This is a genomic window from Paraburkholderia sp. JPY419 (genome assembly GCF_050435705.1).
In the GTDB taxonomy this organism is placed as follows: Bacteria; Pseudomonadota; Gammaproteobacteria; order Burkholderiales; family Burkholderiaceae; genus Paraburkholderia; species Paraburkholderia youngii.
The window spans coordinates 2,976,384-3,033,897 of the sequence record NZ_JBNDKV010000002.1 but is presented as its reverse complement, the minus strand read 5'-3'; the positions used below and the strand labels follow the sequence as shown (position 1 = coordinate 3,033,897).

Here is a 57,514-nt window from a genome sequence, read left to right as displayed (position 1 = left end):
GTATTGCCCGGCGGATCAGCCGAAGCGGCCGGTGATGTAGTCCTCGGTTTCCTTGCGGACCGGTTTGATGAAGATCTTTTCTGTGTCGCCGAATTCGATCAGTTCACCGAGGTACATATAGGCAGTGTAGTCCGAACAGCGGGCCGCCTGCTGCATGTTGTGAGTGACGATCACGACCGTGTAGTCGCTCTTCAGCTCAGCGATCAGCTCTTCGATACGGCCCGTCGAAATCGGGTCGAGCGCCGAGCACGGCTCGTCGAGCAGCAGCACTTCGGGGCGAATCGCGATACCGCGCGCGATACACAGGCGCTGCTGCTGGCCGCCCGACAGACCGTAGCCGCTCTGGCCGAGCTTGTCCTTCACTTCGTTCCACAGCGCCGCCTTGGTCAGCGCCCATTCGACGCGGTCGTCCATTTCCGAGCGCGACAGCTTCTCGAACATCTTCACGCCGAAAGCGATGTTGTCGTAGATCGACATCGGGAACGGCGTCGGCTTTTGGAACACCATGCCGATGCGCGCGCGCAGCAGCGAAATATCTTGGCGCGTGGTCAGCAGGTTTTCACCGTCCATCACGATCTCGCCTTCCGCGCGCTGCTCCGGATAGAGCGCGTACATCTTGTTGAAGGTTCGCAGCAGCGTGGACTTGCCGCAGCCCGACGGGCCGATGAACGCGGTCACCTTGCCTTCGGGAATCTGCAGATTGATGTTCTTCAGCGCGTGGTACTTGCCGTAGAAGAAGTTGAGATCCTTGACCTCGATCTTCGGACGCGACGGCGTTTGAGCGTGAGCGCTGTGTTCGGGGTCGGAGCCCGCGGGCGCGGTTGCGTGCCCGGCCGGATTGAGTTGGGTTTCTGCCATGTTCATCGGATTCACTCCGCCCTTACTTGTTCGAGAAGATCGTGCGCGCGAGGATATTCAGTCCCAGCACCGCGAGCGTGATCAGGAAGACGCCGGCCCACGCGAGCGATTGCCATTGCGCGAACGGGCTCATCGCAAACTTGTAGATCGTGACCGGCAGGTTCGCGACCGGCTGGCCCATATCGACCGAGAAGAACTGGTTCGACAGCGCGGTGAAGAGCAGCGGCGCGGTTTCGCCGGCAATCCGCGCGACCGCGAGCAGCACACCGGTGACGATGCCCGCGATCGACGCCTTCAGCGTGATCGAAAGCACCATCTTCCACTTCGGCGTGCCGAGCGCGAACGCGGCTTCCCGCATCGCATTCGGTACGAGCTTCAGCATGTTTTCGGTCGTGCGGATCACGATCGGAATCTGCAGCAGCGCCAGCGCGAGCACACCGGCCCAGCCGCTGAAGTGGCCCATCTTCGCGACGACGAGCGCGTAGACGAACAGACCGATGACGATCGACGGCGCCGACAGCAGGATGTCGTTGATGAAGCGCGTGAGGTTCGCAAGCCAGCCCTTCTGGCCGTATTCGGCGAGATAGACGCCCGCCATGATGCCGATCGGCGTGCCGACGAAGGTCGCGAGCGCGACCAGCAACAGGCTGCCGACGATCGCATTCGCAAGACCGCCGCCATCGGTGTTCGGCGGCGGCGTCGACTGCGTGAAGAGCTCGACCGACAAACCGCCGATCCCAAGATGCAGCGTCGTATAGAGAATCCACACGAGCCACAGCAGGCCGAACGCCATCGCCGCGAGCGACAGCGTCAGCGCGATCGCGTTGGTCATCCGACGGCGCCCTTGCAGACGCACGCGCATCGCTTCGAGCGTCGCGGGGTCCTTCAGGCCCGGCATATTCAGGGACGGCCCGCTCATTTCGCGCCCTCCCCTTTCTCGAGACGCAGCAGCATGATTTTCGAAATCGCCAGCACGATGAATGTAATCACGAACAGGATCAGGCCGAGCTCCATCAGCGCCGACGTGTGCAGGCCGGGGTCCGCTTCCGCGAACTCGTTGGCGAGCGCCGACGTGATGCTGTTGCCCGGCGAAAACAGCGAAATATTGTCGAGCAGATTTGTGTTGCCGATCACGAAGGTGACCGCCATCGTCTCACCCAGCGCGCGGCCGAGGCCGAGCATGATGCCGCCGATCACACCGGTCTTGGTGTACGGCAGTACGATCTTCCACATCACTTCCCAGGTCGTGCAGCCGATACCGTAGGCCGATTCCTTCAGCAGCACCGGCGTCACTTCGAACACGTCGCGCATGACCGCAGCGATGTACGGGATGATCATGATCGCAAGGATCACGCCCGCGCACAGAATGCCGATGCCGATCGGCGGACCCGAGAACAGCGCACCGACGATCGGAATGCCGCCGAGCACCGCGCCGAGAGGCTTCTGGAACCACACCGCGAAGATCGGCGCGAACACGAGCAGACCCCACATGCCGTACACGATCGACGGAATCGCGGCGAGCAGTTCGATCGCGATGCCGAGCGGCCGACGCAGCCACGCGGGCGACAGTTCGGTCAGAAACAGTGCGATGCCGAAGCTGACGGGCACCGCGATGATCAGAGCGATGATCGACGTCGCGAGGGTGCCGTAGATCGGCACGAGCGCGCCAAATTGCTTGCTGGGTGGATCCCACACCGCCGTCCACAGGAACGCGAGACCGAACTCGCGAATCGACGGCATCGAGGAGATGATCAGGGACACGATGATGCCGCCGAGCAGCAGCAGCGTGACGACCGCGGAAAGGCGTGCGAGGCCGCCGAAGATCACATCGCCGGAGCGGCCAGGCGCTTTTTGCTGCGACGCGCTGCCAGGCGGAGTGGCCCGGCTCGTGCCGGACGCTAAATGAATATCGGACATGAGAGCCTGAGGGACCTGTTTCCAGTTGCCGGACGACACTTGTCGGGCGGCGGGCGGTGATGCATGCGGCGCGTGCCGCGTGAAAGTCACAGGCCGTCCTCGTACGAGGACGGCCGGGGTGCTACCAGGCGCGATTCAAACATACCGCGCCAGCTTACGCCTGTTACTCGGCGAGCGTCTTGCCTGCCGAATCCTTGACCTTCTGCTTCCACTGCGTGCGGATTTCCGACACGACCGATTCCGGCAGCGAGATGTAGTCCAGATCGTTCGCAGCCTGACCGCCGTTCTTGAACGCCCAGTCGAAGAACTTCAGCGTTTCCGCGCCTTGCGGTGCCTTTTCCTGCGTCGTGTGCAGCAGCACGAACGTCGCGCCGACGATCGGCCAAGCGTTCTTGCCCGGCTCGTTCGTCAGGATCTGGTAGAACGACTTCGACCAGTCAGCGCCAGCAGCCGCTGCCTTGAACGTTTCCGTCTGCGGCTGAACCACTGCGCCAGCTTCGTTCTTCATCGCGACGTAGTTCATGTGGTTCTGCTTCGCGTATGCCCATTCGACGTAGCCGATCGAACCCGGCAGACGCTGCACGAATGCCGCGACGCCGTCGTTACCCTTGCCGCCCGTACCGGTCGGCCAGTTGACCGTCGCACCTTCACCGACCTTCGTCTTCCATTCCGGGTTGACCTTCGACAGGTAGTTCGTCCAGATGAAGCTGGTGCCCGAACCGTCGGCGCGGCGCACCACGGCGATGTCCAGATCCGGCAGCTTGACCTTCGCGTTCAGCGCGACGATTGCCGGGTCATTCCACTTTTTGATCTTGCCGAGATAGATGTCGCCGAGCACTTCACCCGACAGCACCAGTTCGCCCGGCTTCACGCCCGGCACGTTGACTGCCGGCACCACGCCGCCGACCACCGTCGGGAATTGGAACAGGCCTTGCTTCGCGAGTTCGTCGTCCTTCAGCGGAGCGTCCGAACCAGCGAAATCGACGGTCTTCGCCTCGATCTGCTTGATGCCGCCCGACGACCCGATGCCCTGGTAGTTAACCTTGCCGCCGCCGGTCTTCTGATAAGCGTCGGCCCACTTCGTGTAAATCGGTGCCGCGAACGTGCTGCCCGCGCCGGTGATGTCTGCGGCTTGCGCTGCGATTGCGAAAAGCGCGCCAGCGACGCCAGCGAACACGGTTTGCATCAATTTCATGAGACCTCCAATGGAGTGTGAGCGTGTGGTGTGAGCGGGAAACTCGAACACCGCGAAGCTTAGGGTCTCTTTATGACAAAAACGTGACTGATCGTGAATCAGATGTGACAGTCACATTACCCAATGAAAGGTTCTGGAGCCGGCGAATTGCCGCGATTGCGATGCTCGTTGCATTGCATTTTTCAAGTTAGACGAAAAAGACGGGGCGCGAACGTTTGCGCTCGGTGCGGAGAGACATTTTGGTGCGGGATGCACCGACTTTTGGCGGCTGGAGCGTGGGGATTTATTGGGGTGAAGCCGGCGACGACGGTCATGGCACGCGGGTCGCCGAAGCTCTCGGAGCGACCGTCAGGCAGCAAGCGGTCGCCACCGCCCGCCGCCTGTTGGGGAACAGATCAGGCCGTTGCTACCCGCACGGCTTGCGCAATCGCTTCCGAATGCTCGAGCGCGTCCGCGACGTTCTGCGCCTCTACCATCACGCGCAGTACAGGCTCGGTGCCCGACGCGCGGATCAGGACGCGACCGCGCCCGTCGAGCGCGCCTTCGGCCACCTTGATCGCGCTACGAATCGTATCGCTGCCCTTCCAGTCCGCGCCTGGCTTCATGCGCACGTTGACCAGCTTCTGCGGGAACAGCGTGACGCCGTCGAGCAGATCCGCGAGCGATTTGCCGCTGCGCTGCATCGCCGCCAGCACGAGCAGAGCGGACACGATGCCGTCGCCGGTCGAATGGCGATCGAGCGACAGAATGTGGCCCGAACCTTCGGCGCCGAGCTGCCAGCCGTGTTCGCGAAGCTGTTCGAGCACATAGCGGTCGCCGACCGCGGCGCGCACGAACTTGACGCCGGCTCTCTGCAGCGCGACCTCCACGGCCATGTTGGTCATCAGCGTGCCGACCGCGCCTTCCACGTGGCCGGCGGTCGCGATACGGTCCTTGACCAGCACGTACAGCAGCTCGTCGCCGTTGAACAGCCGGCCGGACTCGTCGACGACCTGCAAACGGTCGGCGTCGCCATCGAGCGCGATACCGAGGTCCGCGTGGTTCGCGCGCACCGCGCGCACCAGCGCATCCGGCGCGGTCGCGCCGACGCCGTCGTTGATATTGAAGCCATTCGGCGAAACTCCGATCGGGATCACTTCCGCGCCGAGCTCATGGAACACGTGCGGCGCGACGTCGTACGCGGCGCCATGCGCGCAATCGACGACGAGTTTCATGCCGCGCAGGTCGTACGCGGCCGGGAAGGTGCTCTTGCAGAACTCGATGTAGCGGCCGGCCGCATCGTCGAGACGACGCGCCTTGCCCAACTGCTCGGAAGCCGCGCAAGCGAGCGGCAGCTCGAGCTGCTCTTCGATCTGCGCCTCGACGTCGTCCGGCAGCTTGTTGCCGTCGGCCGAGAAGAACTTGATACCGTTGTCGTAGTACGGGTTATGCGACGCGCTGATCACGACGCCCGCGGCAAGCCGCAGCGCGCGCGTCAGATAGGCGATGCCGGGAGTCGGCATCGGGCCGGCCAGCATCACGTCGACGCCGGCCGCCGAAAAGCCCGATTCGAGCGCGGCTTCGAGCATGTAGCCCGAGACGCGCGTGTCCTTGCCGATCAGCACGGTCGGGCGAGCGCCTGTCTTCGCCCATTGATCGGCGCCCGCGAGCACCTTGCCGGCCGCGTAGCCGAGCCGCAACACGAATTCCGGCGTGATCGGGCCTTCGCCGACCTTGCCTCGAATGCCGTCCGTTCCGAAGTAACGACGTGCCATATTTGTTCTCCCTGTATCTGGCTGCGGGCTCAACCGTGCGCGCGGCTCTGCTTGGCAGCGTCGCGCAGGGTTGCCCATACTTTCAATGCATCGACTGTTTGCGCGACGTCGTGTACGCGCAGAATCGCGGCGCCCCGCTCGGCCGCGCACACCGCTGCGGCGATGCTGCCGGCCACGCGCTCCGGCGCCGGCCGCCCTGTCACCGCGCCAACCATCGATTTGCGCGACATGCCCGCAAGGATCGGATATGGCGACGCGGCGCGCGGCGCCGTGTCGCGCAGATGCGCAAGCAACGCGTAGTTGTGCTCGACGACGATCTTGCCGAAGCCGAAACCCGGATCGACGCTGATTCGCTCGCGCGCAATCCCCGCCTGCTGCAAAGTCGCGACACGCTCCTCGAGGAACTGGCGCACTTCGCTGACAACGTCGGCATAGTGCGGCTCGCCGCGCTGCATGGTCTGCGGCTCACCTAACATATGCATTACACAAAGGCCGCAGTCGCTGTCGCGCACCGCGTCGATCGCGCCGGGCATGCGGAAGCCCCAGACGTCGTTGATCAGGTCGGCGCCCGCGTTCAACGCATCGCGCATCACTTCCGGCTTGTACGTATCGACCGACAACGGCACATTCGCGCCACGAAGTTGCTCGACGAGCGGTATCACGCGCTCGAGTTCCTCGTCGAGCGGCACCGGCGGCGCGCCAGGACGCGTCGATTCCCCGCCGATATCGATAATGTCCGCGCCCTCGAGCATCATGCGCTCGGCATGGCGCAGCGCATCGCCGCGCATCGCGTACAAGCCGCCATCGGAGAATGAATCGGGAGTGACGTTCAGAATGCCCATGACCAACGGGCGTTCAAACGTCAGCTTGAAGCGACCGCACTGCAGCGGCTCTGGAAGGGGTACGGAAGAACAATCGACTTTCGACACGTAACAATGCTTCACTTTGAACGGATCAATGCAAAACGGGCCGGTGTGTAGCACACCGGCCCGCACTTTCTACTGGCTACCTATCAGGCCGGCGCGGTTGCGCTGCCCGGCTTGACTTCTGTGCCCGCGCTGCCGCCCGACGAGGCGTCGCTTGCCGACGGCGGCGAACTCTTCGGCGAACGCGGCGGACGGCCGGCCATGATGTCGTTGATCTGATCGGCGTCGATCGTCTCCCACTCCATCAATGCGGCGGTCATCGCTTCGACCTTGTCGCGGTTTTCTTCCAGCAGGCGCCGCGCGAGATTGTACTGCTCGTCCAGCACACGACGGATTTCCGCATCGACCTTCTGCTGCGTCGCTTCCGAAATGGTCCGCGTGAAGCCGCGGCCGAACGGCGAAGCGTCGTTTTCGTCGTCGACATAGACCATCGGTCCGAGCGCATCCGTCATACCGAAGCGGGCAACCATCGCGCGAGCCGTCTGGGTCGCCTTGTTGAAGTCGTCCGACGCACCGGTGCTGATGAGGTTCAGGAACAGCTCTTCCGCGACGCGACCACCGAACAGAATGGCAAGACGGTCGAGCAGATAGTCCTTCGAGTACGTTTCGTTATCATGCTCGGGCAACTGCCACGTGACGCCCAGCGCACGGCCGCGCGGAATGATCGTGACCTTGTGCACCGGATCGGCCTTCGGCAACAGCTTCGCGATCACCGCGTGACCCGATTCGTGATACGCGGTCGCACGCTTCGATTCTTCGCGGATCACGGCCGACTTGCGCTCCGGACCCATGAAGATCTTGTCCTTCGCGTCCTCGAAATCGGTCATTTCGACGATGCGCTTGCCGCGGCGCGCCGCGAACAGTGCTGCTTCGTTGACGAGGTTCGCGAGATCGGCGCCCGAGAAACCCGGCGTGCCGCGCGCGATCACTGCCGCATCGACGTCGTTCGAAATCGGTACCTTGCGCAGGTGCACCTTCATGATGTGCTCGCGGCCGCGGATATCGGGCAGACCGACGTACACCTGGCGGTCGAAACGGCCCGGACGCAACAGCGCCTTGTCGAGTACGTCCGAACGGTTCGTCGCGGCGATCACGATGACACCCGAGTTCGCCTCGAAGCCGTCCATTTCGACGAGCATCTGGTTCAGCGTCTGTTCGCGCTCGTCGTTACCGCCGCCCATGCCGGCGCCGCGATGACGGCCGACCGCGTCGATTTCGTCGATGAACACGATACACGGCGCGTGCTTCTTGGCCTGCTCGAACATGTCGCGCACGCGAGCCGCGCCGACGCCGACGAACATTTCCACGAAATCCGAACCCGAAATGCTGAAGAACGGCACCTTCGCCTCGCCGGCGATCGCGCGTGCGAGCAGCGTCTTACCGGTTCCCGGCGGGCCAACGAGCAGCACGCCGCGCGGAATACGACCGCCGAGCTTCTGGAATTTCTGCGGATCGCGCAAAAAGTCGACGAGCTCCGACACTTCTTCCTTGGCTTCGTCGCAACCGGCAACGTCGGTGAAATTGATTGCGTTGTTGTTCTCGTCGATCAGCCGCGCGCGCGACTTGCCAAACGAGAAGGCCCCGCCTTTGCCGCCCCCCTGCATCTGTCGCATCATGTAGAACCAGAAACCGATGATCAGGATCGTCGGCCCGAGGTAATACAACACGGACATCAGTGCATTGGGTTCGTCGTCAGCCTTGCCGCTCACCTGTACGCCATACTTCATCAGATCGCCGACCATCCAGATGTCGCCGGGCGACACGATCTGGTACTTCTGGCCGTCTGCTGGAGTGACCGTGAGGTTCCGCCCCTGGACAATGACGTTCTTGACTTTGCCGTTCTTCGCGTCGTCCATGAACTGCGAATAGGAAACGCCTTCCTGGACACGGGGCTTGTCGAACTGCTTGAACACCGTAAACAGCACCAGTGCGATCACCAGCCACACTGCTGCTTTCGAAAACATATTGTTGTTCAAAGCACCACTCCTTCACTTAGACGGGCGCCTACATTTGCCTTGCGGCACCACGAAAGCATTCTAATCCAGTCCGCAGACCCCTGCCATAGCGTTTCACTACCACGGAAATAGGGTAGCGGGCCAGCTTGACGCCGGTCTCCGACGCATCGGGCTAGTTATTGGCAGAAATGGAACCGGCTCGCCGCATCCCTACGCGAGACGCTTCAAATGCTTACCCAAAATAAATGTTTCTGACGATTTATCCCGCGACGCCTTCGGCTTGCGGGCCGCCACCACCTTGAATTGGCGCTTGAACTTTTCGACAATCTGACTATATCCGCTGCCGTGAAAGCATTTGACTAAAAGGGCACCATCGGGCTTCAGGTGATTTTGTGCGAATTCGAGCGCGAGATCGCATAAATGCTCGATCCGCGCCGCGTCCGCGATCGCCACACCGGACAGGTTGGGTGCCATATCCGAAATTACAAGGTCTACCTGGCGCGCGCCGACCAACTCTTCGAGCTGGACCAGCACTGAGTCTTCGCGGAAATCCCCCTGGATGAAGTGCACGTCGGCTACCGGCTCCATCGGCAGAATGTCCAAAGCGATGATCGTGCCGTCGATGCCACCTTCGCGCTCCGCGTTGCGTTGCGAGCCGCCGGCGAGCTTGTTACGCGCGTACTGGCTCCAGCTGCCCGGCGAGGAACCGAGATCGACGATCACCTGTCCGGGGCGGATGAGCTTGTCCTGTTCGTCGATTTCCTTGAGCTTGTAGGCCGCGCGGGCACGGTAGCCTTCCCGCTGCGCCATTTTGACGTACGGATCGTTGATGTGGTCGTGCAGCCACGCGGTATTGAACTTATTTTTTGCCATTAAAGATTGAACTATTGCTGCGTCAAGTCGCGCTTTAGGGGATAATACGCGGTTAATTCGCGCGGCCACCGCCAGACTGGCGGCCATCCGCGATTCTGTTGTTCTGACGCGCACCCTGCTGAATCAATCCGCCCGAATGGTTCGGCGATCGGACGAAAGCGCAGGAGCCGCCATTTTAGTCGAGTCTTCCACTTTCCATGCCAGCCCTCAAAGTCTCTTCCGACCAACGCGCCGAGTTGCGCTCCCAGGCACATGCGCTCAAACCGGTCGTGCTCGTCGGGGCCGAAGGCTTGACCGACGCTGTACTCGCCGAAATCAGGGTGCACCTCGCAGCGCATCAACTGATCAAAATCCGCGTGTTCGGTGATGAGCGCGAGGAGCGCATCGCCATCTGTGAAGAGATCTGCGACACGCTGAACGCGGCACCGATTCAGCATATCGGCAAGTTGCTCGTGATCTGGAAGCCAGAATCGGCACAGCCGGCGGCAAAAGCGAAGCGCGGCGCGTTGCCGAGCGCCCGGGAAGCGGCAACTGAAGAAGCCCGGCCGACCAAGGGCCGCGCACCGCGCATCGTCAAAGTGGTGAAGCCGACCGACGTGCCGATGCGCAAGCCGCGAGCGAAAGCAGTGCTGGTGCGCGGCAATGAACGCGTGACGCAGGGCGGCAACATCAAGCGCGCGAAGAAGCGTCAAACCAGCGCGAAGCGTTCGCATCAGTCGAAGTAAGAGCCCACGCGGCGAAGGTGCGGACCGGTTCCGCACCGCGCGTCGGCGGGCTTGGGCGCAAGGCCCGAAACAGCGCCAATGGCCGCCGGAATAGCGACGATTCGTCGCAACATGAAGTTCATCGCGGGCATCGGTTCGGCATAGACCGGCGGACATAGCGCCGCGTCACACCACAAGCCACCCGCGAGCCTCAGCCCGCCACCTTCCCCGTGACTCCGCGCGCGCCCTCTTCGTCGGCCGCGGTACCGACATGCGCCGGCAGCAGCCACACGAGCGCAGCACCTAGCAGGCTCTCGATCAGATAGAACAGACTCGACACGCCATGCAGGATGCCGAAGCGCGTCGCATAAACGGAATGTCCGACGTCGCCGCCCGCCTCGAGCGCCGCGACGCGCATCGCGTTCATGAACGGCTGCAACGCGAAATAGCCAACCAGCACGCATACGAGCATACCGGCGAGCAGCCAGCGCAGGCGGCGATACACGCCACTACCGCGCCGCACGAGCAGATTGGCGAGACCGAGCAGCAAAATGCCGCACACGACGCCAATCACTCCCTGAATCCGAAACAGCTGCGCGGCAATGGCACCCGCCGTCATGCGGTCGAGCGACGTGAACAGCACGGGCGCAACCGCGTAGCCGATAGTCAACAGGCTACCGACCCACACCACCGTCAACAGGCGGAATAAACGATGCGGCATCAGAGACACCGGCGCCATCCTCAGATGTAGCTGACCGCGATGATTTCGTATTCACGAATGCCGCCCGGTGCCTGCACCGACGCGACGTCGCCTTCCGATTTGCCGATCAGCGCACGCGCGATCGGCGAGCTGATCGAGATCAGGCCGTGGTCGATGTCCGCTTCGTCGTCACCGACGATCTGATACTTGACCGACGCGCCCGACTCGAGGTCTTCGAGCTCGAGCGTCGCGCCGAACACCACGCGGCCGTCCGCTTCCACTTGCGCCGGATCGATCACCTGCGCGCCCGCGAGCTTCGACTCGATTTCGGCGATGCGGCCTTCGATGAAGCCCTGCTTTTCCTTCGCAGCGTCGTATTCCGCGTTTTCCGACAGATCGCCTTGGGCGCGCGCTTCCGCGATCGAGTTGATCACGGCCGGACGCTCAACCGATTTCAAGCGCTGCAATTCATCGCGCAGCATGTCTGCTCCGCGCTTCGTCAATGGAATAGTGCTCATAAACAACTCTGGAGGCAAAAAACGGCCATAAAAAAAATCACCGCGGTTAAGTGCATTCCGCGAAAGCCGCCGCCCATGGACAGACCCGGGCCGCAGCACCTGCGGAACGCCGCTTAACCGCGGCACTTACATCTTGGACAGGTATGAAGCCTTAGTTTAGGCGAGCGTGGAGTCCTTGTAAATCATAGACTTCCAGGTTCTTCAGATAACGAAGACCCTCCACCGCCGCGCGTGCGCCCGACATCGTCGTGTAGTAGGTGACCTTGTTCGCCTGCGCGCTCATGCGAATCGAACGCGAATCGGCGATCGCCGCGCGCGTTTCGTCGACGGTCGTGAAGACGAGAGCGATCTCGCCGTTCTTGATCATATCGACGATGTGCGGACGGCCGTCCTTTACCTTGTTGACGACCTTGACCGGCACGCCGGCCGCTTCGATCGCGGCAGCCGTGCCCTTGGTCGCGACGATCGGGTAGCCGAGCTCGTGCAGCATGCGCGCGACTTCGACCGCCTTCGGCTTGTCGGCATCCATCACGGTCAGCAGCACCGTGCCCGACTCCGGCAGACGCGAACCCGCCGCGAGTTGCGACTTGAACAGCGCCTCGCCGAACGTCTGACCGACGCCCATCACTTCGCCGGTCGAACGCATTTCAGGTCCGAGCACCGGGTCGACCGTCGGGAACTTGACGAACGGGAACACCGCTTCCTTCACGCTGAAGTACGGCGGCTCGACTTCCTTCGTCACGCCTTGCGCGGCGAGCTTCTGGCCGACCATCGCGCGCGCCGCGATCTTCGCGAGCGGCAAGCTGGTCGCCTTCGACACGTACGGGACCGTGCGCGACGCGCGCGGGTTCACTTCGAGCACGTAGATGATGTCGTCCTTCGCGCCATCAGCCGCATTTGTTTTGGAGGGCACCTGCTGGATCGCGAACTGCACGTTCATCAGGCCGACCACGTTCAGCGCCTTCGCCATCGCGGCCGTCTGGCGCTTCAGTTCGGCAACCGTCTCCTTCGACAGCGAATACGGCGGCAGCGAGCAGGCCGAGTCGCCCGAGTGCACGCCCGCCTGTTCGATGTGCTCCATCACGCCGCCGATGAACACGGCGTCGCCATCGGAAATGCAATCCACGTCGCATTCGATCGCGTCGTTCAGGAAGCGGTCGAGCAGCACCGGCGAATCGTTCGATACCTTGACGGCCTCACGCATATAGCGTTCGAGGTCGCGGGGCTCGTGGACGATTTCCATCGCGCGGCCGCCCAGCACGTACGACGGACGCACCACGAGCGGATAGCCGATTTCGTCAGCGAGCTTCAGCGCTTCGTCTTCGGTGCGCGCGGTACGGTTCGGCGGCTGACGCAGGCCGAGGTCTTGCAGCAGCTTCTGGAAACGCTCGCGGTCTTCGGCCGCGTCGATCATGTCCGGCGACGTACCAATGATCGGCACGCCGTTCGCTTCGAGATCGAGCGCGAGCTTCAACGGCGTCTGGCCACCGTACTGCACGATCACGCCGACCGGCTTTTCCTTGTCGACGATTTCGAGCACGTCTTCGAGCGTCAGCGATTCGAAGTACAGACGGTCGGACGTGTCGTAGTCGGTCGACACAGTTTCCGGGTTGCAGTTGACCATGATCGTTTCATAGCCGTCCTCGCGCATCGCGAGCGCGGCATGCACGCAGCAGTAGTCGAACTCGATGCCCTGGCCGATCCGGTTCGGGCCGCCGCCCAGCACCATGATCTTCTTGTTGTTCGTCGGATTCGCTTCGCACTCTTCCTCGTAGGTCGAGTACATGTACGCGGTTTTCGTTGCGAACTCGGCAGCGCACGTGTCGACGCGCTTATACACCGGACGCACGTTCAACTCGATACGGCGCGCGCGCACGTCCGCCGGCTTCGCGCCGAGCAGCTTGGCGAGACGCCGATCCGAGAAGCCGCTCTGCTTCAGATACTTCAACTCTTCCTTCGACAGGCTCACGAGCGTACGGCCCGCCAGCGCCTTTTCCTTCAGCACGATCTGTTCGATCTGCGCGAGGAACCACGGGTCGATCGCGGTCTCTTCGAAGATTTCCTGCGCGCTCATGCCGGCGCGGAACGCGTCGCCGACATACCAGATGCGATCAGGACCGGCTTCGCCGATCTCGCGGATGATCTCGTCGCGATTACTGGTCTTCTCATCCAGACCGTCGACGCCGACTTCGAGGCCGCGCAGCGCTTTCTGGAACGACTCCTGGAATGTGCGGCCGATCGCCATCACTTCGCCGACCGACTTCATCTGCGTGGTCAGGCGCGAATCGGCTTCGCGGAATTTTTCGAACGCGAAACGCGGGACCTTCGTGACGACGTAGTCGATCGTCGGTTCGAACGACGCCGGGGTCTGGCCGCCGGTGATTTCGTTCTTCAGTTCATCGAGCGTGTAGCCGACCGCGAGCTTGGCCGCGACCTTCGCGATCGGGAAGCCGGTTGCCTTCGACGCCAGCGCCGACGAACGCGACACGCGCGGGTTCATTTCGATCACGATCATCCGACCGTCTTTCGGATTGATCGAGAACTGCACGTTCGAGCCGCCCGTGTCGACGCCGATCTCGCGCAGCACCGCCAGCGACGCGTTACGCAGGATCTGGTATTCCTTGTCGGTGAGCGTCTGCGCCGGCGCGACCGTGATCGAGTCGCCGGTATGGATGCCCATCGGGTCAAGGTTTTCGATCGAGCAGACGATGATGCAGTTGTCCGCCTTGTCGCGGACCACTTCCATCTCGTACTCTTTCCAGCCGAGCAGCGACTCTTCGATCAGCAGCTCGCGCGTCGGCGACAGGTCGAGACCGCGCTTGCAGATCTCTTCGAACTCGTCGCGGTTGTACGCGATACCGCCGCCCGAACCGCCCAGCGTGAACGAAGGACGGATCACGACCGGATAGCCGCCGCTGCCGGTTTCCGCGGCGATCTTCGCCTGCACTGCGAGCGCCTCTTCCATCGAATGCGCGGTGCCCGACTTGGCCGAACCGAGGCCGATTTTGGTCATCGCGTCCTTGAACTTCTGGCGGTCTTCCGCCTTGTCGATCGCTTCCGGCGACGCGCCGATCAGCTCGACGTTGTATTTCGCCAGCACGCCGTGCGCGTGGAGATCGAGCGCGCAGTTCAGCGCGGTCTGGCCGCCCATCGTCGGCAGGATCGCGTCCGGGCGCTCCTTCGCGATGATGCGCTCGACCACTTCCCACGTGATCGGCTCGATGTAGGTCACGTCGGCCGTGTTCGGGTCGGTCATGATCGTCGCCGGATTGCTGTTGACGAGAATGACCTTGTAGCCTTCCTCACGCAGCGCCTTGCATGCCTGCGCGCCCGAGTAATCGAACTCGCACGCCTGGCCGATGATGATCGGACCCGCGCCGATGATGAGGATGCTCTTGATGTCTGTCCGCTTGGGCATAACGCTCTCGCTAATGTATTCCTGAATTCTTTCCGTCAGCGCGCGCCGTTTTCACGTTGCGCGCGCTGTTTGCGGCGCGCCCGCCGCATCATGCCGCGGGGCGCCGCGGCCGCCGCGAGCCGCTTTCGTTTCCGTCTCGGGCTGACTTTGCGGCCGGCCTTTAGTGCTTCAAGCCGCTGCGCTCTTCCCGCTCTTCTGCGCGTCCATCAACGCGGTGAAGCGATCGAATAGATACGCGATGTCGTTCGGACCGGGCGACGCTTCCGGGTGGCCCTGGAAGCAAAACGCCGGCTTGTCGGTCAGCGCAAAGCCCTGCAGCGTGCCGTCGAACAACGATACGTGGGTCACGCGCGCGTTGGCGGGCAGCGTGTCGGCATCGACCGCGAAGCCGTGGTTCTGCGACGTGATCACCACGCGGCCGTCTTCGAGATCCTTGACTGGGTGATTCGCGCCGTGGTGGCCGGTCTTCATCTTCATCGTCTTTGCGCCGACCGCGAGGCCCATGATCTGGTGGCCAAGGCAAATGCCGAAGGTCGGAATGCCGCGCTCGATGAACTCCTTCGTCGCCGCGATCGCGTAGTCGCACGGCTCCGGGTCGCCGGGGCCGTTCGACAGGAACACGCCGTCCGGGTTGAGCGCGAGCGCGTCGGCGGCGCTCGCTTGCGCCGGCAGCACGGTGACATGGCAGCCGCGCTCGGCCAGCATACGCAGGATGTTCTGCTTGACGCCGTAATCGAATGCGACCACGCGGTACTTCGGCGCCTTCTGGTCGCCGTAGCCGGTGCCCAAGCGCCATTCGGTTTTTGTCCACTCGTAGGTTTGCCCGGTCGACACGACCTTCGCGAGGTCCATGCCGGCGAGGCCCGGGAACGAGCGCGCGAGTTCGATGGCCTTGGCTTCGTCGTCGGACCCAGCGAGGATCGCGCCGTTCTGCGCGCCCTTGTCGCGCAGCAGGCGGGTCAGCTTGCGGGTGTCGATGCCGGCGATGGCGACCACGCCTTCGTCCTGAAGATATTGCGGGAGCGTACGCTCCATGCGGAAGTTCGACGCGAGAACCGGCAGATCACGGATGATCAGGCCAGCGGCATGGACTTTCGTCGCTTCGACGTCTTCGGCGTTCACGCCGACGTTGCCGATATGCGGGTACGTGAGGGTCACGATCTGGCGCGCGTAGCTCGGGTCAGTCAGGATTTCCTGATAGCCGGTGATGGCGGTGTTGAACACGACTTCACCGATGGTGTGCCCGAGGGCCCCGATCGAATAACCACGAAAGACCGTGCCGTCGGCGAGCGCGAGAAGAGCGGGAGAAAATGACGGCAACACGGGAGACTCCTTGGGGGAACACCCTGTTGCCACCTGTCTATCCGATTTCGAGCCGCAGCGGAACACATTCGGGATGCGCGCGCAGACTCGCTCGCGAGCTGCCGGTAACGATGCAAGGGGCGCGATGAGTCCATTGTGTGGACGACTTCGGCTGAGTGCGGGGCCCTTCTTGCTACGCCAATGGCGCGCGGCGGATGAACGGTATGGGGGAGGTAGGCGCTAGGGTGCGGGTTGATAAGCTCAAACCTTGAAATTATAGCCTGAAACCGCCCTTCCTTCCAAATCTGAGATAGGACGCGGACTTGGAGCGGCGTGCCGCGCGGCCGCTCAGGCTTCCTGCTCCGCGCGCATTTCGCCGGACCCGGCAAGCTGCCGTCCCGGCAATGCGTACCAGATTGCGCTCAGCACCTGCAGCGCGACAAGGATTGCCCACGCGCTCAGATGCGCGACCGCCGGATAGTGCCCGCCGCTCGCCGGCCAGTGAGAAAGCACCGCGCCAACGCCGATCTGAAAACCGAAGATCAGCAGAAAAATAATCAGCGTCAGCGTGGTGTTGACCCGGCCGATCATCTGCGGCGGGAAATGTCGCGCCATCACCGCGTAGCTCAGAATGCCAGTGCCACCGAAGATTCCGTACGCGGCCCACAACAGGCTCGCCGGCAATGGCGCATTGAACATGATCAGCATCTGCGTCAGCACGTATAACGCCATGCCGATGCCGCAGAACGCGTACAACGAGAGACCGCGCCGCTCGAGACTACGCGCCGCCGCGCCGAAACCGACGCACCCCGCCATCATCGCGAAGCCGAGAATCGACACGAGCGCCGCCGCCTCGTGCGGTCCGAAGCCTTGTACGTCGCGCAGCCATGCCCCGACCCACAACGACTGCATCGCGTAGAAAACGCCCTGCGTAACGACCGAGAACGACGCGATTTTCCAGAATGCCGCGCTGCGCAGGATATGCCACGTGCCCTTGAACTGCGCAACGAGGCTCGTATGGCGATGCGTGTCGCGCGCGTCCGGCGCGAGCGTCCATTGCGCGAGCGCGACCACCACCGTCAGCACCCCGAGCCCGACGCAGACCGAGCGCCAACTGGAGAAGCCGAGCACCCACGTGAGCGGCGAACCGACCATCACGCCGCCGAAACCGCCGATCGCCATCACGAGCCCGTTCATCAATGGCAATCGCGAGACTGGAAAATGCTGCGCGAGCGCCTTGAACGCGGCGCCGAGGCATACCGAGACGCCGACGCCGATCAGCAGCCGCCCGACCATCATCATGCCGAGACTGTGCGCCGCGCCGAACACCCAGATGCCGAGCGCGGCGAAGAGCAGCGTGACGGCCGTCACGCGACGCGCGCCGAAGTGGTCGAGCAGCACGCCAGCGGGGGTCTGCGCGCCCGCGAAGCCGAGGAAATACAGACTCGTCAGCACACCCAGATCGGCGGCTGACAGACCGAGATCGCGCGTGATGAACGGCGCGAAACCAAGATTGACGCCGCGAAACACGTAAGAGACGAAGTAGCCGGCGGAAAAAAGCAGAAAGACGCGCAGTTGGGTCGACGACATATATCAGGAAGAAAACCTGGAAATGAACCTCAAGAACCTTGCCCGAGGTCCCGACGGATGGATCAGGACAGAACGGCGTCCCGCGGCCAACGCGGCCGAAGCACGAACAATAAAGTAAATGCGGCAAACCCGCAGGAACCGTCCGCGCAATGAAAAACGCCGTCACCCTGAGGTGACGGCGTTGGATGAACACGGTGCGTGATCGGAGCGCAATCCATGCGCTGCCCCCGCAACGCATGTGGTCACTACCGTGAGAGCCGCTATTGGTCTATTTACCCTTCTTCTTCGCGTTGGCCACGGTCTTCGGGCGGCTCTCAGCCGCGGCCTTCGACGCATTGCCGGACACCGAGGCCGACACCTTCTCGACCTTGCCCTTGCTGGCGGGCGCCGCCGGTCTGTCACCCTTGCCGCCCGGCTGGGAGACCTTGACGATGGCAGAGTGGCCGCGCCCTTTCTTCTTATCGTAGCGCGAATCGCCGCGTGCATCTGCGGCATGGACGCCGATCTTCTGCACACTGCCGCCTTGCACATCGGCGGCGATCTTTTCCGGCCCCGGCTCGCTCGGTACCGGCTTGCCGACCGGCACGTGCAGCACGACCACCTGGCCGCGCGAGACCTGATCGCGATGTGTCTTGTTCCATGCCTTCAACTGACCAACCGACACGCCGTAGCGCAGCGCGATGGCGGCCATCGACTGATTGCGGCGCACTCGGATCAGCATCTTGCGGGTGTCGGGCACGTCGGGTTCCATCGCGAGCACCGCGCTTTCGGCGATGTCGGCGCTGATGTCCTCGTCGTCGTCCGAGCCGCGCGGCACGACGATCGTCGAGCCTGGCTTCAGGCGCATGCCGACCGGAATCTTGTTCACTTCCATCAGCGTGTCTGCGTCGACGCCGATCTTCTGTGCGATCGCGGCGGGTGTCGCCCGTGCGTCGACGGTGTAGGTGGTCCAGGACGACAGCGAGCCCGAGTACGTTTTCAGATTGCGCTCGAACGCGGACGCGTTGTCGAAAGGCAACAGAATCTGCGGCTGCGTCGCGCCGAGAATCACCGGCTTCCTGAACGACGGGTTCAGCGAGCGGAACTCGTCGGTCGACATGTTGGCAAGCCGCGCGGCGACGTCGACGTCGATATCGTGCGAGGTCGTGACCGTCACGAAGTACGGGTGGTTCGGAATCGCCGGCAGCGCGAGCCCGTACACCTGCGGGTTCATCACGAGGTTCTTGACCGCCTGCAGCTTCGGCACGTAGTTGCGCGTTTCGTTCGGCATACGCAGGCTCAGGTAGTCGGTCGGCAGACCCGCCGCCTCGTTGCGCGCGATCGCGCGCTGCACGTTGCCCTCACCCCAGTTGTACGCGGCGAGCGCGAGCTGCCAGTCGCCGAACATATCGTGCAGCTTCGACAGGTAGTCGAGCGCGGCACTGGTCGACGCGAGCACGTCGCGGCGCTCGTCCTGCCACATGTTCTGCTTCAGGTTGTAGGTACGGCCCGTGCCAGGCATGAATTGCCACATGCCCGCCGCCTTGGCGACCGACAAAGCCTGCGGGCTATACGCGGACTCGATGAATGGCAGCAGTGCGAGTTCGGTCGGCATATGGCGCGACTCGAGTTCCTCGACGATGTGATAGAGATATTTCTGCGAGCGCTCGGTCATGCGCTGCACGTAATCGGGGCGTTGCAGATACCAGTTGAGCTGCATGTCGACGAGGTCGCTCTGCAGATCGGGCATCTGGAAGCCACGGCGAATGCGGCCCCACAGATCGGCGTCCTGGCTCGTCAACTGATCGACCGAGCTCTGGTCGACATTGATGGTTTCTTTAGCGGTGGCGTTCTTGCGAAGTGCGTCGGCTACGGCTTGCTGGCTGGCGGGGTTATTGGCGGTATTCGTCGTCGGTCCCTGACTCGCGCACGCGGCGAGTGTCAGGACCAATAACGCGCTTAAGATAAATCGCATGAACGTCTCGGTTTCCACAAGGGCTGGAATTTGCAGCCGATAGTACGAAACGTCAACGTTTCCGTCAATTGGAAAATCAAGAAAAAAATCAACCAAATCTGGGGCTTGGCGAATTTTTCCGATTCATCGCGTGAAGAACTGCCGAATGCGCTCCGGATCAACGGAAGCGGTTCTTCCATTCGCGCATCAAGGTGAAGGCCTTCAGCCTGTCAGAGACCGTTTCATGCAATTGTGCTTCGAGGTTCGACTGGATCGCCGGCTCGTCTGCGCGCAGGAACGGATTGACCGCGCGCTCGTGCGCGATCGTGGTCGGCAGCGTCGGCTGGTGGCGGGAGCGCAGTTCGTTCGCCTTGTCGCGCCACGCCTGCAGTTCCGCGTTGTGCGGCTCGCAAGCGAGCGCGAAGCGGATGTTCGACAGCGTATATTCGTGCGCGCAATGCACTTCGGTTGCGCCGGGCAGCGCGGCGAGCGCATCGAGCGAATTCAGCATCTGCTGCGGCGTGCCTTCGAAAAGGCGCCCGCAACCGCACGCGAACAGCGTGTCGCCGCAAAACACGTGCGGCGTGCCGCGCGTATCGGCCGCCTGGAAATAGGCAATGTGTCCGCTGGTGTGACCGGGCACGTCGAGCACGCTGAATTCGAGTGCGGGCGCCGCGATCGTCACGTGATCACCGCTTTTGAGACGATGCGTAAGGTGTGCGATCGCTTCGCCGGCGGGGCCGTAGACCGGCACGTCCTGGCCGTTCAGCAGGTCGGCCACCCCGCCGACGTGGTCTTGATGATGGTGCGTGAGTAAAATAGCGCTCAGCCGCCAGCCTCGTTGGGCCAGACAGGCGCGCACAGGGGCGGCTTCGCCCGGATCGACGACGACCGCATGGTGTCCGTCGGCAATGACCCAGATGTAATTGTCTTCAAACGCCGGGACCGGCACGTACTCGAGCGCATTCATAGGCGACGCATTTTTAATATGACTGACCGAGCGATTATAGACTGGCCCGCCTGGACCGATTCGCCGCCAGGCCGCTACGTGCTCGACTGGGCGCAAACCCAGCTCGATCGCGTGGTGTCGGACGTGTTCGGCTATCATGCGCTGCAACTCGGCCTGCCGCAGCTCGACGCGCTGCGCGAAAACCGGATGCCGTGCCGCGGCCTCGTGCTCGACGCGGCGAGCGGCGCGAGCGCGCCGTACACGTATCCGCCGGCGGCACGTCGTAGCAACGTCGGCGGCATCGGCGGCGCGGGCAACCCTGGCGGCGACAATCCTGTCAACGCAGCGCCAGGCGCGCCGGGGCTGCACGCGCCGGCCGGCCGCAGCGCGGTCTGGTGCGACCTGCTCGATCTGCCCTTCGAAGCGCAAAGCGTCGACCTGCTCGTAATGCCGCACACGCTCGAATTCACCAGCGACCCGCATCGGCTGCTGCGCGAAGCCGAACGCGTGCTGGTGCCCGAAGGCCAACTGATCATCCTCGGCTTCAACTCGTTGTCGCTGTGGGGCGTACGGCAATCGATCGGCAAGATGACAGGCCGCCCGTTCGTGCCTTCGGCCGTCGACCTGATCGCGTTCACGCGTCTGAAGGACTGGATCAAGCTGCTCGGCTTCGATCTTGAACGCGGGCGCTTCGGCTGCTATCGTCCGCCGCTCGCGAGTGATCAATGGCTCGCGCGCTACGGCTTCATGGAAGCCGCTGGCGACCGCTGGTGGCCGATTTTCGGCGCAACCTACATGATCAAGGCGATCAAGCGCGTGCGCGGCATGCGTCTCGTCGGGCCGCTCAAAGTGAAAAAGCCCGTGCTCGCGGCAGGCCTCGCGCCCGCCGCCACCCCGAACACACGTAACCACACCGAATGACACCGGACCACATCGACATCTATACCGACGGCGCCTGCAAGGGCAATCCCGGTCCTGGCGGCTGGGGCGCGCTGCTGCGCTTCGGCAACCAGGAAAAAGAACTGTTCGGCGGCGAGGCCAACACGACCAACAATCGCATGGAGCTGATGGGCGTGATTTCCGCGCTCGAGGCGTTGAAGCGCCCGTGCAAGGCGATCGTGCACACCGATTCGCAGTACGTGCAGAAAGGCATCAGCGAGTGGATTCACGGCTGGAAGAAGAAAGGCTGGGTCACCGCGGCGAAGCAGCCGGTCAAGAACGCCGATCTATGGAAGCGGCTCGATGCGCTCGTCGCGCAGCACGAAGTCGAATGGCGCTGGGTGCGCGGCCACAACGGCCACCCGGAGAACGAGCGCGCCGATCAGTTGGCCAATCGCGGCGTGGCGTCGCTCGCCGAGATGTAAGGAGCGTGCGCGCATCGGCCAACGACGCGCGCCGCCCTCTTCGCTTTTACTGCACTTTTTTCGAAGCAGGCTAATCCGACATGCGTCAACTGATCCTCGACACCGAAACTACCGGCCTGAACGCCCGCGGCGGCGACCGGATTCTCGAACTCGGTTGCGTCGAGCTAGTGAACCGCCGGCTGACCGGCAACAACCTGCACTTCTATATCAACCCGGAGCGCGACAGCGATCCGGGCGCGCTCGCGGTGCACGGCCTCACGACGGAATTTCTGAGCGACAAGCCGAAGTTCGCGGAGATCATCGACCAGTTCCGCGACTTCATCCAGGGTGCGGACCTGATCATCCACAACGCGCCATTCGACATCGGCTTTCTCGACGCCGAATTCGCGCTGCTTGGTCTGCCGCCGGTGAGCACGCACTGCGGCGAGATCATCGACACGCTCGCGCAAGCCAAGCAGATGTTCCCCGGCAAGCGCAATTCGCTCGATGCGCTGTGCGACCGCTTCGGCATCAGCAATGCGCACCGTACGCTGCACGGCGCGCTGCTCGACTCGGAATTGCTCGCCGAAGTCTATCTGGCGATGACGCGTGGCCAGGAAAGCCTCGTCATCGACATGCTCGGCGAAGCGCAGACCGGCGGCGCTACAGATACGCCGCGTGTAGCGCTCGAATCGCTGGAACTGGTCGTGATCACCGCGAGCGACGACGAACGCGCCGCGCACGAAGCCGTGCTCGACGATCTCGACAAGGCGATCAAGGGCGCGAGCGTATGGCGCCTTGAACCCGCGCCAGCAACTGATGAGCAAACTGCTTAAAAAAGACTAGACGAACCCCAAATTCCCTGACATAATTTCAATCTCTTCGGGTGGTTAGCTCAGCGGTAGAGCACTGCCTTCACACGGCAGGGGTCACTGGTTCGATCCCAGTACTACCCACCAGATTCTTGGTGTGTCGATCACCGAAGACAAAAGGGCTTACGCAGCAATGCGTAAGCCCTTTTTCTATTTGCCGGCAAAAATGTCGCGTGCACCGCACGAGGCAGCGTCGGCTGTGTAGAACCACGTCGTTCCGTAGGTTGGCGAGCGCCCCGCACTGTTGCTATATTCGGCAGACGGGCATTCGCCCGGTCCGGCTCTGTCCGGTTTCTCCATCTTGAACCATCTCAGGGAGGCGCCACATGTTCGCAGTGCACCGCGCGCTCCCTCGCATGGTCCCACGACCGTCAGCCCGTCCGCCACGACCGCTGCGACCTTAAACGCCGCAGCATAGCAGCAGATGTGCAGCCGCCTCGACAGGCGCGCCGCGTTCACTCCAGACAGTCCGTTGTTCCGTTGCCGTTGTTTGCCGCCGTACTTTTTCGCGTGTTCCCGCGCGCATTCCGGCATCCGCTGGCTGTCTACACTTTTTCGCTTATGACTGGAACCTCGGCGCGCTCGTGCGTCGCCGGGTCGAAAGCAAATGGCCAACAAAAAAATCGACTTTCGCGGACAAGCCTTCAAGGATGTCCTCGGCTTCACCTTCCGTCACTGGGCGCAACAGCCGTGGCGCATCGTCGTGATTGCAGCGCTCGCGCTGTTCACGGCGGGCGCGGACATCCTGACGCCGGTCTTCGCCGGACGTCTGGTGGACGCGATCGCGGCCGGTTCGGCGTCGTCGGCGCCCATCTGGCATCACGCGCTCGAGGCCTTCGGCGTGCTCGCCGCGCTCGGCCTGACCGCGACGCTGCTGCGTCAGGGCGTGTACTTCAACATCATCCGCTTCACGCTGAAAATGATGAGCGAGATCGCCGCACGCGCGTTTCATCGCGTGCAGCGCTTTTCGACCGACTGGCACGCGAACAGCTTCGCCGGCTCGACCGTGCGCAAGATCACGCGCGGCATGTGGGCGCTCGACCTGCTGAACGACACGCTGCTGATCGCGTTGCTGCCGTCGCTGGTGATGCTGGTCGGCGCGACGCTGCTGCTCGGTTCGCGCTGGCCGATGATGGGCGTCGTCGTCGGCATCGGCTCGCTGCTGTACATCGGCGTGACCGTGACGGTGTCGCTGGGCTTCGTCGCGCCGTCCGCGCGTCTCGCGAACGCGTGGGACACGCGCATGGGCGGCGCACTCGCCGATGCGGTCAGCTGCAACGGCGTCGTCAAGGCATTCGGCGCGGAAGCGCGGGAGGAAGCGCGCCTCGGGTACGTGATCGGCAAATGGCGGCAGCGCACGCGCCGCACGTGGGTGCGCGGCACGCTCAACGGCGGCCTGCAGGGCGGCATGCTGGCCGCGATTCAGGCCGCGATTCTCGGCGTTGCGTTGCTGCTGTGGGCACGCGGCGAAGCGAGCGTCGGCGACATCACGTTCGCGTTGACGATGTTCTTCATGCTCCAAGGCTACCTCCGCGACATCGGCATGCACATCCGCAACCTGCAGCGCTCGGTCAACGACATGGAGGAACTGGTGTCGCTCGAAAGCCAGCCGCTCGGCATCGAGGATCGTCCCGGTGCCGGTCCGATCGCGATCCGCAACGGCGAAATCCGCTTCGAGCATGTGTCGTTTCACTATGGCGCGCACAGCCGGCCGCTCTACGACGACTTCTCCATCCGCATCGCGCCGGGCGAGCGCGTCGGGCTGGTCGGTCATTCAGGCTCGGGCAAGACGACCTTCATCAAGCTGATCCAGCGCCTTCACGACATTTCGGGCGGGCGGATCACGATCGACGACCAGGACATAGCGCAGGTCCAGCAAGCGTCGCTGCGCAGCCAGATCGCGATCGTCCAGCAGGAGCCGGTGCTGTTTCACCGCTCGCTTGCCGAGAACATCGCGTATGGACGGCCCGGCGCGAGCCGCGCCGACATCGAGCGCGCCGCGCGGCTCGCCAGCGCGCATGACTTCATCGCCGCGCTGCCGAACGGCTACGACACGCTGGTCGGCGAACGCGGCATCAAGCTATCGGGCGGCGAGCGTCAACGCGTCGCGATCGCGCGGGCGTTTCTAGCCGACGCGCCGATCCTGATTCTCGACGAAGCCACGTCGAGCCTCGACAGCGAGAGCGAAGTACTGATCCAGCGCGCGATGGAGCGGCTGATGCAGGGGCGCACCACGCTGGTGGTCGCGCACCGGTTGTCGACGGTGCGCGCGCTCGACCGGCTGCTCGTGCTGGACAAGGGCAAGGTGATCGAGGAAGGCAGCCACGACGCGCTGATCAAACGCGACAACGGCTTGTACCGTCGCTTGTTCGAGCGTCAGGCCCTGGAGTTGATCAAGGGTCTCGGCGAGCCGGAACTCGTGCGCGAGTCGGCGGAGGTCAAGGCCGACCGGGTCGACGATTCGGGCTTGCTGGTCGGCTAGCGCGACACAGGCGTGCACGAGGCGCAACGCTTGGCGCGCGCCACCAGCCCGTCGCAATGGAAAGAAGGCCTGCCGCGCTACACCGCGCCGGCCGGCAGCCCGATGCCGCGCGCCATTCCTGCGGCCGCAAACACCATCAGAACCAGCAGCACGGTCTGGATCACGCTGAAATGCGCGTAGGAACGCGCCTTTTTCAGATTCGGCGCCGCGCCGCTGCGGATCGACGCGCGCCAGCGCATCAGGCCAAGCATCGTGGGCACTTCGAGGATCAGGATCAGCACCAGCAACGTCATCTTCACGTGAAAGAGCGGCTCGTGCAGGTAGTAGTCGGCGCCCTTCTCATAGCCGCCGAACACGCGCATCAGGCCGGTCACGATCAGCACCAGCGCGGCGATGCCCCAGCGTGAATCGGCGCGAAACACCGAACGCAGCGCGGCGGGCACCGATGCGCGACGCAGCGACCACGTGCGTCTGAGAATCGACGCGAGCGCAAAGCCATAAGCGAGCAGATGAAGGGCGGCAAGCAACCAGCGAACCAGCATAGCGACTCCTGCGAAAGACGCGATACGATCGATGAGTGTCCTACTCGCCCGCCAGCAGGCCGGGCGCCTTGATTGCATTATCGACGAAGCTTCGCTTCGGAATGCGTGCGACGGCCACGCGATGTGACCGATAGCACAAAACGTGCAGCGTCAGACCTGGCGCAGCGTCGTGTCGAGCGCGCGGGCGGCGACGCGATCGCCTTCGGTCGTCAGCGCGGCGCGGAAAACGGTCTGCCGGTTGTGCCCCGCGGCGGCCGGCGAATCCCACAGCAACTCGACCTTCGGACGAACGCCGAACGCGCTGCGCGCCAGCGAGGGCGCCGCGACCGACGGCATCGGCGCCGCCGACGCACCGGCCTCGCCCGCCGCGCCGAACGCAACTGCGGGCGCGGGCGCCGGCGTCGCGCGCGCATCGGAACCGCTCGCCCAGCGCACCGACAATTCGCGCGCATCGTATTGCCCCACCTTGCGCCGCTCGGCCCACACGACGACGGTGCGCGTCACCGGATCGAGCGACACCGCATAGCGGCCGATCGCAAAGCGCCGCGCCGCCACATTGGTGCGCCACAACGGCAGCGGCCGGCAGATCCACAAGACGATCGCATACAGCACCGGCGCCGCGACGAGCCAACCGTTGGTGGCCGCGACCGCCTGCATCGCGCGGCGCCAGCCCGCGCTCGCGACGAACGCGCCGACCGACCACAGCGCAAACAGAAACCCGAGGAACGCGAACAGGCGCAGCGCCTGACGCAGCCATTGCGGCAACGGATGGAACGGACGCTCGGCGACGGCGCGCGCGCCGGGCAGGAAGATCAGCAGGAACAGAAAGACGAGGTTGATACATGCCCACGGTGAAGACGCCATCGCGGTCAGCGCGGTGGTCAGCCTCATCTCGGACATCGAGAAAAGCCAGCGGGCGGCGAGCACGAGACCGATGGCGCGCAACGTAAAAATCGTTCCGGCGCCGGGCGCGGCGTTCGCGCGCGTCTCTTTCGTTCTCGCCAAGGCATCCTCCTGTCGTCGGCGGCACCGCAGCCCAATTTGCGGCACGGCAATTATAGGGATATTACCGAGCCTGGCTCGTTCGCGCCGCGCGGAAACCGGTATTTTCATCGGTGCACCGACGAAAAACGCGGCGCGCATGCAACAACGCCCCGCCGGCAACATGCCGGCGGGGCGTTCAGAGCAGCGAAGGAAGCGTGATTCCTGCTGCCGGCGTCTCATCTACCGCGAAACAACCGCGGCGAATCAACCGCCAATCAGCCCGCGTTGACTTCGCGCAGCACCGTGCGATGCTTGCTGCGCAGCAGGTCTTCGTAGACGGCGACGTAGTTCTTCGCCATCACCTTCGACGTGAACCGTGCTTCGAACGCCTTGCGCACGCCAGCGCGGGGCAGCGTGTGCAGACGCTTGAGCGCAGCGACCGCGCTGATTTCGTCTTCGACGACGAAACCCGACACGCCGTTTTCGATCACTTCCGGCACTGAACCGCGATTGAACGCGATCACCGGCGTACCGCAAGCCATCGCCTCGATCATCACCAGGCCGAACGGCTCCGGCCAGTCGATCGGGAACACCAGCGCATGCGCGTTGCCGAGGAACTCACGCTTTTCGGCTTCGCCGATTTCGCCGATGTACTCGACATGCGGGAGCGCCATCAGCGGCTTGATCACTTCTTCGTAATAAGCACGGTCGGCCTTGTCGATCTTCGCGGCGACCTTGAGCTTCATGCCTGCCTGGCCGGCGATGCGGATCGCGCGGTCGAGACCCTTCTCCGGCGAAACGCGGCCGAGGAATGCGAGGTAGCCCGGTTCGACGTCGGGGATCGGCGTGAGCACGTTTTCCGGCAGACCGTGATAGACGGTTTGCAGCCAGTTCGCCTGTTGCAGCGGGATGCGCTGGTTGTCGGAAATCGACACGACCGGCACGTCCTTGAACGTATTGAAGATGGGCTGCAGTTCCGGCAGATCGAGACGGCCGTGCATCGTAGTCAGGAACGGCACCGGCTGACGCGCGAACAGCGAGAACGGGTAGTAGTCGATGTGGAAATTGCAGCACGTCGAATTCGTCCGCGCGGCGGCGCACTTCTTCGAGCAGCAGCATATGCGGCGCCATCACGTCGCGGATCGTCGGGTCGAGGCGCAGCGCCTGCGGCCAGAAAGCTTCGAGCTTCGCCGAGGTTTGCGAATCACCGCTTGCAAACAGCGTGACGTCGTGGCCCTGCTCGACCAGCGCCTCGGTCAGATTGGACACCACGCGTTCCGTACCACCGTACAGCTTGGGAGGAACCGCCTCGTGCAGCGGAGCGATTTGAGCGATTCGCATATTGACGAACTCCTAGTAAAAAATCAGGCAAAGGTACTGCATTTGGAAAAAGCGACTCGCTTGCTCGCCAGGGCAGTCTGGCCGGAGATACCGGCGCGGGCCTGATTCTTTTGAGAAATCCTGCGATGGATCGCTTGGGTCAAGAGCCCAGACAAGTGGATCAGCGTCTGCGCATGTGCGAGTAAACGCGCATGGGGCACCTACGTTGACAAACTGTCAGAAAATTTGCCGGGCTAACGAGCTCGCATTATCGATGCCCAAACTGCCACCGCACCGCAACATTTCAAAGTCTTTACGTTGTTACAAACGCGAAACACTTTGCAAACCCTTGTTTTCAAAGACAGTTCTAGAGTATCCACGAGGTTCAGCGAGGCACGACGTACCAAGCGGTGAACTCTCGCGCATCAAGCGTTGCCGGTAGGAATTGCAAAATTGCCACGGCCCGATTGAATGCAAACTGTAATTATATCTCGAAATTTTCCGCAATCTGCCTGAGGGGCCCGTCGGCTGGCGTGTCGAGACGACGCAGATCGCGGAGGTCTATCGCGAAATCAATCGCGTCAAAGCCCGGATACACAGGGCGCAATCGTCTTTGCATGTTTACAATGCGAAGCATCGGCTTCACGGAGAGCCATGCTTGTCCGTGTGGTCCGCGCATTGCATGCACAACCCGCAACACATCGATCTCAGCTCAATTGGAACACTTGACCATCGCCCAGCGAAACGCCCAGAACGCAAAGCTCGCGAGCTATGCGCACCGGCCGCTTGCGTTTCTCTTCCGCTTTATCCGCCGCCATCCGGTCGCGCACGCGATCGTGCTGTGCAGCGTGTTTGCGGCCGTGGGCTGTGCACTCGCTTCGCAATACGCGATCAAGCATCTGATCGACGTGCTCGGCGGTGGCCGCCATCATCCGGGGCCGCTGTGGGGCGCGTTCGCGATCCTCGTCGGCCTGATCGCCGCCGATAACCTGTTATGGCGGCTCGGCGGCTGGTTCGCCGCGCACACGTTCGTCGCCGTGACGGGCGATTTGCGGCGCGACCTGTTCCAGTACCTGAGCGGCCATTCGCCGACCTATTACGCCGAAAAGCAGCCCGGCATGCTGGCAAGCCGGATCACCGCGACCTCGAACGCCGTCTACACCGCCGAAAACACCACCGCGTGGAACGTGCTGCCGCCGTGTATCGCCGTGCTCGGCGCGATCGTGATGATCATCTCGGTGAACCCGCTGATGGCCGCCGGCCTGATGCTGTGCTCGGCGATTCTGGCGGTCGTGCTGTACAAGCTCGCGGGCCGCGGCTCCGCGCGTCACCATAATTTTGCGACCAAGGCGGCATCGGTCGACGGCGAGCTCGTCGACGTGATCAGCAACATGGGGCTCGTCCGCGCGTTTGGCATGACGTTCCGCGAACAGCAACGTTTTGCGTCAACGGTCAAGTCGGAAATGGACGCGCGCCAGCAAAGCCTGCTGTACCTGGAAAAGCTGCGTCTGCTGCACGCCGTGATCACCGCACTGCTGTCGGCCGGCCTGCTCGGCTGGGCGCTGTGGCTGTGGGACCAGGGCCGCGCGACTTCGGGCGACATCGTGCTCGTCAGCTCGCTCGGTTTCACGATCCTGCACGGCACGCGCGATCTCGCGGTCGCGCTCGTCGACGTCACTCAGCACGTCGCGCGACTCGCGGAGGCGGTGCGCACGCTGCTCGAACCGCACGGCATGCCCGATCGCGACGACTCGACCGAACTCGTGCCCCAAGGCGGCCGCGTCACGTTCGACGGCGTCACGTTCGCCTATCCGCGCCGCCGGCCGATCCTCGATCACTTCGACCTCACTATCGAGCCGGGCCAGCGCGTCGGCCTGATCGGCAAGTCGGGCGCCGGCAAATCGACGGTGCTCGCGCTGTTGCAGCGCTTTTATGACACCCAGGGCGGCGCGATCAAGATCGACGGCCAGGACATCGCGTCGATCACGCAGGACAGCCTGCGTCACGCGATCGCGCTGGTGCCCCAGGACATTTCCCTGTTCCATCGCACGGTGTACGAGAACATCGCGTACGGCCGCCCGGAAGCGAGCCGCGAGGAAGTGCTCGCCGCAGCGCGCGAGGCGCGTTGCGCGGACTTTATCGAAGCGATGCCCGAAGGCTACGACACGATCGTCGGCGACCGCGGCGTGAAGCTGTCGGGCGGCCAGCGCCAGCGCATCGCGATTGCGCGCGCGATTCTGAAAAACGCGCCGATCCTGCTGCTCGACGAAGCCACGTCAGCGCTCGACAGCGCGTCCGAGGAAGCGATCCAGAAGGCGCTCGACCGCCTGATGGTCGGTCGTACCGTGATCGCGATCGCACACCGTCTATCGACGCTGAACAACTTCGACCGGATCATCGTGATGAGCGCCGGAAAGGTCATCGACGACGGCTCGCCGGAAGAACTGCGTCAGCGTCCGGGCCTTTATCGCGACCTGCTCGCCAAGCAGTATGGCAAGGGCCAGACGCTGCATATCGGCGGCAAGAAAGTCGATGAACAGCACGTGGCCTGACGCCACGCAGGGTCCAGGCGCTGCGCGCCGCATGCAAAAAGCCGCTCCTGGGAGCGGCTTTTTGCTGTCTGGCTTCGCGGCTAGCTTAGCCGGCCACGCGCTCGCGCGCCGCCCTTTTCCGCCGGGCGCGCCCCCCATCCGCGGCCGCGCGCGCCTTCCCGCTTCTAGCGCGCTTCGCGCCATCGACGCTCTGCAGATCGCGCATGAAGTTATCGCGCCACACCGACACGTTGTTCTCGCGCAGCTGCGCCATCATGTCGCGATAGCGCGCCTGGCGCTCGATGAGCGGCATGTCGAGCGCCTGCGCCAGCGCCTCCGCCATGCCGTCGATATCGACCGGATTGACGATCAGCGCGCCGTCGAGCTCCTGCGCCGCGCCCGCGAAGCGCGACAGCACCAGCACGCCGGGATTCTCCGGATCCTGCGCCGATACGTATTCCTTCGCGACGAGGTTCATGCCGTCTCGCAAAGGCGTCACATAGCCGACGTGCGCGGTGCGGAACAGCGCCGCCAGCACCGAGCGCTCGTATTGCTTGTGGATGTACAGGATCGGCGTCCAGTCCAGCTCGGCGAAACGTCCGTTGATCCGTCCCGACTCGCCTTCGAGCTGCAGCCGGATGTCCTGATACGCGTGCAGGTCGGCGCGCGTCGGCGGCGCGATCTGCAGGAACGACACCTTGTTGCGCTGCGCGGCCGTATGCTCGAGCAGGCGCTCGAACGCGCGGAATCGCTCGACCAGCCCCTTCGAATAATCGAGCCGGTCGACGCTCATGATCAGCTTGCGCGAATGCAGCGTCGCCTTCATCGTGCGCACCGGCTTGCCGCGCTCGCCCGCCTTCGCGAGCTCGGCGATCTCGTCCGGATAGACGCCGATCGGATAGGCCGACGCGCGCAGCGTGCGGCCGAACGCATGCACGGTGAGCGGACCTTTCGGCGACGCGTCGATCGAGCCGCCCGCCTCGTTAATGACGTAGTCGCAGAACGCCCGCAGATCGGGGCCGGTCTGGAAGCCGAGCAGGTCGAACGAACACAGCGCCTCGACGAGCTCGCGATGCGGCGGCACCGTCAGCAGCACCTGCGCGGCCGGAAACGGAATGTGCAGGAAAAAGCCGATGCGGTTCTTCACGCCTGCCGAGCGCAGCGCCTGCGCGAACGGGATCAGGTGATAGTCGTGCACCCAGATCACGTCGTCTTCGCGCAAGAGCGGCACGAGTTGCTGCGCGAGCCACGCGTTGACGCGGCAGTAGCCTTCGAAGTCGTGCCGGTCGTAGTGCAGCAGGTCGGATCGATAGTGGAACGCGGGCCACAGCGTCGCGTTCGAGAAACCGCGGTAGTACTGGTCGTAGTCGCGGCGCATCAACGGGACGGTCGCGAAGGTCACCGGGCCGCGCTCCTCGAGCTTGATCTGCGGCTGGCCGGAGCTGAGCACGTCGCCGCTCCAGCCGAACCACATGCCGCCGGTCTCTTTCAGCGCGTCGTACACGCCGACCGCCAGACCGCCCGCCGCCGGGCCGCCCTCCGAAATGGGCGCCACCCGGTTCGAAACAATGATCAGTCGGCTCATGAAGCGCGATTCCCGATGCAGTATGTTGTTTTTGTTGAACGTCGCGCCGGCGTCATGCGCCGCGCGCCGCCGCGACAATCGTTTCGAGCCAGTCGAGCAGTGACGACACCGACTCGACGCGCGTGCGCGCCATCGTTTCGCCCGCGCCAACCTTGATCGACAGACCGCCACGTTCGTTGACGACCGCGAAGCCCTTCTCGTCGGTCAGATCGTCGCCGGCGAACACGGGCGTGCGGCCGGTAAACGGTAGCTCCTCCAGGAACGCGCGCGTCGCGCGGCCTTTGTCGACGTCCTTCGGCTTGATCTCGTAGACCATCTTGCCGGGCTGCAGCACGTACGACGCGGGGTAATCGGCGACGAGCCGCTCGGTTGCCTCGCGCGCGACCGGCTCGCGGTCCGGCGCATTGCGGTAGTGCAGCGCGAGCGCCGCGCCCTTGATCTCGAGCAGCATGCCCGGGTGCTCGTTGACGACTTGCGCGAGCACCTGCTCCATGCGCAACAGGCGCTGGTCGTGAAAGCCGATGCGCTGCGTGTCGCCGTTCGCATCGCGCCGCTCGGCGCCGTGCAGGCCAGCGACCGGCAGATCGGGCATGCCGAGAAAACTGTCGATGCTGTCGATGCCGCGCCCGGACACCACCGCGACCGCGCCATTCGTCAGGCTGCGCAGTTCGCGCAGCAGGTCGATCACGCGCGGCTGCACGAGCACGCCGTCCGGCGTGGGGGCGAGTTCGACGAGCGTGCCATCGAAGTCGAAGAAAAATGCCGTCTCGCTCGGAGACAGAACAGCCGGAAGTGCTTGCATTGCCTGAGTTCGCCTTTCAGCCATCTGGGGCCGGAAAAGTGTGCGCATCTTACCGCGCATCGGTCAATTTTTCGAGAAAGTAAGCCGGCCTCAAGCCCGGCGGGCCGTTTGCCCGCCCGCTCGCGGTGACTGCATTCAAAAGCGCAACCATCGGGCTTCGCCCGACTTTCAGCCTGCTGCGTCATATTGACTCGTCAATCGTACGCCCGGCGCGCCGCGCGACGCTGGCGCCAATTTTGCGCTACAGTCGCTGCCACACGGACCGTCGGCGTAATGCGCATCGTTGCACCTGCCGCTCAATTGCGTGCCGCGCGCGAATCTTGCACGGCACGATCGGGCGACGGGGCGCCTCCCCGCTCCATCGATTCGTGTGGCCTGCTCCCAATCGAGTCATTGAACCCTGCTTTGTTCCCGATCTTTCCACCCCAGCGCCCGCAGCCAAAGCTGTCCCGCTCACGATCCAACCGGTCCATGCACCGGTTGACGCTCGGGGTGGCACGCCGGTTTGCGGCGGCAGCGGCGCTGGGCACGCTGGTCGCGCTCGCCACACTGACCGGTTGCACGCAGCGCGCCGAGCCGTGGCGGTTGACCAACGTGACCGGGCACCTGCCGGATCTGGACTTTACGTTGACCGACGACACCGGCCGGCCCGTCAGCGCCGCTTCGTTCAAGGGCCGCACCTCACTGGTCTACTTCGGCTACACGCATTGCCCGGACGTCTGCCCCGAAACGATGGGCCGTCTGACGCAGGTTCTGGGCAAGCTCGGCCCCGAGGCGCAGAAAGTGCGCATCCTGTTCATCACCGTCGATCCCGCGCGCGACACGCCGCAGGCCTTGCACGACTATGTCGGCGCGTTCGACGCGCAGCACGCCGAAGGGCTGACCGGCACCGACTGGCAAATCGAGTCGCTGGCGCAGCGCTATCGTGTTGCGTATCAGATGGAAAAGCGCGACCCGAACGGCAATTACGAGGTCACGCACAGCTCCGCCGTCTATGTGTTCGACAGTCAGGGCCGCGCGCGCCTGCTCGCCACCGATCACGACACACCCGACGCGATTGCGCAGGACCTGCGCCGCATCATCGATGACCAATCCTGATTCTTCTTTGATCCCACTCCATTCCACCATGACGATCAAGCTCAAACCATTCGCTTCCCTCGCCTGCACGCTCGCGCTGTCTTTCGGCGTCGCGTCCACCGCGCACGCGGCTGATGCTCACGCGATCAGCATCAAGGACGCGTGGGTCCGCTGGCTGCCGAACAACCTGCCCGCGGCCGGCTATGCGACGCTCGTCAACGCGAGCGACAAGCCGATCGACCTCGTTGAGGTATCGAGCGACGACTACGGCGACGCGATGCTGCATCAAACCGTATCGAACGGTTCGACCCAGAAGATGGTGATGGTCGACAAGCTGACGGTGCCCGCGCATGGCCAGGTCGCGATCACGCCGGGCGGCTATCACCTGATGCTCGAGGACGCTAAGCACAAGGTCGCGCCGGGCGACACCGTGCATCTGACGCTGAAGTTTTCCGATGGCGAAACGTTGAGCGCGCCGTTCGCGGTCAAAGGGCCGGGCGAGACCAAGTAAGCGGCAACACGGGCCGCCGCGACCGCACACGCCATCGCCATGAACCTGCTCTACTGGCTCGATCCCTGGGAATTTTCGCCGACCGTCGTGATCGCGTTGCTGATTGCCGCGATCCTGTTCGTGCGCGGCGCGCGCAAGGCGCGGCTGTCGTTCGCGCGGCGTCTGTCTTTCTGGTTCGGGCTGGTCGCGCTGTATGTCGTGCTGCATACACGGCTCGATTATTTCTTTGAGCATGAGTTCTTCATGCATCGATTGCAGCATCTGGTGCTGCATCATCTCGGGCCGTTCTTCATTGCGCTGTCGTATCCAGGCGCGGCGTTGCGCGCGGGCATTCCATTGCGCTGGCGACAGCGCTTCGTGCGGCCCGCGCTGCAAACTCCGCTCGTGCGCGGGGCGCTCGACGTGGTCATGCACCCGGTCGTGGCGGTCACGCTGTTCGTCGGGCTGATCTATTTCTGGCTGCTGTCGCCGATCCATTTCATCGCGATGCTGGACTGGCGGATCTATCGCGTGATGAACTGGAGCATGGCGATCGACGGCCTGCTGTTCTGGTGGCTCGTGCTCGATCCGCGTCCGGCGCCGCCCGCGCGTCTGTCGCCGGGCAAGCGCGTGCTCGTCGTCATTGCGGCGATTCCGCCGCAGATCATTCTCGGCGCGTTCATCTTCTTTACGCCGCACGAGCTGTATCCGATCTATTCGATCTGCGGCCGCGCGTTCACATGGCTGAGCCCGATCCGCGATCAGCAGATCGGCGGGCTCCTGCTATGGATTCCGGGTTCGATGATGAGCGTGGTCGGCGCGCTGATCGCGCTGCGTCACTGGATGCGGCTGTCGGCGCGCGGACGCCTGCGCGCGGAGCGGCGTGCGAAAGCGGCGCGCGGGCTCGCGCATGCCGCGTCGACGACCGCGAACGGGCCTCGCTGACCCGCTCGCGTTCAGGGCGAGCGCATCCACACATGCGGGATGCCGTCTTCGTCGTGAATCTCCGAGACCGGCTCGAAGCCGAACGCACCGTAAAAGCCTTGCAGATGCGCCTGCGCGTGCAGACGGATCGGCGTATCGGGCCACTGCGCACGAATATGCGCGAGCGAGCGTTCGAGCATCGTATTGCCGAGACCGATGCCGCGAAACGACGCGGTGGTCAACACCCGGCCGATGCGTACGTCGGCATCCGTCGCATCGGGCAACAACACGCGCAAATAGCCGGCCAACGGCGGCAACGCCGCGTCGCCGCCGGTGCCATACGCGAGCAGATGCCAGGCTTCGACATCGAGCCCATCGATATCGCCATACACGCAGTTCTGTTCGACGACGAACACCGCGCTGCGGGCGGCCAGCATCTCATAGACTTCGACGCTCGTGAGATCCGCGAACGGCTTCCAGCGCCATTCGAGTTGGGCGAGCCGCGCGGCGGCGGTGTGCTGCAAATCAGTCATCGGTAGCTTTCAGGTCAATGCGCGACAGCGCGGGCAACGATCCGCAATTATGCCGCGCGTGCCTGTGTTGGGCTATCGCGCGGGTCGGCTTGAGATTGGCCGCGAGTCGGCCGCCCGTCAGTGCCGATGCGCCGAGCGCGCCTTTGACGCCTGCTTGTGGCTATACATCGCTGCATCGGCCGCGGCGAGCAGTTCGGCGACCGTGCCGTGGCGCGTCGGCTCGTACGTGACCTGGCCGACGCTGAAGTGGATCTGATAGCCGCGCAGCAACTCGGCATTGCGCCGGTCGAGCAGGTGCTCGAGACGCTGCGTCACTTCATGCGTCTCCGCGTTGCTGGCGCCTGTCAGCAGCGCGACGAACTCGTCGCCGCCGAGCCGCCCGATCACGTCGCTTTCGGGCAGCGCAGCGCGTAGCACCTCGGCGAAGGCTTGCAGCGCGCGGTCGCCCTCGGCGTGTCCGAGCGTGTCGTTGATCTGCTTGAAGTCGTTCAAATCGAAGAACAGCAGCGACGCCGGCTTATCCATGCGCCGACAAACGTTCAGCGCGTGTTGTGCGAGCACTTCGAAACCGCGTCGGTTCGACAGCAGCGTGAGGTCGTCGAGCGTGGCCAACTGGATCGCGGCGAGTTCCTGTTCGGCCATGCGCGCGAGGTCGCGCAGCAACGCGCGATCTTCGTCATCGAGCATGCGCGGCTTCGTGTCGAGCAGGCACAGCGTGCCGACCTTGCCGCCGTTCGCAACCTGCAGCGGGCAGCCTGCGTAGAAGCGGATGTGCGGTTCGTCGGTGACGAACGGATTGTCGTTGAAGCGCGGATCGGCGAGCGTGTCGGGCACCATGAAAATATCGTCGCCGAGAATGGCGTGCGCGCAAAACGACACGTCGCGCGAGGTCTCGCTCGCCTTCAGGCCGATGCACGATTTGAACCACTGCCGGTTCGCATCGACGAGACTGACGACGGCGATCGGTACACCGAATAGCCGCCGCGCGAGGCGGGTCAGGCGATCGAAGCGCTCTTCCGGCGCCGTGTCGAGAATATGCAGTGCGTGCAATCCGTCGAGACGGGCGCTTTCATTGCTGGGGATCGGAGGAACGAGCATGGAGTGAGGTCTGCGGGTGTCGGATGTTCTAAGGGGTAAGGATTAGTGTATAGCGGCATTCCGGCGCGTGGAATTGAGGAAACGGCCAGTCGTCCGGGCGGTCGACACGGCCGTGTGCAGTCGCGAAATCCGCGCACGCGTTCAGAACACTGCTTGCACGGGTCGCGCGAGACAGTCGAGCAGATTGTCGGGACCACACAGATGCAGCGCGCCGACGACCACCAGCGTGCGGTCGCGCACGTCCAGCAATTCGTTCAGCCGCGCGGCCCATGCGCGATTGCGCACGTCGAGGATCGCCTGACGGATGCCGGGCAGATTGAACATCGGTGATTCGACGGCGATTTGCTGTATCGCTTGCCGATCGCCGTCCAGCCACGCCGCGTGCATCCGTTCGAGCGTGCGCTGCGGCTCGCCGCGATCGGCCATCAGCATGTCGAGCGCGGCGGCAATCGCTTCGAGCGGAATCGATTCGAGCGTGACAGCGACGTCCTGTGCGGACTCGAGATAGCGATACGGCTTCGCCTGCGCGAGCGCCGAGCGCAACATGCGCGGCTCGACACCCTCGACGACCTGCTGCAGCAGCGTCGGCGCGACGATCAGCGCGGCCCACGGGCGCAGTGTTTCAAGCGGCGCGAGCAGATCATCGGTTGGCCATAGCGCCTGCAGTTGCGTCCAGGCTTCATCGCGCATCAAGGGCCGCAGTTGTGCCGCAGCGGGGTGTGCGTCGGCTTTGAGAAACGGCAGGATCGTCGCTGGATCGGACTCGAATACGAGCGTCTCAGCCCAGTCATAGGCGTCGGCGATCCATGGCGGCGTTCGACGGCTCGTCGCGGGAAACAGATGCATCGAGCCGAGCAAGCGGACCTGTGTGCCGGTGAGGTGGAAATACATGCGGCTTCAATGAGAGCGGGCGATGACGGTGCCGTGATTCTATCGTCCGTTCCGGATGCGGCGCGCCGACGTGCTTTGTCCTTCTCCGCGAGCCGGACACGCCATTAATCAGAATGCGCTGCTCATGTGTGAGCCGGAGTCAAACGCGGTAATAGCGATACACCGAAAAATGCGGTGGTGTTACGTCCTGAACAACGCTGCCCTGCCGTCGATCAAATCCGCGCTCCATTTTTGATTGATTCGAAGCAACGTCTACAGCGCGCGATGGGATCGACCGGTCCGCTCACATGGCTGATGACGGTCGACAAAAGCTGGCGAAAGAGGAATAGAAAAAACAAAAGCCCCGACAAGTCGGGGCTTTTGTTTTACATCAAAGACTGGAGGCGCGAGCCGGAGTCGAACCGGCCTAAACGGCTTTGCAGGCCGCTGCATAACCGCTTTGCTATCGCGCCGCAAGCGGACTGGAACCTAGACACGGGTTCGCAGATTTATCTGGTGGTCACCAGAAGAACCGAAGCTCTGGAAAGTTCAGAACGACCGGCCTTCCAAACAAAAAGGGAAGCGTTGCTTCCCCTGATGTATGGAGCGGGAGACGAGGCTCGAACTCGCGACCTCAACCTTGGCAAGGTTGCGCTCTACCAACTGAGCTACTCCCGCATTGAACTGCTTCACACCGCGCTGCGTTTTTTACTTCGCCAAACAACGCGATGCTTCGAAAACTGGAGCGGGAAACGAGGCTCGAACTCGCGACCTCAACCTTGGCAAGGTTGCGCTCTACCAACTGAGCTATTCCCGCGTCGTACTGCATTTACTGCTACTGCTTTACAGCGTCTCCGGTGTTTCGCGTTGCGTGCATCGGAGAAACGAGATTATGGAGAAACGACTGAAACGTGTCAACCCCTTTTGGCCCATCTGTTTTAAAGAAATATTTCGCTCGTAGTAGCGAACGGTTCGAACACACTTTTGCGTCCGCGCGCTCCTTTTGTTCACGCCATCACGCGACACCACCGCGCTCGCGAATCTGCGGCCACGCGAGCTTCATGTAGTAAAGCATCGACCAGATCGTCAGGAACGCGGCCAGATAGATCAGCCACAGGCCCCACACCCGTGTGTCGACCGTCACGCCGCCGCCGAGCGGCAGTGGACCATAGAACAGCAGCATCGGAATCGCGACCATCTGGCACGCGGTCTTGAACTTGCCGAGCGAGTTCACAGCAACGCTCTTCGATGCGCCGATCTGCGCCATCCATTCGCGCAGCGCCGAGATCGCAATTTCGCGTCCGACGATCACGAGCGCGATCGCCGAATCGATCCGCGCGAGCTGCACGAGCACGAGCAGCGCCGCAGTGACCATCAGCTTATCCGCGACCGGATCGAGAAACGCGCCGAATGCCGAGGTCTGATTCCATTTGCGGGCCAGAAAGCCGTCGAACCAGTCGGTGAGCGCCGCCAGGATGAAGATCGTCGCGGCCGCGAGATTGCGGTGCACTGGGCTCATCATCATGTCAGGTAAATAGTACACACCGACGACGAGCGGAATCAGCACGATCCGCAGCCAGGTCAGGAATATCGGGAAATTAAACGGCATGGGGGCAGGCGCAGCGTCTGACAAGTGAGTTGCAATTGTGCCGTGTCACAAGGCCTGCCACAAGCAAGCGGCCCGGGCATGGCCGCGCGGAAGCGGCAAGCGGGCCGCGCCTGCCACGGGCGCGGACCCGGCGCTTGCGCAGCGCGATGCGTCAGCTCCAGCGAGCCGTCGTGCCGATAACAGCGCGGCGCGGCTCGTCGATTCAATGCAGTTGCCGGTAGATCTGCTCGGCGAGCGCCTGCGAAATACCTTCAACGCTCGCGAGATCCTCGACGCTCGCCGCCACCACACCGCGCAAGCCGCCAAACCGCGCGAGCAGGCGCTGACGCCGTTTGGCCCCCACGCCTTCGAGTTCTTCGAGCCGCGAGGTCTGGCGCGTCTTGCCGCGTTTGGCGCGCATGCCGGTGATCGCGAAGCGGTGCGCTTCGTCGCGGATCTGCGCGACCAGCATCAGCGCGGCGCTTTCCTTGCCGAGTTCGAGCGGCGCACGGCCGTCGGCGAAAATCAGCGTCTCGAGACCGACCTTGCGCCCCTCGCCCTTCGCGACGCCGACCAGCATGCCGGTATCGAGCCCCAACTCGGTGAACACCTGCCGCGCGATCTCCACCTGCCCCTTGCCGCCGTCGATCAGCACGATGGTCGGCAGCATGCCGCCGGCCGCGGCCGGCTCGGCGGCATCGGCGGCGAGCGACGGATCGGCGGCCGCGTCGCTTTGCGATTCGGCGGCTTCGTCGCTCGCGTTCGCGGCGGCTTGCGCGACCATCTTCTCGTAGCGGCGCGTGAGCACCTGGCGCATCGCCGCGTAATCGTCGCCGGGCGTGATGCCGGTGATGTTGTAGCGGCGATACTCGGACGACTGCATCTTGTGGTGGTGATAGACGACGCACGACGCCTGCGTCGCCTCGCCCATCGTGTGACTGATGTCGAAGCATTCGATGCGCAGATGCGCGAGGTCGTCGCACTCCATGCCGAGTGTGTCGGTCAGCGCGCGCGTGCGCGCCTGCTGCGAGCCCTGCTCGGAGAGCAGCCGCGCGAGCGCGAGCCGCGCGTTCTGCTCGGCCATCGCGAGCCACGCGCGCCGCTGTCCCTGCGGTTGACGCAGCACGCTCACCTTGTGGCCCGCCTGCTCGATCAGCACGTCGACGAGTTCGCGCGCCGGCGCGTGGCTGACCACCAGCACTGGCGGCACGCGATTGCCGAGGTAATGCTGCGCGATGAACGCTTCGAGCACTTCGGATTCGACGCCGCCGGGCGCGCGGCCTTTGCGCCCCTTCGCCGCCGGGCCGGATTCTGGGTTCCCGTCGGCGCCTTCGTCCGTGCCTTCGTCGCTGACGGCGTCCGCTGTCGCTTCGGTAGCTTCGTCGAGCGCTTCTTCGTCACTACCATCGGTGTCTTCGTCTTCCGATGGCATGTCCTGCGCGATCGCGAGCGCATCGGCCGTGGCCCTCGCCGCTGCGGCCGACGGCGCGACTGCTTGCCCACCCGCCGATGCATCGTCCTGATCGCCGTCTTCTTCCAGCCCGCCTTCTTCCGCCGTCAACGCGCTCTCCACGTGCGCGGGAAAGTACGCCTTGTCGCCGAGATGCCGCCCGCCGCGCACCATCGCGAGATTCACGCACACGCGGCCGCCCAGTGCGACTACGGCGAGAATGTCGACGTCGCTATCGCTGCCGACTTCGATCGCCTGTTGATGCAGCACCGTCGACAGCGAGCTCATCTGGTTGCGCACCGCCGCGGCCTGTTCGAACCTCAGCTCGCTCGCGAACGCGTGCATCTTCTGCTCGAGCTCTTTCATCACCTCGCCCTGGCGGCCGAGCAGAAAGCGCGACGCGTTGGCGACGTCGCGCGCGTAGTCCTCTTCGCTGATATTCGCAACGCACGGCGCCGTGCAGCGGCCGATCTGATGCAGCAGACACGGCCGCGTCCGGTTGTTGAACACCGAGTCCTCGCAGGTGCGCAACTGGAACACGCGCTGCAGGATCTGGATGCTCTCGCGCACCGCCCACGCGCTCGGGAACGGACCGAAGTACTGGTTCTTGCGATCGACCGAGCCGCGGTAATAGGCCATGCGCGGAAACTTGTGGCCGGTCAGCTTCAGATACGGATACGACTTGTCGTCGCGAAACAGGATGTTGTACCGCGGCGTGAGAGCCTTGATCAGGTTGTTTTCGAGCAGCAGCGCCTCGGCCTCGGAACGCGTAACCGTCGTCTCGATGCGCGCGATGCGCGTGACCATCATCGCGATACGCGGCGACAGCTGCGTCTTGGTGAAATAGCTCGATACGCGCTTCTTCAGATCGCGCGCCTTGCCGACGTAGAGCACCACGCCGCTCATGTCGTAATAGCGGTACACGCCGGGCAGATGCGGCAGTTGGGCGAGCACTTTTTTCGGCTCGAAGGTGTCGGGGGCGTCGGTTGCTTCGGGTTCGGTCATGCGGGATCGATTGGGGTGGGACTGTCTCGCGCTGCCTCGCCGCTTGCACCGATTGCACCGATTGCGCCGATTGCGCCGGCGGGTGCCCGGCACCATGCACCGGGGGTCGTGTCGCGCGTCGCGCCATGCGGTCCGCGTGGCGGACAAACGGCGCGCGCGATCGCGAGCGAGGCTTTAGAATCGCCAGTTTAGAACATTCCGCGTTCGTTCGAACCCGCTCCGCGTCGCCGGAGTCACCGAGCCAGCCGAGCCGCCATGTCCTCCGTCGCACCCGCTTCCGGATCACCCGCCGCCCCTGCCAACCCGATCGCCTGCGATATCTTCTGCGCGGTCATCGACAACTTCGGCGACATCGGCGTGTGCTGGCGCCTCGCGCGCCAACTCGCGCACGAGCATGGCTGGCAGGTGCGCGTGTTCGTCGACGATCTGCATGCGTTCAAGAGGCTGTGCCCGTCGCTCGTGCTCGAGCGTGCGCGGCAAACGCTCGACGGCATTGTCATCGAGCATTGGCACGAGCCGTCCCATGCGGGCGACACGCTCGAAGTCGCCGACGTCGTGATCGAGGCGTTCGGCTGCGAACTGCCGCCCGTCTATATCACGGCGATGGCCGAGCGTGCGCGCGCGCCGCTGTGGTTCAACCTCGAATATCTGAGCGCCGAGGACTGGATCGCCGATTTTCATTTGCGGCCGTCGCCGCATCCGCGCTACGCGCTCAGCAAGATCTTCTTTTTTCCCGGCCTCGGCCCCGGCACCGGTGGCGTCTTGAAGGAGCGCGATCTCGACGCGGCGCGCGCCGCGTTCGAAGGCTCGCCGGCCGCGCGCACCGACTGGTGGCGCAACGTCACGGGCCACGCGCCGCCGCCCGCCGACGCGACCGTCGTGTCGTTGTTCGCATACGAAAACCCGGCCGTCGACAGTCTGCTCGAACAATGGCACGACAGCGCAAGCCCGATCGTGCTGCTGGTGCCCGAAGGTCGCATTTCCGGCGCGCTCGCGCGTTTTTTCGGCCTACCGTCGTTTGCGGCGGGCACCTATGCGACGCGCGGCAACCTCAGCGCGCACGCACTCGCCTTCACCGAACAGCCGGGCTACGACGCGCTGCTATGGGCGAGCGACATCAACTTCGTCCGCGGCGAGGACTCGTTCGTGCGAGCACAGTGGGCCGCCAAGCCGTTCGTCTGGCACATCTATCCGCAGGCCGACGACGCCCATCTGCCAAAGCTCGACGCCGCGCTCGCGCACTACACGCGCACGCTGTCCAGGGACGCCCGCGCCGCGCTCGGGCGTTTCTGGCACGCCTGGAACGGCGCGGGTCAGCCGGACTGGGCGGATTTCCAGCGCCACTATCCGGCGCTTAAGCGGCGCGCCGCCGCCTGGGCGGTCGAACTCGCGCAAGTCGGCGATCTCGCCGGAAATCTGACCTCGTTCGCAAAAACTCAGTTAAAATAAGCGGTTATCCAACGGCCGACGACGCAAGCGCGGCCCGATTCGAGCAACAACCCCATGGTCAGCCCGTCTGACCGGTCCCCTCGAAAAACACAGCACGTGTCCCAATCTCCTGGTCGGGCACGCGAATGTCAAAAAAGGGACGTATGTTTGGGCGTGTTGCAGATCGGCGCCACTCGTGTACACGCCCGAACAGGGTAAAAACTCAGGTAACGGACAGGTGGAACCGCCGGGGCATCACGCCGCGATTTTCGCCGTGAGCCGGTCCCGTTTCACGCATCCGGGCTGCGGTCGCTTCGAGCGGCGCGCGGCAGGCGGTGGGCGAAACGCCGAAGCCGCTTGGCACCTATGTCGTTGAGCAACAGTTAAGCTATTTATCTCGTACAGGACAGTTTTATGAAGACCGCACAGGAACTCCGCACCGGCAACGTCGTGATGATCGGCGCAGACGCAATGGTCGTGCAAAAGGCCGAATACAACAAATCGGGCCGTAACTCCGCCGTCGTCAAAATGAAGTTCAAGAACCTGCTGACCGGCGCAGGCATGGAAACCGTGTACAAGGCGGACGACAAGTTCGACGTCGTCGTGCTCGAGCGCAAGGAAGTGACCTACTCGTACTTCGCCGACCCGATGTACGTGTTCATGGACGCCGACTACAACCAGTACGAGGTCGAAGCCGAAATGATGGGCGACGCGATGAACTACCTCGAAGACGGCATGGCTTGCGAAGTCGTGTTCTACAACGAGAAGGCCATCTCGGTCGAACTGCCGACCACGCTGGTTCGCGAAATCATCTACACGGAACCGGCAGTCAAAGGCGACACGTCGTCGGGCAAGGTCCTGAAGAACGCCAAGCTGAACACCGGCTTCGAACTGCAAGTGCCGCTCTTCTGCAACATCGGCGACAAGATCGAAATCGATACCCGTACGCACGAGTACCGCAGCCGCGCCTAAACGGCGGCCTGCGTCACCCCGCCAGCGCCGGCGCCCTGCCGGCCTGCACCCAGAGCGCTCAATTTTTGGGCGCTTTTTCTTTTCTGTCGCGCCGTGTATGGTTTAGGAAAACTTTACCGGCAAATTTCTCAAAATTGCCATCGCGACACCCTGAATTCGCGTCGCGCGCGCGGCAGGCCCTTGATCCATTTCATCCAAGCTTTTTGGCACGATCCCTGCTAGGTGGAGAGAGTTACGCGAGTACCGCTCAATTTCCACCGTGGGAGAGGCACCATGAACAACGACATTGCTGAAGGTAAATGGAAACAGATGGTCGGCAAGGCGAAGGCCGCATGGGGCGAACTGACCGACGACGAGCTGACCAAGGCCGAAGGCCGGGCCGACAAGCTCGCCGGTCTGATTCAGGAACGCTATGGCAAAACCCGTGAACAGGCGGAACTCGAAGTGCGCCGGTTTTTCGATAGCAACCGGGATTTCTGACAGGAGCAGTGAAGGAACTCCAGGCGCCGGCCCGCGCCGCTCAAGACGCAGTGCCGGCGGCTGTCGTTTTTTCACCGTACAAGGACCGTTCGTTTAGCCCTGTCATCGAGCCCCCAGGAGCCCGCGGTGCGCGCCATCAGCGTTGGCGGCGCCGGGCATTCAACCCATTCATAAAATTGCGCTCGCCATGCCACACGCCCTGATTGTTGAAGACGATCCCAATAGCCTGTCCGGGCTGTCGGCAATCCTCGCCGCCGACGGCTTTTCAGTCGACACCGCGACCACGCTCGCCGAGGCGCGCGGCGCATTGACGCGCTTCATTCCGGACGTCGTGCTCGTCGACCTGAATCTGCCGGATGGCAGCGGGCTCGATCTGTTGCAGCATCTGCCCGCGCATCCGCCAGGCGGCGCGCTTCCGGTGATCGTGATGACCGGCAATGCGACCGTCGAGAGTGCGATCGAGGGCTTGCGGCACGGTATCTGGGACTATCTGCTGAAGCCGGTCAACATCCCGCGTCTGCGCAGCCTGCTCGCGCGCATTCCGCGGCCTTATGAACTGACCGAGGAAGTCCAGGCGCTGCGCGCATCGCTGCGTCAACTGGGACGCTTCGGTTCGATGCTCGGCCGCAGCAGCACGATTCAGCACGTGTATGACACGATCGAGCGGCTTGCGCCGACCGAAGCGGCGGTGCTGATCTCCGGCGAAGCCGGCACCGGCAAGGAGATCGCCGCGCACACGCTGCACGACATGAGCCGCCGTCGCAAAGGCCCATTCGTCACCTTCGATTGCCGCGGCGCGGCGGCCGGCGGCCTCAATCGCTCGCTCGACAGCATGCTGTTCGGCCACGAACGCGGCGCGTTCGGCGGCGCCGAGCAGCGCGAGCCAGGCCTCTTCGAACAGGCGAGCGGCGGCACGCTGTTCATCAACGAAATCACCGAGTTGCCGCGCGCGCAGCAGGAAGCGCTGTTGCGCGCGCTCGATTCGCAGACCTTTATGCGCGTGGGCGGTAGCAACCAGATCGTGACCGACTTCCGACTGATCGCGTCGACGCGCAAACCGCCGCGCGCGGCGGTCGCGGACGGCTCGCTGCATCAGGACCTCGCGCTGCGTCTCGAGGCCGCCGCGGTCAACCTGCCGCCGCTGCGCGAGCGCGGCGAAGATCCGGTGCTGATCGCGCAGGCAGTCGTCGACGAACTGAATGTGGAAGCGACCGCGCGCGGCACGCCCGAGGTCGCGAAGCAGGCGGGGCCGAACTTCCTGCGCGAATGCCTCGCGTACGACTGGCCGGGCAACGTGCGCGAGCTGCAGGAACGCGTGCGGCGCGCCTATCAGGCATCGGGCGACGTGATCGAATCGTTGCGCGCCGACGAAGCCGGCACGGCCAACGGCCGCGAGCTGAACGGCAGCCGCGTGCAGGTGACGGTCGGCACGCCGCTCGCGGATGTCGAAGAAATGCTGATTCGAGCGACGCTCGATGCGGTCGGCGGCACGCGGCATCGCGCCGCGTCGTTGCTGGGAATCAGCCCGAAGACGCTGTATAACAAGCTGCAGCGCATGCGCTTGAACTGAGCGATTGCTCGACGACGGTTCGAGCAGTCGAAGCTGATAAAGAAATGGCGCCTTGAATTGCTTCAAGGCGCCATTGCCATTTATGCAAAGGTACTGCGAAGCAGCTTCTGCGCTTCGGCGTACCGTGGCTCGGCCATCAGCTTGCTCCACGTGAGCGCCTTGCCGCGCGGCCGCATGCGCTTCAGCCGCCGCAGCGATTCCTTCGACGGCGTGACGCGCAGTGCGTCGAGCACCTTCTCCGCTTCGTCCGGCTGGTTGCAGATCAGCACCATGTCGCAGCCGGCCTTCAGCGCGGCTTGCGCGCCTTCGGTCAGCGTGCCGCCCTGGCGCGCGGCTTCCATCGATAGATCGTCGCTGAAGATCGCGCCTTCGAAGCCGAGCTTGCCGCGCAGGATGTCCTGCAGCCAGATGCGCGAGAAGCCGGCCGGTTTCGCGTCGACCGCCGGATAGACGACGTGCGCGGGCAGCACCGCGCCAAGCGACAGACCGAGCCAGTCGTACGGCGCGATGTCGTTGCCGAGGATCTCGTCGAGCGGGCGTTCGTCGACGGGCATCGCGACGTGCGAATCGGCCTGCGCGAATCCGTGCCCCGGAAAATGCTTGCCGCAGTTGCTCATGCCGGCGAGCGCGAGACCGTGATTGAGGCTCTTCGCGAGCAGCGCGACCACGCGCGGATCGCGATGGAACGCGCGATCGCCGATCACCTGCGAGTGCCCATAGTCGAGGTCGAGCACCGGCGTGAAGCTCATGTCGATACCGCATGCGCGCAATTCCGCGGCGAGGACGTAGCCGACCGCGGTCGTCACCTTCGTTGCGTGCAGCACGTCCTCGTCCCACAACGCGCCGAGCTTGCCCATCGACGGCAGCACCGTGAAGCCGTCGGTACGAAAGCGCTGCACGCGGCCGCCTTCGTGATCGACCGCGATCAGCAGATCCGGGCGAATCGCGCGGATCGCATCGGTCAGCGCGACCAGTTGCGCGCGGCTCTCATAGTGGCGCGCGAATAGGATCACGCCGCCGGTCATCGGGTGAGCGAGACGCCTTTTGTCATCGCGGTTCAGCGTTTTGCCGACCACGTCGAGCATCACCGGTCCGGGTGTGGTTTTCATCGAATCCGCTGGAAAAGAGTCTGACGCAAAGACAAACGCGACTGTCAGCGGCCGCGTTCAACGTTTTTATTCGGTGGCGGAGTGCGCGGACGAAGCCCGCGACGCCGGCGCGGCAAACGAACCTTCCGTCTCGTCCGGCCGCTGCGTCTCGGCGATCACGAACGACACCGCGTAATCACGCTCGTCGCTGATCGTCACGCGCGCCGTGATGCCGCGCGCGTCGAGCCAGTCGGCCAGCTCGCCGGAGGCGACCACCATCGGCTCGCCGCTCGGCCGGTTCAGCGTCTGCAACGCGCGCCAGCTCATCGGCCAGTGCATGCCGAGGCCGATTGCCTTCGAGAACGCCTCTTTCGCCGAAAAACGTGTCGCGAGAAACGCGAGACCGCGCGCCGCCGAACGGGCCTGACGCGCGTGGTAGACGCGAAGTTCGTCGGGACCGAGCACCTTCTCAGCGAAACGGCCATTGGTGCGAGTCATCACCGCTGCGACACGGCTGACCTGAACGATGTCGGTGCCGATTCCGTAGATTGCCATGCGTGCGTCCGTCGCGAGATTGGGTTACGCGCGCGCGCCGAGACGCGCGGCGACCATGATCGCCTTCATCTCGCGCACCGCGTTGTCCCAGCCCGCGAAGATCGCGTGCGCGACGATCGCATGGCCGATGTTGAGTTCGACGATGCCGTCGATAGCCGCGATCTGCTGCACGTTCGTGTAGTGCAGGCCGTGGCCCGCGTTCACCTTGAGGCCGAGCGTCGTGCCGAATTCGACCGCGCGCACGATGCGCCCGTATTCGCGCTGCTGTTCGGCGGGATCGTGCGCTTCCGCGTAACGCCCGGTGTGCAGCTCGATCACCGGTGCGCCGGCTTCGTGCGCGGCGCGAATCTGCGTTTCGTCGGGATCGATGAACAGCGACACGCGCGAGTTGGCGTCCGCCAGTTGCTTGCATGCGGCGCGCACCGCCTCGAATTGGCCGGCGACGTCGAGACCGCCTTCGGTCGTCAGCTCCGCGCGCTTTTCCGGCACGAGGCACACGTCGTGCGGCTGCACTTCGCACGCGATGTCGAGCATTTCGGCCGTGACCGCGCATTCGAGATTCATACGCGTTTTCAGCAGCGGACGCAGCTTGTGCACGTCGGCGTCGACGATATGCCGGCGATCTTCGCGCAGGTGCAGCGTGATCGCGTCGGCGCCGGCTTCTTCGGCCATCAGCGCGGCGCGGATCGGATCGGGATAGGACGTGCCACGCGCGTTGCGCAGCGTGGCAACGTGGTCGATATTCACGCCGAGGTCGATCACGGTCGGCGAAGTCAGGAAGAAGCTCATAAGTTCTGCAGGTCGATCAGGATCTGGCGGGTAGCAAGCGGCGCGCCGCCGAGATAGGTGTTGAGCAGGAAGCGCATCAGCGTTTTGCTTTGCGCGACGGTCTGCGCTCGATGGTAATCGTCCTTTTCCATATCGAGCAAGGTTTGTCCCGATACCACCGGCCACTGCGCCGGCCATTCGTCCGATGCCTCGCGCACGCCGCGCTCGGGATCGAACACGTAGCGGCCGTCGGAGAGCACGGCCTTGCGCGCGACCGTGCGGTCGAGCGCCATAGCGTAGCCGGTCTCGCGCAGCAGCACGCGCTCGAACGAGCGCAGCACCTGCACGGGCGGCTCATCGTGCGCAAGACGCGTCAGCGTGACGACGTAGTGATGGAACAACTGCGGATGCGGGTCTTCGCGCGCACAGAAGCGCACCAGCAGTTCGTTGACATAGAAACCGCACAGCAGCGCATCGCCGGTCAGCGGCAGCATGCCGCCGACCCACTCGGCGCCGGTCAGCGTGCGCATTTCAGATTTGCCCGACCATGCGAGCGACAAAGGCTGGAACGTTTGCAGCACGCCGCGCAACGCGGAGTGCGGGCGCTTTGCGCCCTTCGCGACGAGCGCGAGACGACCGTGATCGCGCGACAGCACGTCGATGATCAGGCTGGTCTCGCGATACGGGTAGCTATGCAGCACGAACGCGGGCTGCTCGGTGATCCGGTATTCGGATGTGGAGGTGCGCGGCGCGCGACGCGTTGGCGCTTTGCGCGGCTCGCCATCGTCGGCGGGCGCGCTTTTCGCGCCTTTTGCCTGAGCCGACGACTTCCTCGCGCTACGCGCGGGCCGCGACGGCTCGTGCTCCGGTTGGTGCGGAGCTTCGTTTGAATTGAGCGTCATCCACGCGTCATTCGTACCCATACGCACGAAGCCCGGCTTCGTTGTCGGCCCAGCCGCTCTTCACCTTGACGAAGGTCTCGAGATACACCGGCCCGTCGAACAGCTTCGCCATGTCGAGGCGCGCCTCGGTGCTGATCTGCTTCAGCTTCGCGCCCTTCTGGCCGATGATCATCGCCTTGTGCATGTCGCGATCGACGAGAATCGTCGCGAAGATACGGCGCAGTCGCCCTTCGGTTTCGAACTTGTCGATCAGCACGGTGCTGGTGTACGGCAGTTCGTCGCCGGTCCAGCGGAAGACTTTCTCGCGCAGGATTTCGGCCGCAAGGAAGCGCTCGCTGCGATCGGTCAGGTCGTCCTCGCCGTAGATCGGCTCGCCTTCCGGCAGGAACGGCTTGATGGTCGCCATCAGACGCTTGATGTCGTCGGTATTTTTCGCCGACAGCGGCACGATCTCGTTGAACTCGCGCAGCGTGCTCATCTGCTGCATGAACGGGAACAGCGAGTCTTTATCCGACACGCGATCGAGCTTGTTCGCGATCAGCAACGTCGGCACCTTCGCCGGGATCAGGTCGAGTACCTTCTGGTCGTCGGGGCCGAAGCGGCCTGCTTCGATGACGAACAGGATCGCATCGACCGAGGTCAGCGTCGACGTGACGGCGCGATTCAGCGAGCGGTTCAGCGCGCCGCTGTGCTTGGTCTGGAAACCGGGCGTATCGACGAAGATGTACTGGGCGTCTTCGAGCGTGTTGATGCCGGTGATGCGATGGCGCGTGGTCTGCGCCTTGCGCGACGTGATGCTGACTTTCTGGCCGACCAGCGCGTTCATCAGCGTGGACTTACCGACGTTCGGGCGGCCGACGATCGCGACCATGCCGCAGCGAAAACCAGTGGGAGTGGGAGCGTTCATATTCGGACTACGGCAGGTTCAGGTCGGCGCGCGCGACGCGCACGCCGATGGCAATCAATGGCCCGCATCGGCGACGCGCGTTTGCACCGCGCCGGCGACGCCGGGTTCGTGTTCGGCAGGTGCCGCCGGGGCCGCCGAGACAACCGACGCGGGTGCGGCGGAAACGCTCGATGAGGTAGTGCCCGGCGCGGCTTCGCGGTTACGCTGACGCTCTGCGCTGCGCGCGTGTGACGGCGCGTCGGCTTTGAGGTCGGGGGTTTTGTCCGCTGAGTGTTTTTCGGCCGGCTTGTCGACAGGTTTCTCGCCTGAGTGCACCGAAACCTTGTCGGCTCTCTCCGCCTTTTCGGACTTCTCGGCGCGCTCCGGCTTGTCATGTCCGCTGTACTCCACATGCGCGGCACGGATGACGGCCAACGGCGCACCGGCGGCGCCCGGCGCTGCACGCTCGGCTGCAGGCCTTTCAACCGCTGACTTTTCCACGGCAGACTTGTCGGCGTGGGCTTCAACCGCAGCAGGCGCCCGCCCTTCGCCGCGCGCGCTCTTGCGATCCGGTGTGCGTAAATCCAGTGCGGCCTGCACGCCGGTCACACCCGGCACGATGTCCTGCTCGGCATTTTTCGCGGCGCGCGCGCTTTTCGAACGTTTCGGCTTCGCAACTACGGCAGGCGCCGCGGCCATTACTTCGTCGAGCGCTTTCTTTGCGGCCGCCTGCTCCGCCGCGCGACGGCTCGCGCCCGAGCCGGACACCTTGACGTCGAGCTTTGGCACCGTGCATTCGACTTCGAATTGCTGATTGTGCGCCGCACCATGGGTGGCGACGACCGTATAGGTAGGCAATGCAATCTTGTGGCCCTGCAGATACTCCTGCAGCAGCGTCTTAGCGTCCTTGCCGAGCGTACGCGGGTCGATATGGTCGAGGATTGGCACGTAGAGGCGTTTGATGACCGTCTGCGCAGCATCGAAGCCGCCGTCGAGAAATATCGCACCGAGCACCGCCTCGAGCGTATCCGCGAGGATAGATGGCCGGCGGAAGCCGCCGCTGCGCAATTCACCCTCGCCGAGGCGCAGGCCCTCGGAGATATTGAGTGCCTGAGCAATCTCGTAAAGGGACTGCTGCTTGACCAGATTGGCACGCACGCGCGACAGATCGCCTTCGTCGAGTTTGCCGAAACGTTGGAACAAAAGCGCAGCCACCGCGCAATTCAGAACGGAGTCGCCGAGAAATTCGAGCCGTTCGTTGTGCGTGGAGCTGTGACTGCGGTGTGTTAAAGCCTGGCGCAGCAATTCCGCATTGCGAAATTCATAGCGCAAACGGCTTTCCAACGGAGATAGAGGCATGGGCAGAGTATAACGCGGGCGCCTGACCCGGCGGAAAGGCGGGGCGCCAGAGGAAAAAGCGTGGTGAAGCGACGTTACCGCGAGTTCTTAAAGTAGCATGACAACACGCCGCGACCGAGATAACCAGTGCCGGTTATTCGCGCGGCGTGTGATCGCTCATGAGAAGTGGTCACGAAGCGATCAATGCACACGACTCACTGGAAGGAGCCGATGCGTCGCAGATCGCTGAAGTTCATCCAGATGAAAAATGCGCGGCCGACGATATTGCGTTCAGGCGCAAAACCCCAGTACCGGCTATCCGCGCTGTTGTCTCGGTTATCGCCCATCATGAAGAAGTTGCCCGGCGGCACTTTGCAAATCACGCCACGTGCGTTGTATTGGCAGTTGTCGCGATAGGGGAAGTCTTCCGCACCAACGATGAACGGCGGCACCGCCGGATTATTCAGAATCGCGTTCTTGCGGCCGTCGATATCTTCCTGGAACTGCTTCGCATAGCCGAGCCGCTCTTCGTCGAGATAATCGGGCAGCGGCGTTTCTGGCACCAGCTTGCCGTTGACGGTCAACTTCTTGTCCTGATACTCGACCACATCGCCCGGCAGGCCAATCACACGCTTGATGTAGTCGACCGATTCGTCTTTCGGATAACGGAACACCACCACGTCGCCGCGCTGGACCGGACGGCCCTGCGTGATCCTCGTGTTGGTGATCGGCAAACGAAGACCGTATTCGAATTTATTGACGAGGATGAAGTCGCCCACCAGCAGTGTCGGCACCATGGAGCCGGATGGGATCTTGAACGGCTCGACCACGAACGAGCGCACGACGAACACCACCAGAATCACCGGAAAAAAGCTCGCCGTATATTCAAGCCACCACGGCTGACGCAGCTTGTCGTCCCGCAAACGCGCGCGGGTTTGCGCGGCGTTTTCATCGGCGAAACGCTCGCCGATGCGCGCCTGCTGACGATCGAATTCGGCGACTGCTGCTTCTGCCTCGCGGCGCCGTTTCGGCAGGAAAACCAGTTTGTCCGCGACCCATGCGACACCCGTCAAAACGACGAGCACAAAAAGAATCAGCGCGAAATTCATAGGGTTCCGTTATTCAACTTATTTGTCTTCGACACGCAGAATAGCGAGGAAAGCCTCTTGCGGGATTTCAACCGAGCCCACCTGCTTCATTCGCTTCTTGCCTGCCTTCTGCTTTTCAAGCAGCTTCTTCTTACGCGTGATATCACCGCCGTAGCATTTTGCCAGCACGTTCTTACGCAACGCTTTAATGTTTTCGCGCGCGATAATGTTCGAACCGATCGTGGCTTGAACCGCTACGTCGTACATCTGACGCGGAATCAGCTCGCGCATTTTCGCTGCCACTTCGCGGCCGCGATACTGGCTTTGCGAGCGATGGACGATCACCGACAGCGCATCGACCTTGTCGCCGTTGATCAGCATGTCAACCTTCACGACGTCCGACGCGCGGTATTCCTTGAACTCGTAATCCATCGACGCGTAACCGCGCGAAATCGACTTCAGACGATCGAAGAAATCGAGCACGACTTCGCCCATCGGGATTTCGTACGTCAGCTGGACCTGACGACCGTGATACTGCATGTTGATCTGGTTGCCGCGCTTCTGCGTACACAATGTGATCACCGCGCCGACGTAGTCTTGCGGCATGTAGAGGTTCACGGTGACGATCGGCTCGCGCACTTCCTCGATCTTCGATGGCTCCGGCATCTTGGCCGGATTCTCGACCATCAGGGTCGTGCCGTCGCGCTGCAGAACTTCGTAGACCACGGTCGGCGCCGTCGTGATCAGGTCCATGTCGAACTCACGCTCGAGACGTTCCTGCACGATTTCCATGTGCAACAGACCGAGGAAGCCGCAGCGGAACCCGAAACCGAGCGCTTGCGACACTTCCGGCTCATACTGCAGCGACGCGTCGTTCAGCTTCAGCTTTTCGAGCGAGTCGCGCAGCGCGTCGTACTGGTTCGCTTCGACCGGATAGAGACCCGCGAACACCTGCGGCTTCACCTCCTTGAAGCCCGGCAGCGGCTCGGCCGCCGGCTGGTTCACCAGCGTAACCGTGTCGCCGACCTTCGCCGCCGCGAGTTCCTTGATGCCGGCGATGATGAAGCCCACCTGCCCCGCCGACAGCGATTCGAGATTCTTCGACTTCGGCGTGAACACGCCGATATGTTCCACCGGATACTGCGCGCCGGTTGCCATCAGGCGGATCTTGTCCTTCGGACGCAGCGTGCCGTTGACGATGCGCACGAGCATCACGACACCGACGTAGTTGTCGAACCACGAGTCGATGATTAGCGCCTGCAGCGGCGCTTCCGGATCGCCCTTCGGCGCCGGTACTTTCGCGATCAGCGCTTCGAGCACGTCTTCGACGCCGAGGCCGGTCTTCGCGCTGCAATGTGTGGCGTCGGTCGCATCGATGCCGATGACGTCCTCGATCTCGGCGATCGCGTTTTCGGGGTTCGCCGCCGGCAGATCGATCTTGTTCAACACCGGCACCACTTCGACGCCGAGTTCGATGGCCGTGTAGCAGTTGGCGACGGTTTGCGCCTCCACGCCCTGGCTCGCGTCGACGACGAGCAGCGCACCTTCGCACGCGGACAGCGAGCGGCTGACTTCGTACGAGAAGTCGACGTGCCCGGGGGTGTCGATCATGTTCAGGTTGTAGACTCGGCCGTCGCGCGCGCGATACGACAACGCGGCGGTTTGCGCCTTGATGGTAATGCCGCGCTCGCGCTCGAGATCCATCGAGTCGAGTACCTGAGCTTCCATCTCGCGGTCGGACAGACCACCACAAATCTGGATGATGCGATCGGCGAGCGTCGACTTGCCATGGTCGATGTGCGCAATGATCGAGAAGTTACGAATATGATCCATTCAGTGCCGATCAAGCGAAAAGGCGCGCCCGGACAATAGCGGAGCACGCCTTGTAAGTAGGTGAAAAACCTATCTATTTTAGCCGAAAAGCCCCTCGGCCGGCGCATCTTGCATAGCGCGGGCCTCAAGACGGCGTAGAGGAGTCGAGAAATTTACCGTGCGCATCGCAGCGAGTCGCGACAAACACGCGCATGGATCGCGCGAATCGCCATGCCGCGCGGATGTATATCAGGACGCCGCCGCCACACGCGACGCATGCGCCGCCAATGCCGCGCGCACTCGCGCTTCGTCGAGATGGTGGTGGCACAACTCGACGCCATCGCATACCAGCACCGGCACCAACTCGTTGTAACGCGCTTCGAGCAACGGATCGCGGTCGACGTCGATCACCGCCAGTTGCGCACCGAACTCGGCCAGCAACGGCTCGAGCGCGGCGCGCATGTCCTCGCACAGATGGCACCACGCGCGCCCATATAGCGTGAGCGATGCCGTCTTCGTCATTTCTGCGCGCTGCGCGGACGGACCGGCACAAACTGCGTGTTGTCGCCGCGACGCACCAGCAACGCGACCATCTTCTGCGAATCGAGGTGTGAGGTCAGTTCGTCGAACTGTTTCGCGCTCGTTACATCCGTGTCGCCAACCCGCAAGATGATGTCGCCCTTTTGGAGCCCGACACGGGCTGCCGGACCGTCGACCGCGTCGATCTGCACGCCGTTCTGAATCTTCAGCGCTTTCTGCTGATCGGCGGGAATGTCGCTGACCGCGATGCCAAGCGCGTTGGTCGCGCGCTGCTTCGGCGCCTGCGGCTTCTTCTGATCCGCTTTGGCGACCTTGTCCGCCTGCATTTCTGCGATCGTGATCGGCAGTTCGCGCGTCTGACCCTTGCGCCAGATCGAGATCGACGTCTTCGTGCCCGGCTTTGTATCGCCGACCATGCGCGGCAGGTCCGTCGCGGTCTCGACCGGATGACCGTTGAACTTCAGGATGATGTCGCCCGGCTGCACGCCGGCCTTGTCGGCCGGGCCGCCCGGCTCGACGCTGCTGACGAGCGCGCCCTGCGCCTTCGGCAAGCCGAGCGAATCGGCGACGTCTTTCGTCACTTCACCGATCGCCACCGCGATGCGGCCGCGCACCACCTTGCCCGAACTCTTCAGCTGATCGGCCACCCGCATCGCTTCGTCGATCGGAATCGCGAACGAAATGCCCATGAAACCGCCGGTGCGGCTGTAAATCTGCGAATTGATGCCGATCACTTCGCCTTGCATGTTGATTAGCGGGCCGCCCGAGTTGCCCGGATTGACGGCTACGTCGGTCTGGATGAACGGCAGGTAGTCGCCGGTGTCGCGTCCCTTCGCACTGACGATACCGGCCGTCACCGTGTTTTCGAGACCGAACGGCGACCCGATTGCGACGACCCATTCGCCGACGCGCACCTTGTTTGAATCGCCGATCGTGATGGTCGGCAGGTTCGACGCGTTGATCTTCACGACCGCGACGTCGGTGCGGTCGTCGACCCCGATCAGCTTCGCCTTGAATTCGCGCTTGTCGGTCAGCGTCACGTAGATCGTGTCCGCGTCGTCGACGACGTGCGCGTTGGTCATCACGTAGCCGTCCGCCGACAGGATGAAGCCCGAGCCCACCCCGCTGTTCTGTTCGGGGTCGGTGTTGTCCTGTGAATCCGGGCTGCCGCCGCTGCCGCCCCCCCCTCCACCGCCACCGCCGTTATCACCACCGCGCGGTGATTGCGGTGACTGCGGCAACGGAATCCCGAAGAAGCGCCGGAAGAACTCCGACATATCGCCGTCGTCCATACCCGGCGGCAGGCCGCCGCGGGAACTACCGTTCGACACGCGCGTTGTCGTGCGAATGTTGACGACCGCCGGGCCGACCTTGTCGACGAGGTCAGTGAAGTCGGGCAGATTGGCAGCGGGAGCCGCTGATGCCATATGCGGCACAAGCGGCAAACACGCCGCCACCACTACGGCCGCGAGGAATTTGCGCACCGAGAAAGTCGTCATATCGTAGCAAGCCGAGGGATTTCAGGATTCGGAAGGGTTACTTCGGAGCTTTGTATTCTATGGCAGACGCGAATTGCTGCAATGTGGTTTGGGGCACCTCACCGAGCAGGGTAATCCAGAAGTCACCCTGACGCTTGACCAGGACGTGCGTCGCGCCGCTATCGCCCGTGCCCTCTTTGCGCGTGTTGTTCTCGACCGGCTCGACGAAAACCGAAATCGCCGCGAGGCCGTCGGAAAACACGGCCTGGTCGACCGGGATCGGCGGCTGCCCCGCCTCGCGCGACGCCATCGGACGGCGCAACTGACGGATGATATGGAAACCCCGCACCGACGGATTGATTAGCCAACCCTGCGCGGCCATGTCGACCGGCTCGACTGGCGGACGCACGACCGTCCAGCCCGCGAGATTGCGGATGCCGTTGACGATGCCCGCCTTGTCGACCGGCACGCCGATGCGGACCTGCGAAAACGACAGTTGCTCGAGCACCTGGCCGCTCGGG

48 protein-coding genes, 4 tRNA genes and 1 pseudogene (1 of these 53 running past the window's edge) are annotated in these 57,514 nt (G+C 63.6%); 14 read left to right on the top strand and 39 right to left on the bottom strand.

All coding sequences use genetic code 11. The annotated features are described in order from the left end of the window. Positions 1–15: 15 nt before the first annotated feature. The 8 genes from pstB to QFZ91_RS20135 form a co-directional block, all read right to left on the bottom strand. The gene (gene pstB, locus QFZ91_RS20170) at positions 16–864 is read right to left on the bottom strand and encodes a phosphate ABC transporter ATP-binding protein PstB (RefSeq protein ID WP_176124137.1); all 849 of its coding nucleotides are present in this window, start codon (positions 862–864) and stop codon (positions 16–18) included. A gap of 16 nt (positions 865–880) precedes the next feature. Beyond that, entirely contained in the window at positions 881–1,777 is an 897-nt protein-coding gene (gene pstA / locus QFZ91_RS20165; RefSeq protein ID WP_013090003.1) for a phosphate ABC transporter permease PstA, read from the bottom strand. Further along, entirely contained in the window at positions 1,774–2,775 is a 1,002-nt protein-coding gene (gene pstC / locus QFZ91_RS20160; RefSeq protein WP_176380381.1) for a phosphate ABC transporter permease PstC, read from the bottom strand. The genes pstA and pstC overlap by 4 nt, the downstream gene beginning before the upstream one ends. A 163-nt stretch (positions 2,776–2,938) precedes the next feature. After that, positions 2,939–3,970: a phosphate ABC transporter substrate-binding protein PstS gene (gene pstS, locus QFZ91_RS20155; protein WP_429568201.1), complete on the bottom strand. Its 1,032-nt coding sequence runs from the start codon at positions 3,968–3,970 to the stop codon at positions 2,939–2,941. 395 nt (positions 3,971–4,365) lie between these two features. After that, the gene (gene glmM / locus QFZ91_RS20150; RefSeq protein WP_429568200.1) at positions 4,366–5,724 is read right to left on the bottom strand and encodes a phosphoglucosamine mutase; all 1,359 of its coding nucleotides are present in this window, start codon (positions 5,722–5,724) and stop codon (positions 4,366–4,368) included. A 29-nt stretch (positions 5,725–5,753) separates the two neighbouring features. Beyond that, positions 5,754–6,653: a dihydropteroate synthase gene (gene folP / locus QFZ91_RS20145; RefSeq protein ID WP_309235006.1), complete on the bottom strand. Its 900-nt coding sequence runs from the start codon at positions 6,651–6,653 to the stop codon at positions 5,754–5,756. Between the two features lie 83 nt (positions 6,654–6,736). Beyond that, complete coding sequence (gene ftsH / locus QFZ91_RS20140) at positions 6,737–8,626, bottom strand: ATP-dependent zinc metalloprotease FtsH (protein WP_013090008.1); 1,890 nt, start codon at positions 8,624–8,626, stop codon at positions 6,737–6,739. Between the two features lie 189 nt (positions 8,627–8,815). Further along, entirely contained in the window at positions 8,816–9,478 is a 663-nt protein-coding gene (locus QFZ91_RS20135; RefSeq protein WP_176124230.1) for an RlmE family RNA methyltransferase, read from the bottom strand. Between the two features lie 197 nt (positions 9,479–9,675). Here QFZ91_RS20135 and QFZ91_RS20130 point away from each other — a divergent pair, with 197 nt between their 5' ends. Continuing rightward, entirely contained in the window at positions 9,676–10,203 is a 528-nt protein-coding gene (locus tag QFZ91_RS20130; protein ID WP_429568199.1) for a YhbY family RNA-binding protein, read from the top strand. Between the two features lie 190 nt (positions 10,204–10,393). On the opposite strand, the gene QFZ91_RS20125 is transcribed toward QFZ91_RS20130, so the two are convergent. The 7 genes from QFZ91_RS20125 to gloB form a co-directional block, all read right to left on the bottom strand. Further along, the gene (locus QFZ91_RS20125; RefSeq protein ID WP_429568198.1) at positions 10,394–10,903 is read right to left on the bottom strand and encodes a DUF4149 domain-containing protein; all 510 of its coding nucleotides are present in this window, start codon (positions 10,901–10,903) and stop codon (positions 10,394–10,396) included. A 20-nt stretch (positions 10,904–10,923) separates the two neighbouring features. After that, the gene (greA, locus tag QFZ91_RS20120) at positions 10,924–11,400 is read right to left on the bottom strand and encodes a transcription elongation factor GreA (RefSeq protein WP_176105537.1); all 477 of its coding nucleotides are present in this window, start codon (positions 11,398–11,400) and stop codon (positions 10,924–10,926) included. Between the two features lie 151 nt (positions 11,401–11,551). Beyond that, entirely contained in the window at positions 11,552–14,818 is a 3,267-nt protein-coding gene (carB, locus tag QFZ91_RS20115) for a carbamoyl-phosphate synthase large subunit (protein ID WP_429568197.1), read from the bottom strand. Positions 14,819–14,986: 168 nt separating this feature from the next. Further along, complete coding sequence (carA, locus tag QFZ91_RS20110; protein WP_429568196.1) at positions 14,987–16,141, bottom strand: glutamine-hydrolyzing carbamoyl-phosphate synthase small subunit; 1,155 nt, start codon at positions 16,139–16,141, stop codon at positions 14,987–14,989. Between the two features lie 327 nt (positions 16,142–16,468). Beyond that, entirely contained in the window at positions 16,469–17,710 is a 1,242-nt protein-coding gene (locus tag QFZ91_RS20105; RefSeq protein ID WP_429568195.1) for an MFS transporter, read from the bottom strand. 268 nt (positions 17,711–17,978) lie between these two features. Next, entirely contained in the window at positions 17,979–19,664 is a 1,686-nt protein-coding gene (locus tag QFZ91_RS20100) for a transglycosylase SLT domain-containing protein (RefSeq protein WP_176380372.1), read from the bottom strand. A gap of 157 nt (positions 19,665–19,821) precedes the next feature. Further along, a complete protein-coding gene (gloB, locus tag QFZ91_RS20095) occupies positions 19,822–20,613 on the bottom strand; it encodes a hydroxyacylglutathione hydrolase (protein WP_176105532.1) in 792 nt (263 codons plus the stop codon). Positions 20,614–20,631: 18 nt separating this feature from the next. On the opposite strand from gloB, the gene QFZ91_RS20090 reads away from it, so the two are divergent. From QFZ91_RS20090 to QFZ91_RS20070, 5 genes are all read left to right on the top strand, one after another. Next, positions 20,632–21,513 carry a class I SAM-dependent methyltransferase gene (locus QFZ91_RS20090; RefSeq protein WP_429568194.1) on the top strand — a complete coding sequence of 294 codons (882 nt, stop codon included), beginning with the start codon at positions 20,632–20,634 and terminating at the stop codon, positions 21,511–21,513. Continuing rightward, entirely contained in the window at positions 21,510–21,956 is a 447-nt protein-coding gene (gene rnhA, locus QFZ91_RS20085; protein ID WP_176105530.1) for a ribonuclease HI, read from the top strand. Before QFZ91_RS20090 ends, rnhA begins: the two co-directional genes overlap by 4 nt. 80 nt (positions 21,957–22,036) lie before the next feature. Beyond that, positions 22,037–22,771 (top strand): DNA polymerase III subunit epsilon, encoded by a 735-nt coding sequence (gene dnaQ, locus QFZ91_RS20080; protein WP_176366081.1) that lies wholly within the window; start codon positions 22,037–22,039, stop codon positions 22,769–22,771. A gap of 48 nt (positions 22,772–22,819) precedes the next feature. Continuing rightward, positions 22,820–22,894 (top strand) — tRNA-Val (locus tag QFZ91_RS20075). A 520-nt stretch (positions 22,895–23,414) separates the two neighbouring features. Next, complete coding sequence (locus QFZ91_RS20070; protein ID WP_429568193.1) at positions 23,415–25,289, top strand: ABC transporter ATP-binding protein; 1,875 nt, start codon at positions 23,415–23,417, stop codon at positions 25,287–25,289. Positions 25,290–25,366: 77 nt separating this feature from the next. On the opposite strand, the gene QFZ91_RS20065 is transcribed toward QFZ91_RS20070, so the two are convergent. From QFZ91_RS20065 to QFZ91_RS20055, 3 genes and pseudogenes are all read right to left on the bottom strand, one after another. Then, the gene (locus tag QFZ91_RS20065) at positions 25,367–25,831 is read right to left on the bottom strand and encodes a DUF2214 family protein (protein ID WP_176366083.1); all 465 of its coding nucleotides are present in this window, start codon (positions 25,829–25,831) and stop codon (positions 25,367–25,369) included. 150 nt (positions 25,832–25,981) lie between these two features. After that, positions 25,982–26,836, bottom strand: a complete 855-nt coding sequence (locus QFZ91_RS20060; RefSeq protein WP_429568192.1) for a hypothetical protein — start codon at positions 26,834–26,836, stop codon at positions 25,982–25,984. Between the two features lie 254 nt (positions 26,837–27,090). Then, positions 27,091–28,156: pseudogene (locus tag QFZ91_RS20055) on the bottom strand (glycosyltransferase family 4 protein). A gap of 695 nt (positions 28,157–28,851) precedes the next feature. Between QFZ91_RS20055 and QFZ91_RS20050 the strand changes: the two are divergent. Beyond that, the gene (locus QFZ91_RS20050) at positions 28,852–30,687 is read left to right on the top strand and encodes an ABC transporter ATP-binding protein (RefSeq protein ID WP_176380366.1); all 1,836 of its coding nucleotides are present in this window, start codon (positions 28,852–28,854) and stop codon (positions 30,685–30,687) included. 85 nt (positions 30,688–30,772) lie between these two features. On the opposite strand, the gene otsA is transcribed toward QFZ91_RS20050, so the two are convergent. Beyond that, a complete protein-coding gene (otsA, locus tag QFZ91_RS20045; RefSeq protein ID WP_429568191.1) occupies positions 30,773–32,251 on the bottom strand; it encodes an alpha,alpha-trehalose-phosphate synthase (UDP-forming) in 1,479 nt (492 codons plus the stop codon). Positions 32,252–32,303: 52 nt separating this feature from the next. Further along, positions 32,304–33,053, bottom strand: coding sequence for a trehalose-phosphatase (otsB, locus tag QFZ91_RS20040; RefSeq protein WP_176124153.1), 750 nt, complete (start codon positions 33,051–33,053; stop codon positions 32,304–32,306). Between the two features lie 471 nt (positions 33,054–33,524). Here otsB and QFZ91_RS20035 point away from each other — a divergent pair, with 471 nt between their 5' ends. From QFZ91_RS20035 to QFZ91_RS20025, 3 genes are read left to right on the top strand one after another with little or no spacing between them, the layout of a single operon-like run. After that, entirely contained in the window at positions 33,525–34,151 is a 627-nt protein-coding gene (locus QFZ91_RS20035) for an SCO family protein (RefSeq protein ID WP_429568190.1), read from the top strand. A 28-nt stretch (positions 34,152–34,179) separates the two neighbouring features. Continuing rightward, the gene (locus QFZ91_RS20030; RefSeq protein WP_429568189.1) at positions 34,180–34,641 is read left to right on the top strand and encodes a copper chaperone PCu(A)C; all 462 of its coding nucleotides are present in this window, start codon (positions 34,180–34,182) and stop codon (positions 34,639–34,641) included. Positions 34,642–34,680: 39 nt separating this feature from the next. Then, positions 34,681–35,565, top strand: a complete 885-nt coding sequence (locus QFZ91_RS20025) for a cytochrome c oxidase assembly protein (RefSeq protein WP_429568188.1) — start codon at positions 34,681–34,683, stop codon at positions 35,563–35,565. A gap of 11 nt (positions 35,566–35,576) precedes the next feature. Here QFZ91_RS20025 and QFZ91_RS20020 read toward each other — a convergent pair whose 3' ends face one another. From QFZ91_RS20020 to uvrC, 8 genes are all read right to left on the bottom strand, one after another. After that, positions 35,577–36,077, bottom strand: a complete 501-nt coding sequence (locus QFZ91_RS20020) for a GNAT family N-acetyltransferase (protein WP_176105475.1) — start codon at positions 36,075–36,077, stop codon at positions 35,577–35,579. A gap of 117 nt (positions 36,078–36,194) precedes the next feature. Then, on the bottom strand, positions 36,195–37,175 hold the full coding sequence (locus QFZ91_RS20015) for a sensor domain-containing diguanylate cyclase (protein ID WP_429568187.1): 981 nt from the start codon (positions 37,173–37,175) through the stop codon (positions 36,195–36,197). A gap of 141 nt (positions 37,176–37,316) precedes the next feature. After that, positions 37,317–38,066, bottom strand: coding sequence for a TraB/GumN family protein (locus tag QFZ91_RS20010; protein WP_429568186.1), 750 nt, complete (start codon positions 38,064–38,066; stop codon positions 37,317–37,319). Positions 38,067–38,444: 378 nt separating this feature from the next. Then, a tRNA-Cys gene (locus tag QFZ91_RS20005) sits at positions 38,445–38,518 on the bottom strand. Positions 38,519–38,647: 129 nt separating this feature from the next. Beyond that, positions 38,648–38,723 (bottom strand) — tRNA-Gly (locus tag QFZ91_RS20000). A gap of 63 nt (positions 38,724–38,786) precedes the next feature. Continuing rightward, a tRNA-Gly gene (locus QFZ91_RS19995) sits at positions 38,787–38,862 on the bottom strand. 198 nt (positions 38,863–39,060) lie between these two features. Next, on the bottom strand, positions 39,061–39,654 hold the full coding sequence (pgsA, locus tag QFZ91_RS19990; RefSeq protein WP_176380360.1) for a CDP-diacylglycerol--glycerol-3-phosphate 3-phosphatidyltransferase: 594 nt from the start codon (positions 39,652–39,654) through the stop codon (positions 39,061–39,063). Positions 39,655–39,856: 202 nt separating this feature from the next. Then, on the bottom strand, positions 39,857–42,088 hold the full coding sequence (gene uvrC, locus QFZ91_RS19985) for an excinuclease ABC subunit UvrC (protein WP_429568185.1): 2,232 nt from the start codon (positions 42,086–42,088) through the stop codon (positions 39,857–39,859). 255 nt (positions 42,089–42,343) lie between these two features. On the opposite strand from uvrC, the gene earP reads away from it, so the two are divergent. The 4 genes from earP to QFZ91_RS19965 all read left to right on the top strand — a co-directional run bounded on the left by earP (position 42,344) and on the right by QFZ91_RS19965 (position 46,538). Then, a complete protein-coding gene (earP, locus tag QFZ91_RS19980) occupies positions 42,344–43,537 on the top strand; it encodes an elongation factor P maturation arginine rhamnosyltransferase EarP (RefSeq protein WP_429568184.1) in 1,194 nt (397 codons plus the stop codon). 393 nt (positions 43,538–43,930) lie between these two features. Continuing rightward, a complete protein-coding gene (gene efp / locus QFZ91_RS19975) occupies positions 43,931–44,488 on the top strand; it encodes an elongation factor P (RefSeq protein WP_176105469.1) in 558 nt (185 codons plus the stop codon). 273 nt (positions 44,489–44,761) lie between these two features. Beyond that, complete coding sequence (locus QFZ91_RS19970; protein WP_176105468.1) at positions 44,762–44,968, top strand: CsbD family protein; 207 nt, start codon at positions 44,762–44,764, stop codon at positions 44,966–44,968. 187 nt (positions 44,969–45,155) lie between these two features. Continuing rightward, complete coding sequence (locus tag QFZ91_RS19965; RefSeq protein ID WP_176110284.1) at positions 45,156–46,538, top strand: sigma-54-dependent transcriptional regulator; 1,383 nt, start codon at positions 45,156–45,158, stop codon at positions 46,536–46,538. An 80-nt stretch (positions 46,539–46,618) separates the two neighbouring features. Here QFZ91_RS19965 and nagZ read toward each other — a convergent pair whose 3' ends face one another. The 11 genes from nagZ to QFZ91_RS19910 form a co-directional block, all read right to left on the bottom strand. Continuing rightward, positions 46,619–47,647, bottom strand: a complete 1,029-nt coding sequence (gene nagZ, locus QFZ91_RS19960) for a beta-N-acetylhexosaminidase (protein WP_429568183.1) — start codon at positions 47,645–47,647, stop codon at positions 46,619–46,621. Positions 47,648–47,713: 66 nt separating this feature from the next. Continuing rightward, positions 47,714–48,181, bottom strand: a complete 468-nt coding sequence (gene acpS / locus QFZ91_RS19955) for a holo-ACP synthase (RefSeq protein ID WP_176124164.1) — start codon at positions 48,179–48,181, stop codon at positions 47,714–47,716. A gap of 24 nt (positions 48,182–48,205) precedes the next feature. Further along, complete coding sequence (gene pdxJ, locus QFZ91_RS19950; RefSeq protein ID WP_429568182.1) at positions 48,206–48,970, bottom strand: pyridoxine 5'-phosphate synthase; 765 nt, start codon at positions 48,968–48,970, stop codon at positions 48,206–48,208. Further along, complete coding sequence (recO, locus tag QFZ91_RS19945) at positions 48,967–49,872, bottom strand: DNA repair protein RecO (RefSeq protein WP_429568181.1); 906 nt, start codon at positions 49,870–49,872, stop codon at positions 48,967–48,969. Before recO ends, pdxJ begins: the two co-directional genes overlap by 4 nt. Then, a complete protein-coding gene (gene era, locus QFZ91_RS19940) occupies positions 49,859–50,758 on the bottom strand; it encodes a GTPase Era (protein WP_429568180.1) in 900 nt (299 codons plus the stop codon). Before era ends, recO begins: the two co-directional genes overlap by 14 nt. Positions 50,759–50,812: 54 nt before the next feature. Beyond that, positions 50,813–52,096, bottom strand: coding sequence for a ribonuclease III (rnc, locus tag QFZ91_RS19935; protein WP_176380352.1), 1,284 nt, complete (start codon positions 52,094–52,096; stop codon positions 50,813–50,815). 194 nt (positions 52,097–52,290) lie between these two features. Then, positions 52,291–53,184 carry a signal peptidase I gene (gene lepB / locus QFZ91_RS19930; RefSeq protein ID WP_429568179.1) on the bottom strand — a complete coding sequence of 298 codons (894 nt, stop codon included), beginning with the start codon at positions 53,182–53,184 and terminating at the stop codon, positions 52,291–52,293. Positions 53,185–53,202: 18 nt separating this feature from the next. Beyond that, on the bottom strand, positions 53,203–54,996 hold the full coding sequence (gene lepA, locus QFZ91_RS19925) for a translation elongation factor 4 (protein ID WP_429568178.1): 1,794 nt from the start codon (positions 54,994–54,996) through the stop codon (positions 53,203–53,205). Between the two features lie 228 nt (positions 54,997–55,224). Beyond that, a complete protein-coding gene (locus QFZ91_RS19920; protein WP_429568177.1) occupies positions 55,225–55,497 on the bottom strand; it encodes a glutaredoxin family protein in 273 nt (90 codons plus the stop codon). Further along, positions 55,494–57,014 carry a DegQ family serine endoprotease gene (locus tag QFZ91_RS19915; protein WP_176380350.1) on the bottom strand — a complete coding sequence of 507 codons (1,521 nt, stop codon included), beginning with the start codon at positions 57,012–57,014 and terminating at the stop codon, positions 55,494–55,496. Before QFZ91_RS19915 ends, QFZ91_RS19920 begins: the two co-directional genes overlap by 4 nt. Before the next feature lie 37 nt (positions 57,015–57,051). Continuing rightward, on the bottom strand, positions 57,052–57,514 hold the end of the coding sequence (locus QFZ91_RS19910) for a MucB/RseB C-terminal domain-containing protein (protein WP_429568176.1). 578 nt of this gene lie beyond the right edge of the window; the window shows 463 of its 1,041 coding nt (coding positions 579–1,041); its start codon lies off the right edge, out of view — the gene reads right to left on this strand; the stop codon is at positions 57,052–57,054.

Excerpts from the sequence above, each read along its gene's own strand:
- pstB (WP_176124137.1), bottom strand. The coding sequence starts at position 864 with ATGAACATGGCAGAAACCCAACTCAATCCGGCCGGGCACGCAACCGCG.
- pstA (WP_013090003.1), bottom strand. The coding sequence starts at position 1,777 with ATGAGCGGGCCGTCCCTGAATATGCCGGGCCTGAAGGACCCCGCGACG.
- pstC (WP_176380381.1), bottom strand. The coding sequence starts at position 2,775 with ATGTCCGATATTCATTTAGCGTCCGGCACGAGCCGGGCCACTCCGCCT.
- pstS (WP_429568201.1), bottom strand. The coding sequence starts at position 3,970 with ATGAAATTGATGCAAACCGTGTTCGCTGGCGTCGCTGGCGCGCTTTTC.
- glmM (WP_429568200.1), bottom strand. The coding sequence starts at position 5,724 with ATGGCACGTCGTTACTTCGGAACGGACGGCATTCGAGGCAAGGTCGGC.
- QFZ91_RS20135 (WP_176124230.1), bottom strand. The coding sequence starts at position 9,478 with ATGGCAAAAAATAAGTTCAATACCGCGTGGCTGCACGACCACATCAAC.
- QFZ91_RS20130 (WP_429568199.1), top strand. The coding sequence starts at position 9,676 with ATGCCAGCCCTCAAAGTCTCTTCCGACCAACGCGCCGAGTTGCGCTCC.
- QFZ91_RS20125 (WP_429568198.1), bottom strand. The coding sequence starts at position 10,903 with ATGCCGCATCGTTTATTCCGCCTGTTGACGGTGGTGTGGGTCGGTAGC.
- greA (WP_176105537.1), bottom strand. The coding sequence starts at position 11,400 with ATGAGCACTATTCCATTGACGAAGCGCGGAGCAGACATGCTGCGCGAT.
- carB (WP_429568197.1), bottom strand. The coding sequence starts at position 14,818 with ATGCCCAAGCGGACAGACATCAAGAGCATCCTCATCATCGGCGCGGGT.
- QFZ91_RS20105 (WP_429568195.1), bottom strand. The coding sequence starts at position 17,710 with ATGTCGTCGACCCAACTGCGCGTCTTTCTGCTTTTTTCCGCCGGCTAC.
- QFZ91_RS20100 (WP_176380372.1), bottom strand. The coding sequence starts at position 19,664 with ATGCGATTTATCTTAAGCGCGTTATTGGTCCTGACACTCGCCGCGTGC.
- gloB (WP_176105532.1), bottom strand. The coding sequence starts at position 20,613 with ATGAATGCGCTCGAGTACGTGCCGGTCCCGGCGTTTGAAGACAATTAC.
- QFZ91_RS20090 (WP_429568194.1), top strand. The coding sequence starts at position 20,632 with ATGACTGACCGAGCGATTATAGACTGGCCCGCCTGGACCGATTCGCCG.
- rnhA (WP_176105530.1), top strand. The coding sequence starts at position 21,510 with ATGACACCGGACCACATCGACATCTATACCGACGGCGCCTGCAAGGGC.
- dnaQ (WP_176366081.1), top strand. The coding sequence starts at position 22,037 with ATGCGTCAACTGATCCTCGACACCGAAACTACCGGCCTGAACGCCCGC.
- QFZ91_RS20070 (WP_429568193.1), top strand. The coding sequence starts at position 23,415 with ATGGCCAACAAAAAAATCGACTTTCGCGGACAAGCCTTCAAGGATGTC.
- QFZ91_RS20065 (WP_176366083.1), bottom strand. The coding sequence starts at position 25,831 with ATGCTGGTTCGCTGGTTGCTTGCCGCCCTTCATCTGCTCGCTTATGGC.
- otsA (WP_429568191.1), bottom strand. The coding sequence starts at position 32,251 with ATGAGCCGACTGATCATTGTTTCGAACCGGGTGGCGCCCATTTCGGAG.
- otsB (WP_176124153.1), bottom strand. The coding sequence starts at position 33,053 with ATGCAAGCACTTCCGGCTGTTCTGTCTCCGAGCGAGACGGCATTTTTC.
- QFZ91_RS20035 (WP_429568190.1), top strand. The coding sequence starts at position 33,525 with ATGCACCGGTTGACGCTCGGGGTGGCACGCCGGTTTGCGGCGGCAGCG.
- QFZ91_RS20030 (WP_429568189.1), top strand. The coding sequence starts at position 34,180 with ATGACGATCAAGCTCAAACCATTCGCTTCCCTCGCCTGCACGCTCGCG.
- QFZ91_RS20025 (WP_429568188.1), top strand. The coding sequence starts at position 34,681 with ATGAACCTGCTCTACTGGCTCGATCCCTGGGAATTTTCGCCGACCGTC.
- QFZ91_RS20020 (WP_176105475.1), bottom strand. The coding sequence starts at position 36,077 with ATGACTGATTTGCAGCACACCGCCGCCGCGCGGCTCGCCCAACTCGAA.
- QFZ91_RS20015 (WP_429568187.1), bottom strand. The coding sequence starts at position 37,175 with ATGCTCGTTCCTCCGATCCCCAGCAATGAAAGCGCCCGTCTCGACGGA.
- QFZ91_RS20010 (WP_429568186.1), bottom strand. The coding sequence starts at position 38,066 with ATGTATTTCCACCTCACCGGCACACAGGTCCGCTTGCTCGGCTCGATG.
- pgsA (WP_176380360.1), bottom strand. The coding sequence starts at position 39,654 with ATGCCGTTTAATTTCCCGATATTCCTGACCTGGCTGCGGATCGTGCTG.
- uvrC (WP_429568185.1), bottom strand. The coding sequence starts at position 42,088 with ATGACCGAACCCGAAGCAACCGACGCCCCCGACACCTTCGAGCCGAAA.
- earP (WP_429568184.1), top strand. The coding sequence starts at position 42,344 with ATGTCCTCCGTCGCACCCGCTTCCGGATCACCCGCCGCCCCTGCCAAC.
- efp (WP_176105469.1), top strand. The coding sequence starts at position 43,931 with ATGAAGACCGCACAGGAACTCCGCACCGGCAACGTCGTGATGATCGGC.
- QFZ91_RS19970 (WP_176105468.1), top strand. The coding sequence starts at position 44,762 with ATGAACAACGACATTGCTGAAGGTAAATGGAAACAGATGGTCGGCAAG.
- QFZ91_RS19965 (WP_176110284.1), top strand. The coding sequence starts at position 45,156 with ATGCCACACGCCCTGATTGTTGAAGACGATCCCAATAGCCTGTCCGGG.
- nagZ (WP_429568183.1), bottom strand. The coding sequence starts at position 47,647 with ATGAAAACCACACCCGGACCGGTGATGCTCGACGTGGTCGGCAAAACG.
- acpS (WP_176124164.1), bottom strand. The coding sequence starts at position 48,181 with ATGGCAATCTACGGAATCGGCACCGACATCGTTCAGGTCAGCCGTGTC.
- pdxJ (WP_429568182.1), bottom strand. The coding sequence starts at position 48,970 with ATGAGCTTCTTCCTGACTTCGCCGACCGTGATCGACCTCGGCGTGAAT.
- recO (WP_429568181.1), bottom strand. The coding sequence starts at position 49,872 with ATGGGTACGAATGACGCGTGGATGACGCTCAATTCAAACGAAGCTCCG.
- era (WP_429568180.1), bottom strand. The coding sequence starts at position 50,758 with ATGAACGCTCCCACTCCCACTGGTTTTCGCTGCGGCATGGTCGCGATC.
- rnc (WP_176380352.1), bottom strand. The coding sequence starts at position 52,096 with ATGCCTCTATCTCCGTTGGAAAGCCGTTTGCGCTATGAATTTCGCAAT.
- lepB (WP_429568179.1), bottom strand. The coding sequence starts at position 53,184 with ATGAATTTCGCGCTGATTCTTTTTGTGCTCGTCGTTTTGACGGGTGTC.
- lepA (WP_429568178.1), bottom strand. The coding sequence starts at position 54,996 with ATGGATCATATTCGTAACTTCTCGATCATTGCGCACATCGACCATGGC.
- QFZ91_RS19920 (WP_429568177.1), bottom strand. The coding sequence starts at position 55,497 with ATGACGAAGACGGCATCGCTCACGCTATATGGGCGCGCGTGGTGCCAT.
- QFZ91_RS19915 (WP_176380350.1), bottom strand. The coding sequence starts at position 57,014 with ATGACGACTTTCTCGGTGCGCAAATTCCTCGCGGCCGTAGTGGTGGCG.